Annotated in this window: 44 protein-coding genes, 5 tRNA genes and 1 rRNA gene (1 of these 50 only partly in view); 12 read left to right on the top strand and 38 right to left on the bottom strand. The window is 39.2% G+C overall.

The genetic code is table 11. The features are described 5' to 3' along the window. From DPX34_RS14410 to rluD, 5 genes are all read right to left on the bottom strand, one after another. A 16S ribosomal RNA gene (locus tag DPX34_RS14410) occupies nucleotides 1-474 on the bottom strand (it extends 1,056 nt beyond the left edge of the window). Between the two features lie 487 nt (nucleotides 475-961). Then, nucleotides 962-1,756: a CDP-diacylglycerol--serine O-phosphatidyltransferase gene (gene pssA, locus DPX34_RS14405; protein ID WP_111979145.1), complete on the bottom strand. Its 795-nt coding sequence runs from the start codon at nucleotides 1,754-1,756 to the stop codon at nucleotides 962-964. Between the two features lie 176 nt (nucleotides 1,757-1,932). Continuing rightward, nucleotides 1,933-4,509 (bottom strand): ATP-dependent chaperone ClpB, encoded by a 2,577-nt coding sequence (gene clpB / locus DPX34_RS14400; RefSeq protein ID WP_111979144.1) that lies wholly within the window; start codon nucleotides 4,507-4,509, stop codon nucleotides 1,933-1,935. Between the two features lie 138 nt (nucleotides 4,510-4,647). Beyond that, nucleotides 4,648-5,358 carry a peptidoglycan editing factor PgeF gene (gene pgeF, locus DPX34_RS14395; protein WP_111979143.1) on the bottom strand — a complete coding sequence of 237 codons (711 nt, stop codon included), beginning with the start codon at nucleotides 5,356-5,358 and terminating at the stop codon, nucleotides 4,648-4,650. A gap of 25 nt (nucleotides 5,359-5,383) precedes the next feature. Beyond that, nucleotides 5,384-6,358: a 23S rRNA pseudouridine(1911/1915/1917) synthase RluD gene (rluD, locus tag DPX34_RS14390; protein ID WP_111979142.1), complete on the bottom strand. Its 975-nt coding sequence runs from the start codon at nucleotides 6,356-6,358 to the stop codon at nucleotides 5,384-5,386. Between the two features lie 274 nt (nucleotides 6,359-6,632). Between rluD and DPX34_RS14385 the strand changes: the two genes are divergently transcribed. Both DPX34_RS14385 and DPX34_RS14380 read left to right on the top strand, forming a co-directional pair. Continuing rightward, nucleotides 6,633-7,397, top strand: coding sequence for an outer membrane protein assembly factor BamD (locus DPX34_RS14385; protein WP_111979141.1), 765 nt, complete (start codon nucleotides 6,633-6,635; stop codon nucleotides 7,395-7,397). Between the two features lie 99 nt (nucleotides 7,398-7,496). After that, nucleotides 7,497-8,330 (top strand): CvfB family protein, encoded by an 834-nt coding sequence (locus DPX34_RS14380; protein WP_111979140.1) that lies wholly within the window; start codon nucleotides 7,497-7,499, stop codon nucleotides 8,328-8,330. Here the strand turns inward: DPX34_RS14380 and DPX34_RS14375 are convergent. The 9 genes from DPX34_RS14375 to gltX all read right to left on the bottom strand — a co-directional run bounded on the left by DPX34_RS14375 (nucleotide 8,314) and on the right by gltX (nucleotide 15,026). Next, nucleotides 8,314-10,263, bottom strand: coding sequence for a sensor histidine kinase (locus DPX34_RS14375; RefSeq protein WP_111979139.1), 1,950 nt, complete (start codon nucleotides 10,261-10,263; stop codon nucleotides 8,314-8,316). The two genes, DPX34_RS14380 and DPX34_RS14375, sit on opposite strands and share 17 nt — an antisense overlap. Then, entirely contained in the window at nucleotides 10,256-11,464 is a 1,209-nt protein-coding gene (locus tag DPX34_RS14370) for a sugar ABC transporter substrate-binding protein (RefSeq protein ID WP_111979138.1), read from the bottom strand. The genes DPX34_RS14375 and DPX34_RS14370 overlap by 8 nt, the downstream gene beginning before the upstream one ends. Before the next feature lies 1 nt (nucleotide 11,465). Further along, nucleotides 11,466-12,680, bottom strand: coding sequence for a sugar ABC transporter substrate-binding protein (locus DPX34_RS14365; RefSeq protein ID WP_111979137.1), 1,215 nt, complete (start codon nucleotides 12,678-12,680; stop codon nucleotides 11,466-11,468). 234 nt (nucleotides 12,681-12,914) lie between these two features. Next, a tRNA-Glu gene (locus tag DPX34_RS14360) sits at nucleotides 12,915-12,990 on the bottom strand. Between the two features lie 51 nt (nucleotides 12,991-13,041). After that, nucleotides 13,042-13,117 (bottom strand) — tRNA-Glu (locus DPX34_RS14355). A 49-nt stretch (nucleotides 13,118-13,166) separates the two neighbouring features. After that, a tRNA-Glu gene (locus DPX34_RS14350) sits at nucleotides 13,167-13,242 on the bottom strand. A 51-nt stretch (nucleotides 13,243-13,293) separates the two neighbouring features. Further along, nucleotides 13,294-13,369, bottom strand: a tRNA-Glu gene (locus tag DPX34_RS14345). Nucleotides 13,370-13,426: 57 nt separating this feature from the next. Next, nucleotides 13,427-13,502, bottom strand: a tRNA-Ala gene (locus DPX34_RS14340). Nucleotides 13,503-13,616: 114 nt separating this feature from the next. After that, nucleotides 13,617-15,026 carry a glutamate--tRNA ligase gene (gltX, locus tag DPX34_RS14335; RefSeq protein ID WP_111979136.1) on the bottom strand — a complete coding sequence of 470 codons (1,410 nt, stop codon included), beginning with the start codon at nucleotides 15,024-15,026 and terminating at the stop codon, nucleotides 13,617-13,619. 312 nt (nucleotides 15,027-15,338) lie between these two features. Here gltX and DPX34_RS14330 point away from each other — a divergent pair, with 312 nt between their 5' ends. Together DPX34_RS14330 and DPX34_RS14325 are read left to right on the top strand one after the other, a co-directional pair. Then, nucleotides 15,339-16,865 (top strand): MFS transporter, encoded by a 1,527-nt coding sequence (locus DPX34_RS14330; protein WP_198673712.1) that lies wholly within the window; start codon nucleotides 15,339-15,341, stop codon nucleotides 16,863-16,865. Between the two features lie 403 nt (nucleotides 16,866-17,268). Beyond that, the gene (locus DPX34_RS14325; RefSeq protein ID WP_111979135.1) at nucleotides 17,269-17,541 is read left to right on the top strand and encodes a DUF1289 domain-containing protein; all 273 of its coding nucleotides are present in this window, start codon (nucleotides 17,269-17,271) and stop codon (nucleotides 17,539-17,541) included. Between the two features lie 17 nt (nucleotides 17,542-17,558). Here DPX34_RS14325 and DPX34_RS14320 read toward each other — a convergent pair whose 3' ends face one another. Genes DPX34_RS14320 through pspA form a run of 5 tightly spaced genes read right to left on the bottom strand, consistent with a single transcriptional unit; the run spans nucleotide 17,559 to nucleotide 21,348 of the window. Then, nucleotides 17,559-18,599 (bottom strand): TIGR01620 family protein, encoded by a 1,041-nt coding sequence (locus DPX34_RS14320; RefSeq protein WP_111979134.1) that lies wholly within the window; start codon nucleotides 18,597-18,599, stop codon nucleotides 17,559-17,561. After that, nucleotides 18,596-20,014, bottom strand: a complete 1,419-nt coding sequence (locus DPX34_RS14315) for a YcjX family GTP-binding protein (RefSeq protein WP_111979133.1) — start codon at nucleotides 20,012-20,014, stop codon at nucleotides 18,596-18,598. Before DPX34_RS14315 ends, DPX34_RS14320 begins: the two co-directional genes overlap by 4 nt. Nucleotides 20,015-20,030: 16 nt before the next feature. Further along, nucleotides 20,031-20,438 (bottom strand): envelope stress response membrane protein PspC, encoded by a 408-nt coding sequence (gene pspC / locus DPX34_RS14310; protein ID WP_111979132.1) that lies wholly within the window; start codon nucleotides 20,436-20,438, stop codon nucleotides 20,031-20,033. Continuing rightward, nucleotides 20,431-20,673, bottom strand: a complete 243-nt coding sequence (gene pspB, locus DPX34_RS14305) for an envelope stress response membrane protein PspB (protein ID WP_111979131.1) — start codon at nucleotides 20,671-20,673, stop codon at nucleotides 20,431-20,433. Before pspB ends, pspC begins: the two co-directional genes overlap by 8 nt. A gap of 15 nt (nucleotides 20,674-20,688) precedes the next feature. After that, nucleotides 20,689-21,348, bottom strand: a complete 660-nt coding sequence (pspA, locus tag DPX34_RS14300) for a phage shock protein PspA (protein ID WP_111979130.1) — start codon at nucleotides 21,346-21,348, stop codon at nucleotides 20,689-20,691. Nucleotides 21,349-21,527: 179 nt separating this feature from the next. On the opposite strand from pspA, the gene pspF reads away from it, so the two are divergent. The 6 genes from pspF to DPX34_RS14270 are packed head-to-tail and all read left to right on the top strand — an operon-like array spanning nucleotide 21,528 to nucleotide 27,903. Beyond that, a complete protein-coding gene (gene pspF, locus DPX34_RS14295; RefSeq protein ID WP_111979129.1) occupies nucleotides 21,528-22,610 on the top strand; it encodes a phage shock protein operon transcriptional activator in 1,083 nt (360 codons plus the stop codon). Nucleotide 22,611: 1 nt separating this feature from the next. Next, nucleotides 22,612-24,222, top strand: coding sequence for an ABC transporter substrate-binding protein (locus DPX34_RS14290; protein ID WP_111979128.1), 1,611 nt, complete (start codon nucleotides 22,612-22,614; stop codon nucleotides 24,220-24,222). Next, entirely contained in the window at nucleotides 24,219-25,232 is a 1,014-nt protein-coding gene (locus DPX34_RS14285; RefSeq protein ID WP_111979127.1) for an ABC transporter permease subunit, read from the top strand. The genes DPX34_RS14290 and DPX34_RS14285 overlap by 4 nt, the downstream gene beginning before the upstream one ends. A 2-nt stretch (nucleotides 25,233-25,234) precedes the next feature. After that, nucleotides 25,235-26,122, top strand: coding sequence for an ABC transporter permease subunit (locus DPX34_RS14280; RefSeq protein WP_111979126.1), 888 nt, complete (start codon nucleotides 25,235-25,237; stop codon nucleotides 26,120-26,122). 3 nt (nucleotides 26,123-26,125) lie between these two features. Further along, on the top strand, nucleotides 26,126-27,121 hold the full coding sequence (locus DPX34_RS14275; RefSeq protein WP_111979125.1) for an oligopeptide/dipeptide ABC transporter ATP-binding protein: 996 nt from the start codon (nucleotides 26,126-26,128) through the stop codon (nucleotides 27,119-27,121). A 2-nt stretch (nucleotides 27,122-27,123) separates the two neighbouring features. Next, nucleotides 27,124-27,903, top strand: a complete 780-nt coding sequence (locus DPX34_RS14270) for a peptide ABC transporter ATP-binding protein (protein WP_111979124.1) — start codon at nucleotides 27,124-27,126, stop codon at nucleotides 27,901-27,903. A gap of 421 nt (nucleotides 27,904-28,324) precedes the next feature. Here DPX34_RS14270 and greA read toward each other — a convergent pair whose 3' ends face one another. From greA to DPX34_RS14245, 5 genes are all read right to left on the bottom strand, one after another. Further along, nucleotides 28,325-28,801, bottom strand: a complete 477-nt coding sequence (gene greA, locus DPX34_RS14265; protein ID WP_111979123.1) for a transcription elongation factor GreA — start codon at nucleotides 28,799-28,801, stop codon at nucleotides 28,325-28,327. Further along, a complete protein-coding gene (carB, locus tag DPX34_RS14260) occupies nucleotides 28,801-32,019 on the bottom strand; it encodes a carbamoyl-phosphate synthase large subunit (RefSeq protein WP_111979153.1) in 3,219 nt (1,072 codons plus the stop codon). Before carB ends, greA begins: the two co-directional genes overlap by 1 nt. Before the next feature lie 17 nt (nucleotides 32,020-32,036). Next, nucleotides 32,037-33,167, bottom strand: a complete 1,131-nt coding sequence (gene carA, locus DPX34_RS14255) for a glutamine-hydrolyzing carbamoyl-phosphate synthase small subunit (protein ID WP_111979122.1) — start codon at nucleotides 33,165-33,167, stop codon at nucleotides 32,037-32,039. A 366-nt stretch (nucleotides 33,168-33,533) separates the two neighbouring features. Then, nucleotides 33,534-34,346 carry a 4-hydroxy-tetrahydrodipicolinate reductase gene (gene dapB / locus DPX34_RS14250; protein ID WP_269815529.1) on the bottom strand — a complete coding sequence of 271 codons (813 nt, stop codon included), beginning with the start codon at nucleotides 34,344-34,346 and terminating at the stop codon, nucleotides 33,534-33,536. A 187-nt stretch (nucleotides 34,347-34,533) separates the two neighbouring features. Beyond that, nucleotides 34,534-35,100 carry a flavin reductase family protein gene (locus DPX34_RS14245; protein ID WP_232824751.1) on the bottom strand — a complete coding sequence of 189 codons (567 nt, stop codon included), beginning with the start codon at nucleotides 35,098-35,100 and terminating at the stop codon, nucleotides 34,534-34,536. A gap of 209 nt (nucleotides 35,101-35,309) precedes the next feature. Here DPX34_RS14245 and tcdA point away from each other — a divergent pair, with 209 nt between their 5' ends. Continuing rightward, on the top strand, nucleotides 35,310-36,101 hold the full coding sequence (tcdA, locus tag DPX34_RS14240; RefSeq protein WP_111979120.1) for a tRNA cyclic N6-threonylcarbamoyladenosine(37) synthase TcdA: 792 nt from the start codon (nucleotides 35,310-35,312) through the stop codon (nucleotides 36,099-36,101). An 18-nt stretch (nucleotides 36,102-36,119) separates the two neighbouring features. Here tcdA and DPX34_RS14235 read toward each other — a convergent pair whose 3' ends face one another. The 12 genes from DPX34_RS14235 to rpoE all read right to left on the bottom strand — a co-directional run bounded on the left by DPX34_RS14235 (nucleotide 36,120) and on the right by rpoE (nucleotide 46,784). Then, on the bottom strand, nucleotides 36,120-37,634 hold the full coding sequence (locus DPX34_RS14235) for an aminoacyl-histidine dipeptidase (protein ID WP_111979119.1): 1,515 nt from the start codon (nucleotides 37,632-37,634) through the stop codon (nucleotides 36,120-36,122). A 48-nt stretch (nucleotides 37,635-37,682) separates the two neighbouring features. After that, the gene (gene acpS / locus DPX34_RS14230) at nucleotides 37,683-38,060 is read right to left on the bottom strand and encodes a holo-ACP synthase (protein ID WP_111979118.1); all 378 of its coding nucleotides are present in this window, start codon (nucleotides 38,058-38,060) and stop codon (nucleotides 37,683-37,685) included. 30 nt (nucleotides 38,061-38,090) lie between these two features. After that, nucleotides 38,091-38,822, bottom strand: coding sequence for a pyridoxine 5'-phosphate synthase (gene pdxJ / locus DPX34_RS14225; RefSeq protein ID WP_111979117.1), 732 nt, complete (start codon nucleotides 38,820-38,822; stop codon nucleotides 38,091-38,093). Between the two features lie 43 nt (nucleotides 38,823-38,865). Further along, nucleotides 38,866-39,564 carry a DNA repair protein RecO gene (gene recO, locus DPX34_RS14220; RefSeq protein ID WP_111979116.1) on the bottom strand — a complete coding sequence of 233 codons (699 nt, stop codon included), beginning with the start codon at nucleotides 39,562-39,564 and terminating at the stop codon, nucleotides 38,866-38,868. 20 nt (nucleotides 39,565-39,584) lie between these two features. After that, on the bottom strand, nucleotides 39,585-40,484 hold the full coding sequence (gene era, locus DPX34_RS14215) for a GTPase Era (RefSeq protein ID WP_111979115.1): 900 nt from the start codon (nucleotides 40,482-40,484) through the stop codon (nucleotides 39,585-39,587). Beyond that, a complete protein-coding gene (gene rnc, locus DPX34_RS14210; protein ID WP_111979114.1) occupies nucleotides 40,474-41,163 on the bottom strand; it encodes a ribonuclease III in 690 nt (229 codons plus the stop codon). Before rnc ends, era begins: the two co-directional genes overlap by 11 nt. Then, nucleotides 41,164-42,090 (bottom strand): signal peptidase I, encoded by a 927-nt coding sequence (gene lepB, locus DPX34_RS14205; protein WP_111979113.1) that lies wholly within the window; start codon nucleotides 42,088-42,090, stop codon nucleotides 41,164-41,166. Between the two features lie 20 nt (nucleotides 42,091-42,110). Then, entirely contained in the window at nucleotides 42,111-43,916 is a 1,806-nt protein-coding gene (lepA, locus tag DPX34_RS14200; RefSeq protein ID WP_111979112.1) for a translation elongation factor 4, read from the bottom strand. Between the two features lie 77 nt (nucleotides 43,917-43,993). Continuing rightward, nucleotides 43,994-44,467, bottom strand: coding sequence for a SoxR reducing system RseC family protein (locus tag DPX34_RS14195; protein ID WP_111979111.1), 474 nt, complete (start codon nucleotides 44,465-44,467; stop codon nucleotides 43,994-43,996). A 2-nt stretch (nucleotides 44,468-44,469) separates the two neighbouring features. Beyond that, nucleotides 44,470-45,492, bottom strand: coding sequence for a MucB/RseB C-terminal domain-containing protein (locus DPX34_RS14190; protein WP_232824749.1), 1,023 nt, complete (start codon nucleotides 45,490-45,492; stop codon nucleotides 44,470-44,472). 79 nt (nucleotides 45,493-45,571) lie between these two features. Next, a complete protein-coding gene (locus tag DPX34_RS14185; RefSeq protein WP_111979109.1) occupies nucleotides 45,572-46,189 on the bottom strand; it encodes a sigma-E factor negative regulatory protein in 618 nt (205 codons plus the stop codon). Between the two features lie 16 nt (nucleotides 46,190-46,205). Beyond that, entirely contained in the window at nucleotides 46,206-46,784 is a 579-nt protein-coding gene (gene rpoE / locus DPX34_RS14180) for an RNA polymerase sigma factor RpoE (protein ID WP_111979108.1), read from the bottom strand. 457 nt (nucleotides 46,785-47,241) lie between these two features. Between rpoE and nadB the strand changes: the two genes are divergently transcribed. Next, a complete protein-coding gene (nadB, locus tag DPX34_RS14175; protein ID WP_111979107.1) occupies nucleotides 47,242-48,870 on the top strand; it encodes an L-aspartate oxidase in 1,629 nt (542 codons plus the stop codon). Between the two features lie 111 nt (nucleotides 48,871-48,981). Here the strand turns inward: nadB and DPX34_RS14170 are convergent, their stop codons facing one another. Together DPX34_RS14170 and DPX34_RS14165 are read right to left on the bottom strand one after the other, a co-directional pair. Further along, on the bottom strand, nucleotides 48,982-49,419 hold the full coding sequence (locus DPX34_RS14170; RefSeq protein ID WP_111979106.1) for a protein YgfX: 438 nt from the start codon (nucleotides 49,417-49,419) through the stop codon (nucleotides 48,982-48,984). Next, nucleotides 49,406-49,651 (bottom strand): FAD assembly factor SdhE, encoded by a 246-nt coding sequence (locus DPX34_RS14165; RefSeq protein ID WP_111979151.1) that lies wholly within the window; start codon nucleotides 49,649-49,651, stop codon nucleotides 49,406-49,408. Before DPX34_RS14165 ends, DPX34_RS14170 begins: the two co-directional genes overlap by 14 nt. Nucleotides 49,652-49,829: the final 178 nt, after the last annotated feature.

Below are 49,829 nucleotides of genomic sequence, written 5' to 3'. Positions count from 1 at the left end.
TCACATCTGATGGGTATTAACCATCAAACTTTCCTCACAACTGAAAGTGCTTTACAACCCGAAAGCCTTCTTCACACACGCGGCATGGCTGCATCAGGGTTTCCCCCATTGTGCAATATTCCCCACTGCTGCCTCCCGTAGGAGTCTGGACCGTGTCTCAGTTCCAGTGTGGCTGATCATCCTCTCAGACCAGCTAGGGATCGTCGCCTTGGTGAGCCATTACCTCACCAACAAGCTAATCCCACTTGGGTTCATCCTTAGGCGAGAGCCGAAGCCCCCTTTAATCCGAAGATACTATGCAGTATTAGCCATCGTTTCCAATGGTTATCCTCCACCTTAGGGCAGATCCCCAAGCATTACTCACCCGTCCGCCGCTCGTCATCAAAGTGCAAGCACTTCATGTTACCGCTCGACTTGCATGTGTTAGGCCTGCCGCCAGCGTTCAATCTGAGCCATGATCAAACTCTTCAAAAAAAGTAAATCTGGGTCTCAATGAATTCTGATTTGCAAACAAATAAATTAATATTCGTTTTGTTTTGACCGTGTAAGTCACTCAGAGAACATTAAGTTAATTTTATATACTTAATATTTGCGAGTGCTCACACAGATAAGTAAGCTACCAAATTGTTAAAGAGCCATCTTTCGATGTTCGCTGCAAGAGTTGCCTCGTTGAGCGGGATGCGAATAATACGCTTCCTATTTTCAATGTCAACACTTTATTTTAAATTGTTTTTTAGCTTTCTAAAAAACTGTCTAAACCGTGTTTCATTCGGAGTAAGCATTTTGCATTAAAACCTTAACCCGACTGACTTAGCGGCGTTGCCTGCCTTGTCTGTGGGGGCGCATTATAGGGATTTAATCTCACCCGTCAACACTCTTTTTAAATTAAATTGCAGAAAAAACAAAAAAGGCGGAAAGAGTTCATCTTACCGCCTTTTAACGTTTGCTTTTTAATCAAATGTTATTCTTTAGTGTCGTTTTGCTTTATATCATCGTCTACATGCTCTTGATGGTCTTTCTCATGAGCCTCACCAACAATATGTGACATATTGATATTTTTCTCAGCACGGTAAGTGAGTATTGGCCCCGACAAGGCATAAAGAGCAAAAATACAAAATAGGACTAAAGCCGGTTCAGTTGCAATAACAATAAAAGCGAGCACCATAATCAAAATTGCAATGAAAGGAACTTTTGCTTTCCAATCTACTTCTTTAAATGAACTATATTTAAAGTTACTCACCATCAGTAAACCAGAGACAACCGTTATAAATGCAGCTAATATCCCAAATTGATTACCATCCAATTCATAATCAGAACCTAACCATACCATCCCTGCAACAAGCGCTGCTGCAGCTGGGCTAGCAAGTCCTTGAAAATAACGTTTATCTGCTGTTTCTAGTGTCGTATTGAAACGAGCTAATCGAAGAGCAGCCCCTGCGGTATACACAAATGCCGCTAACCACCCTGCTTTACCAAGATCAGCTAACGCCCAATTATATGAAACAATTGCAGGTGCAATTCCAAATGAGATCATGTCAGCCATACTGTCATACTCGGCTCCAAATTGGCTTTGTGTATTTGTTATCCTGGCGACCCGTCCATCTAACGCATCAAATATCATGGCAATAAAAATGGCAATAGCGGCACTTTCAAACTGATGGTTCATCGATGCAATGACAGCATAGAAACCAGAGAATAAACCAGCAGTTGTTAACACATTAGGTAAAAGATATACCCCGCGGCGTTTATTTTGCATAAATTTTTCCATTATTTTGTTATGGGATGTTTCGAGAATTTGCCACAGTCTATCGTAATATCGTTGAATGACAAATTGAAGTTTACTTTGCCACAGATAATTAATATGAATTTCTGTATAGATAAACGGTACCGCGTAATATGATGATTATGCTGTACCGTTTCTTATTTATTATTTTAATGCGCTTTAAATATTAATACCCCCTCTTGTTGATCAACAATGATCGTCGACCCTGGCAATAACTTTCCACTCAACAATGCTTGCGCGAGTTTGTTTTCAAGCTCTTGTTGAATAGCCCGCTTCAGAGGTCTTGCACCAAATACGGGATCAAATCCAACTTTAGCAATATGCTCAAGTGCAGCTTCCGTTATATTAAGTTTATATTCCTTATCCGCTAACCTTTTTTGTAATCCGATTAACTGTATTTTAGCGATTAATTTAATGTGCTCTGCATCTAGAGGATGAAATACAACAACATCATCAATGCGGTTTATAAACTCAGGTCTGAAATGATTTGCAACAACATCCATCACAGCCTTTTGAATTTCATTTTCTTGCTGTAAATTGACTTTTTCTTGAATAACATCGGATCCTAAATTTGAAGTCATAATCACAACAGTATTTTTAAAGTCCACTGTCCTGCCTTGCCCATCTGTTAATCTACCATCATCAAGTAATTGCAATAATATATTAAACACATCCGGATGCGCTTTCTCTATTTCATCAAGCAATATAACTGAATAAGGTTTACGACGAACAGCTTCCGTTAAATAACCACCTTCTTCATAACCAACATAACCAGGCGGCGCACCTAACAAACGTGCTACAGAGTGCTTCTCCATATACTCGGACATATCAATGCGAACCATGGCACTTTCTGAATCAAACATAAACCCAGCCAAGGCTTTACATAATTCGGTTTTTCCGACCCCGGTAGGACCCAAAAATAAAAATGAACCAATTGGGCGGTCAGGATCACCGAGCCCAGCTCTTGAACGACGAATAGCATTAGCAACCGCACTCACAGCTTCATTTTGGCCAATAACCTTTTTATGTAATTGCTGCTCAAGTTTCAGTAATTTATCTTTTTCGCCTTCAAGCATTTTGTTAACCGGAATGCCGGTCCAACGCGAAAGCACATCTGCAATTTCAATATCAGTCACACGATGCTTTAATAAACTCATGTCTTGCATTTCAGCTTGTACAGCTAAATCAAGTTGTCTTTCAAGCGCGGGGATCCGACCATATTGCAGCTCTGACATTCGACTTAAATCAGCAGCTCGCCTAGCGACTTCTAAATCTAGTCGAGCTTGTTCAAGTTCACTCTTGATATTTTGTGTGCCGGCTAGCGCTGCTTTTTCAGATGACCAAATTTCATCTAAAACCTTAAATTTTGATTCACTTTTATTTAGTTCAATACGAAGTGTATCTAATCTTTTACGGCTAGCGTCATCTCGCTCTTTTTCTAACGCTTGTTGCTCTAATTTTAACTGAATAATCCGACGTTCTAATTTTTCTAATTCTTCTGGTTTAGAGTCAATTTGGATCCTGATACTCGATGCAGCCTCATCAATTAAGTCAATCGCTTTATCGGGTAATTGTCTATCAGAAATATAACGATGAGACAAAGCGGCCGCGGCAACAATTGCCGGATCAGTGATCTCAACCGAATGATGTAATTCATAACGTTCTTTTAAGCCACGTAATATTGCGATCGTATCTTCAACATTCGGCTCTTCAACTAAAACCTTTTGGAAGCGTCGCTCAAGAGCGGCATCTTTTTCTATATAGGTACGATATTCGTCTAAAGTCGTCGCACCAATACAATGTAACTCACCACGGGCTAACGCCGGCTTTAACATGTTTCCAGCATCCATCGCGCCTTCGCCTTTACCTGCCGCCACCATGGTATGTAACTCATCAATAAATAAAACGACTTGCCCTTCTTCTTTTGAAAGCTCAGACAGTACTGACTTTAATCTTTCTTCAAACTCCCCTCGATATTTAGCCCCAGCGACTAACGAGCCAAAATCTAACGATAAAACACGCTTATTTTTTAAACCTTCAGGCACTTCACCATTAATGATACGTTGTGCTAAGCCTTCGGCAATAGCGGTTTTACCCACGCCAGGTTCACCAATTAACACAGGGTTATTTTTAGTTCGTCTTTGTAATACTTGAATTGTTCGGCGAATTTCATCATCGCGGCCAATAACAGGGTCTAATTTTCCTTGCTCAGCACGTTCAGTTAAATCAACCGTGTATTTTTCAAGTGCTTGTCTATTATCTTCGGCATTTTGATCATCAACTTTTTGACCATCACGAATTTTATCAATGGCTTTTTCAATCGCCTCTACCGTACCTCCTGAACGTTTTAAAATAGTGGATAAAGAACTATTACCTGAAATAGCGGCCAAGATGAAAAGCTCACTTGAAATAAATTTATCTTTACGTTTTTGCGACAACTTATCGCACATGTTAAATAAACTAATTAACTCATTTGATAACGTAACATCAGCGCCAAACCCCTCTACTTTAGGGATACGATCAATCGCTTCAGATAACTGTGAACGTAAGCCGTTAAGATTAATATCAGCTTGTTGCAACAAATTACGCACGCTACCACCATTTTGATTAAGCAACGCTGTCATTAAGTGGGTTGGCTCAATATATTGATGATCACGACCTAAGGCTAATGATTGCGCATCTGAGATGGCAACTTGAAAATGACTGGTTAATTTATCTAATCTCATAACTACACCATTGTACTCATCGGGAATATTTAAAATGCGGAATAGCATCACTTGGGTATAAAAACTAAATGGGGAATTTTTAATCTATTTCAAGGTAAGCACATCATAATTATGACGATTAAATATAAAGATTAAGACCTAATTATGCAGCCAAATTAAACTCGCCATTCTGCCCGTCACACCATCACGACGATAAGAAAAATAACGTTCAGGGTTTGAATAAGTACATTCATCGTTTTTATAAATCGATTTATGAATGCCTAATGAGTTTAATTCAAGCGTTGCAATCTGATAAACATCGGCAAAGAACTTATTTTTGCTTAATGATGAATGACCTTGAAAACAATCTTGATATTGAGACGAAAATGCATTTTTGACATCAACACCGACCTCAAATGCACAGGGGCCGATTGCGGGTCCAAGCCAAACTTGTACATGACTAGGATCGCTCTTCATACGTAATAATGTTTGTGTCATGATTTTTTGCTGTAACCCTCGCCAACCACAATGCACAGCGGCTATTTTTTTTTGCTGTTTATCGACTAATAATACCGGTAAACAATCAGCAGTCATGATACCGCAAACCAAATTAGGTTGATTTGTCCAACAAGCATCAGCATTTAACAGGTTGTCGTTGTTAATAACATCAACCGCATTAACAACGGTATTACTATGGGTTTGATTTAGCCAAGCAATACTTTTAGGGCAAGGGAGAGATAAACGATTTTTAATAACAGAAGCTTCAATATCACCTACATGTAAACCGAGATTAAAACTATCAAACGGCGAAGTACTCGCGCCTCCGGAACGATAAGTCGATAGACAAGAGACACCCTCAACACGAGGCATTGAAGGTGTAAACCAACTTGTTGGGTTAAGCTTCGTCAAGACCATGTATTTTTACATCTGCACGCAGTGCATCAATAAGCTCAACCATATCATTTGGTATCGGCGCATGGAATTGCATCCATTCACTGTCTTTTGGATGTTCAAGTTCTAAAATGGTGGCATGTAATGCTTGTCTTGGAAAAGCACGTAGCACCGTAATTAATTCTTCACTGGCGGCTTTAGGCGGTCTAGCGCGTCCGCCATAACCGATATCACCCACTAATGGATATTTAAGATTAGACATATGAACACGTATTTGGTGAGTTCGTCCGGTTTCTAAACGCAAACGCAAACGCGTATGAACACGAAAACGCTCTGCGACACGATAATGCGTAACGGCATCTTTTCCGCCATGAACAACCGCCATTAATGTGCGTTTTGTAGCATGACGGCCGATAGGTGCATGAACAACACCGCCAGCCGCTAAAGTCCCATTAATTATGGCTTCATATTCACGTGTTACTGATTTCTCTTGTAATTGAGCAACCAATGACGTTTGTGCCGGTAAATTTTTAGCGACGACCATTAAACCTGTCGTATCTTTATCTAAACGATGAACAATGCCCGCTCTGGGTACATTTTCTAAAGATGGTGCATGATGTAACAACGCATTTAATAAAGTGCCTTGTCTATTCCCAGCACCAGGGTGAACAACTAAACCAGCCGGTTTATTAATCACCAAAATGTCATCATCTTCATAAACAATATCTAAATCAATTGGCTCAGCTTTATGCGCAACCTCAACGGCGATTGTCGCATTCACTTCAATTAACTCTGTACCTAACATTTTTTCGCGTACACGGGTGACAACTTCACCATCAACCTGAACCGAACCGGCTAGAATCCATTCTTTTAAGCGTGATCTCGAATATTCAGGAAAAAGATCAGCAATGGCTTGATCAAGTCTTTTTCCCATGGCTGCATCGGTTAAATGTGCAGATAAATTTACCGCTTCGTTCATTAATACACTCTTAAAATCAAAAAAAGCTTTCGCTTACTAATTGACATATTGTACCGATTGTCGGCCCGATTAGAAATCAAACTCATGGTTTTTATACGCCGAAAAGCAGAGATATTCATTAAATAGAAACTTTTTAGCCAAATTACGGTCTATCTAGTCAATTCTCGTCGTGTAAAACAGCTCTTTGTGAATAAAACAATGCAACATTAAATTCACATGATAGAATGCTGTTCTTATAATTCAGTGTAAATATTGATTCAGTGTAGGAACGATTTTGACAGTTAAGCATACTTTATTAGCAGCAACACTTTTACTTACCGGTTTAATCGGTTGTTCTAGTTCTCCGGATGAAATCGACATTTCAGAAAAAACATCATTGCAATCCGAATATGAAAAAGCCAAAAAGAATTTAGAATCGGGCGCTTATTTCCCTGCATCTGAAATACTATCAGGTTTAGATTCTCGTTACCCTTTTGGTCCACATTCACATCAAGTTCAACTCGATTTAATTTACGTTTATTATAAAATGGGAAAATCGGCGCAAGCCATTGCCGCAATAGACCGTTTTTTACGTTTAAACCCAAATCATCAAAACCTTGATTATGTACTTTACATTCGAGGGTTAGTGAATATCCAAATGGCTCAAAATGCTTTCCAAGAAGCTTTTGGCATTGATCGTCACGACCGTGATGTTTCAACGTTACGCAGCGCATTTAATGATTTCAAACAAATTATTCAAGAATACCCAGAAAGTAAATATGTCTCAGATGCACAGCAGCGCATGGTGTACTTAAAAAACTTTATGGCAAAAACTGAAATAGCAGTTGCTGAATACTATATTGAGCGCCAGGCATTTGCAGCTGCAGCCTCTAGAGCTAAATATGTGCTTGAAACATTCCCCGATAGCGCTCAGTTACAACGCTCACTCGAAATAATGGTTCTGAGTTACGAAGAGCTTAAATTAGATGATTTAAAAGCAAATGCTGAAAAAGTGTTAGACAAAAATTTCCCTAATCGCAATAAGCTTCTATTTAACTAACCTTTCTTATATGCAGCCTCAATCTCAGAGGCTGCAATCATATTTATTCTTAGCTTAATCAGTTACAATAGTTCAGATATTTTTTATTTGGAGCTAGTTGTGGCTACACTCGGCAGTTTTAATACTTTAACCGTGATAAAATCGGTTGAATTCGGCTTTTATTTAGATGGCCAAGACCTCGGCGATATTTTATTACCCAATAGATACGCACCTAAAGATTTACAAGTTGATGATCAGCTTGATGTCTTTATCTTTCTTGATTCAGAAGATCGATTAATTGCAACCACACAAAGACCTAGAGCAGCAGTAGGCGAATTTGCTTTTTTAAATTGTGTTGATGTCAATTCAGTTGGTGCATTTTTAGACTGGGGCTTACCTAAAGATCTCATGGTTCCTTTTAGTGAACAACGACAAAAAATGCAGCCGAATAATGGCTATGTTGTTTTTGTTTATATCGACAAGGTTGATCAGCGTATTACCGCCACGGCTAAAGTAAATAAGCATTTAGCTGAATCTGGTGTTGGCTTACAAAGTGGTGCCGAAGCCAAGCTACTTGTCGCTGAAAAAACAGATTTAGGTTACAAATGCATCGTAAACAACCACTGTTGGGGCATGATTTTTGATAACGACTTAAACGGCGAACAGCTTAAATTAGGCAAGCGTATAAAAGGCTTTATACAACGGGTTAGACCCGATGGAAAAGTCGATTTAAGTTTGAGAAAACAAGGCTACGAAACCTTAGGCCCGCTTGCAGAAAAAATATTACAGGCGTTAAGTGAAAATAAAGGTTACATGGCGATCTCAGATAAGAGCTCACCAGACGTCATTCGTAGTCTATTTAAGTGCAGTAAACGTGAATTTAAAATGGCGATAGGTTCACTCTATAAATCTAAAAAAATAGAACTCGATAAAACATTTATTCGTTTACTGTAAATAAATTCACCGGTAATAAAATGATAAATCGAGTGCCCTGTGTCGGTTCACTAGCGCACTCGATCGTTCCTTTAAGTCGCTGAGTTATCAAGTTATAAACAATATTAAGCCCTAAACCCGACCCACCTTGTCCACGTTTTGTTGTGTAAAATGGGTCAAACACTTTAGTCAAGTGCGCCGCCGGTATACCGCCCCCATCATCCTGATAAATTATTTTTAGCTGCTTGCCATTGTTTTCTAAAGTAAAATCGATATTTATTGAATGCGATTGGTTCTGTTCAAATCCATGATGTAATGAGTTGACGATGAAATTTGTAAATATTTGAGCAAAAGCACCTGGATAATTATCTAGGATGAGATCCTCGTCCCCTTTTATCGTCACGTCGACTTGATAAGTTTTAATTTTAGGTTGCAAGCTACCACAAATTTCATTTATGTAGTTGTAAAGGTTAAATGAACGACGATTTTCGTTTGTTTGATCAACCGCAACTTCTTTAAAATTTTGAATTAAATCAGCCGCACGCGTTAAATTATTATAAATAAGATCACTGCACTCTCGGCTAATTTGCATATATTTACGCATACCATTTTTAGTTAAAGCGCCTGCATCAAATTGTGTTTCTAGCTGATCCATTCTTTCGATCAATGAGGTAGCAGCCGTGACCGCAATACCCACTGGCGTATTAATTTCATGTGCGACTCCAGCAACTAATTGCCCTAGTTGTGACATTTTTTCAGCTTCGACTAATTGTGTTTGCATATTCTTAAGCTGTTCATTAGTTGAATAAAGTTCATCAAATGCATCTTGTAACTCTTCAGTACGGGTATCGACTCGATGTTCTAATTCTTGCTGTTCAATTTGAATGCGCTCAGCCATTTGTGCTAGCACTTGCAATATTTGATTAAACTCAGTAAAGAACAAGTCTATATTGTCAGGTGGCTGATTTCCCTTAGCATATTGCGTGACGACTTTATCTAAAACATCTAAAGGCTTTAGCAACTGTCTTACAACAACAAAACTAATAATTAAAATAAGACAAATAATCGTCAACGTTATGACTTTAAAATTAGCCACAATATCAAGTACAGGCTGCATAGCTAAGGTCCGATCACGATCAACTAAAGCCGAAATTTTTAAATCAGCCGTGTTAGTTAATAATGGTAATTCAACATGGGCTTTTACCATTTGCTTATCGACATTCAAACTTGTCGCAATAAGCGGGCTATTATTAAAACTAAGCTGGCGCAAATGACTATTATCGAGCTGCTCTTGCCAATAATAATGTAAATTATCAATTAATGTATACGCCACTAAATATCCCGTGTGAGTCGTTGCAAAATTACTTTCATTGGCATCACTAAAAACTAAAGGGATAACAAAAATCAACGCACTGCTGCTACGCAAATCCATATTATTTAAATGACGACCTTTTGCATAAATCTCATCAACTAAAGCGCCATTATTAAGTATACGGGCAGTTAAGTTAGGCACAGCAGTATCATTATTTTGCTGGAAGTCCTGAAATATATTATAGGCTGATAAATTAATGAGTTCTGCAGAACGAGGGGCCGCTTCTGCAATCCATCCTTCTTGATCAATTAACATAACCGTATTAAGTAAAGAATGACGCGCTAAAAGGCTATCTAGCTTCACACGCGCTTTTTGACCAAACACCCCCGAATACGCAGCTAATAATATATCGGTATCAAGTGCATTTTGTTTAAGCTGATCCGTTAACAGGCGTAGCTCAAATGCCATTTTTTCTGTAGCATGTTCCGCATGTAAGGTTAATTTTTGTTTTTGCTCATCAAACTGTATTTCTTGGAACTGCTTAATAAGGTAAGTTGCAACAAATAAACTGGGCAATAAAGCGATACCTAAAGTCCATACCAATAACGTTGTTCGAATGCTTTTAACCGATAATTTAATCATCTTTTAAAGCATCCTGTAACACACGCTGCTCACGCTCTACACGCTGCTGCATATAATGAGCTGCACTTTCGGCATTAAGATGATCACTCATATACAAATAAAACCCTTTATACATTCCACTCCATAGGGCGGCAAACGAAGTACTCGCTGGCATGGTTTTACTTTGCAAAAATAGATTATATAAAAGACTGAAATCAGATTCATTTTTAGCCATCAATCCATTTATAACGTGTTGGTTTATCGGAAAAGTACCAGATAACTGATACAACAATTTTTGATATTTTTCTTGTTGCACAAATTTAGTAAACGCAATTAATGCTTCACGTTTTAAGCCTTGTAAGGAATTATTCGGAAATGATAAAACAAAATTAGCTCGCATGGACTGTACCGGAATTCCTTCAATAGCAGGAATAGCTTGTAAACCCAAATCATCCCCCAATGCATTTTTTGCATCTCGGTAAGCCCAAGCACCATTGATGGCATAAGCCACTTTGCTTGCATAAAAATCTCGACTCACGCATGCATATGTACAGTTTACCGATGTGACCTTTTGTTCTGATAATCTACGATAAAACTGTAAAGCTTTGATTATCGATTGATTATCTAAAGCCACATTATCATCTTTATCTAACACGCCTCCGTAAGCACTAACAAAAGGCATAAACCAATACATTTCGTGAAAATTGAGGCCTAATGGCATAATTTTTTTAGCCGTCAATTTATCTTTTAATATAAATAAATCATGCCAAGAATCTAACTTTTTATTCGTTAGCTTTTTGTTATACATCATAATTAAGTGGTTACCTTGAGCAAATGGTATACCCCTAAGTTGATCATCGAAATAGGAATCACTAATTGCCGTTTTTGGCACTGCATTATGAATGAGCTCAAGATCAACAGCAGAAAAATGCATAACCGAATGAAACCCTAGCCAATCAGATGGCATAAAAACAACATCAGGGTAACGCTCACCAAAACGTGTTTTAATAATCGCCTGTTTCATTTCTTCATGATTCAAATGCAACGTTTTTAAAATATAATCCTCATTCAACTGATTAAAATCCGTTTCGAGTTTATGCCAAAATGGGATATTTTCAGACAAGCTATGCCACAATTCAATCTGCGTTTTGGCATGACTGCAGAATGAACTTAAGCCCCAAATACCAATAATGTAGAACACACGTCTAAAGTGCTTTATCATATTAATCACTTAACTGCTGATTTAAGTGTAACGCTTTGCTGTGCTCTCTCTTTATTTGATCTTCAATATAAAGAACAGCATCAGATGCCGTTAATAAACCATCTATAAAAAAATGTAACCCCTTTGCAAATGCAGGCCACATACTCACCGTTGCAAGGTTTGGTGGTAAATTAAGGCTGCGGTTATACTCATTTAAAATAAGCTTAAACTCCGGTTCGGCTTCAGCAAAAAGCGTTTCAATCACACTTTGGTGTATAGGTATGCAACCAATATCCCGATATAATTGCTTTTGAACTTGCTCACTTTGTAAAAAAAGCGCAAACGTTTTAAGTATCTCTTTTTTTTCTGAATGTATAGCTTGCTGAGGAAATGCCAGAACAACAGCTGAACGCATCGACTGAAGCTGCTTGTCAGCGACCCAAGGCAACACGGCAACCCCTAATTTTTTACCTAGCACAGATTCATGTTTGCGATAAGCCCATAATCCATCAATCAAATAAGGTGTTTTCTCATGATGAAAGCGCTTCATAATGCAATTAAGATCACACTCACTACTGATCATACCAGCATCAAATAACTGTTTATAAATCATGATCGATTGAGCTAAGGCGGCCCTATTGACCTTCACCTTGTCATTGATGATAGGAAAACCATTAAATGCATTAACCACACTAATAAACCAATACATTTGATTATCCCAAAATACGATAGGCGGTTGTTGTTCAAGATCTTTGTCTATTGTAGTGATCAACGTTTCAAACGATGTAAACGGTTTCTCAACTAATGTTTGGTTGTAATACATTAGCAAGTGGTTCCCAATATAAATAGGGATAGCGAATTGATAATTGTTATGTTGAATTAAATTATCAAATGGCGAGTAAAAATGTGGTGTTCGATAATTAAGTGGAACGGGTGATAAATCGAGCATTTCGGTGTACCCCAGTAAATCACTCGAAATTAATATAGCATCAGGCGTACTTTGGTTAATTGAAGACTCTATCAGTTTATTTTTAAGCTCTTCAACGGGGTATTTACTGACCGTAATATCCACATTGGGATGAATAATCTGAAATTTTTTAGCCGCCCAATTCAACGTCGAATGCGCATCAATTGCATTGTGCCATAACGTTAATGATACATTACTTGAATAAACAGAGGGATTGAAAATCAGAAAGCCAATAAAAATAATGACGCGTCTCAAAAATCGAATCAGCATATTTAGCGATCAACCTACTGGCACTGTATTTACAATTTATCAGATAACAATGGATAAGTTTAATCATGAAGATAACAAGCGGAAAACAAGTCAACTAAACCAATATATTGCTAAGTATGATAAGTAAGTCACTAAATTGAGGTAACAAATAGCTTAAACAAAGAATAGGATTGAAAATAAGATAAATCAAAGTTTGGAAGTTAAATAGGGACAAGCTTAAAGCGGATAAGAGAATGGCGTCCCATACGAGATTCGAACTCGTGTTACCGCCGTGAAAGGGCGGTGTCCTAGGCCTCTAGACGAATGGGACGTCAGGTAAAACTATATATCTACAAAACCTGAGGCATAGGTTAAGTAAAATTGGCGTCCCATACGAGATTCGAACTCGTGTTACCGCCGTGAAAGGGCGGTGTCCTAGGCCTCTAGACGAATGGGACGTCAGGTAAAACTATATCTACAAAACCTGAGGCATAGGTTAAGTAAAATTGGCGTCCCATACGAGATTCGAACTCGTGTTACCGCCGTGAAAGGGCGGTGTCCTAGGCCTCTAGACGAATGGGACGTCAGGTAAAACTATATATCTACAAAACCTGAGGCATAGGCTAAGTAAAATTGGCGTCCCATACGAGATTCGAACTCGTGTTACCGCCGTGAAAGGGCGGTGTCCTAGGCCTCTAGACGAATGGGACGTCAAGTGAAACGGTAAAACCATACTAGTAAATAGGCCAAATACTAGTACTTATGTTTGGTGGAGCTAAACGGGATCGAACCGTTGACCTCTTCGCTGCCAGCGAAGCGCTCTCCCAGCTGAGCTATAGCCCCAAACAAAACTAAATGCGATTTAGTAAAGCTGAATGCTCCCCTACAACGCGGGGCGCATTCTATGCAGACAGCTCTCGCAAGTCAACATTTTTTTATGAATTTTTCATAAGTTTTTTAAGATGCTGCTCTTTGTTCAATAAACGCCAAAGCTTGGTCTATTCTTTGTACAGTTTTAGTTTTACCAATCAGTGCAAGTGTAATATCAAGTGCAGGTGAATTTCCGGCACCGGTCGTAGCAACACGTAATGGCATCCCCACTTTCCCCATCCCTAAACCTAATGACTCTGCTGTTTCATTAATCGCAGCATGAATCGTTTCAGGTTGCCAATCAGCCAGCGCTTCTAATTTTGTTTTTACCACGTCTAATGCTTCTTTAGCCACAGGGCGTAAATGTTTTTTAGCGGCTTTAGCATCAAACTCAGCAAAATCTTCATAAAAATAGCGTGATATCTCAACCAACTCTTTTAATGTTTTAACACGATCAGCTTGCGCTTGAATCACATCTTCAATAGCAGGCCCCGTTGAGATATCTAGCTTTTGCTCATTAAGGTGCCAAGCTAAATGACTCGCCACTTCACTAACAGGTGATGTTTTAATATAGTGTTGATTTAACCACACTAATTTTTCGGTATTAAAAGCAGAAGCTGCTTTATTGATACCATCTAGTGTAAAGTGCTCTTTCATTTCTGCTAAAGAAAATATTTCTTGATCGCCATGCGACCAACCTAAACGAACGAGATAATTTAATAACGCTTGCGGTAAGTAACCATCATCACGATATTGCATCACACTCACCGCACCATGGCGCTTAGATAACTTGGCTCCGTCATCCCCTAAAATCATAGAGACATGTGCATATTCTGGTTCAGGTGCATTTAACGCTCTTAAAATGTTAATTTGACGCGGAGTGTTATTAATATGATCTTCACCTCGAACAACATGAGTGATCCCCATATCCCAATCATCAACCACGACACAGAAATTATAAGTAGGGCTACCGTCAGAACGTAAGATAATTAAATCATCTAATTCTTGGTTAGCGACTTCAATCGTGCCACGAATATGGTCAGTAAAGGTAACACTGCCCTCTTGTGGTGTTCTAAAGCGAATAACAAACGGTTCACTTTCTGGGTAATCAGTACGGTCACGCCACACTCCCGTATAACGAGGCTTTTCACCTGCTGCCATTTGCTTTTCGCGCATCGCATCAAGTTCTTCAGGCTTACAATAACAACGATATGCCTTGCCTTCATCGATTAGCTGTTGGATCAAATCTTTATAACGGTCAAAACGTTTTGTTTGATAATATGGACCTTCAGACCATTTAAGTCCTAACCATTCCATCCCTTCAATAATTGCATCAATTGCTTCTTGTGTTGAACGTTCTATATCCGTGTCTTCAATCCGTAGAACAAACTCACCTTCGTTTCCTTGTGAATATAACCATGAATATAAAGCAGTACGAGCGCCACCAACATGTAAAAAGCCGGTTGGGCTTGGAGCAAATCGAGTTTTAATCGCCATTAAAAAACCTTAACAAAAAATAAGATGAAGTATTCATTCTATTTATAAGCACAGCGCTAATAAAATGAATGCCTGTTTATACCCTGTATTGTAACAAGCTGCTCGCCATTTGCGAAACAGCATTTTCATCCCATCACACTTTAAACATAAATCACTCACTGAAAACCAATTAATAACATGACAATATAATCATCCCACGCAAATCAATTAACATTTTTATTACATACGTATGCATAGACCAAACACTTGCTAATTAGCATATAGTACCGATACTTTTAAAAGTTAAGACTATTTTATGTTGGAAAAATGTATATGAATGAAATGCAACGCAAACTCAATAAGCCTTTTTATATGTTGCTTAGCCTCCCCTCCACTGCAATGGGATTTGCACTTTCAATACAAATAGCAGCGCTAAGTTGGTTATTAAGCACACAGCATAATTTAGATATCCACCAAATTGGTATTGTTTGGGCTGCGGGTCCAATAGCTGGCATTTTAGGCCAAGTTATTATCGGTTTTATTAGTGATAAAGTTTGGTTTTGGAATGGTCGTAGGCGCCCTTTTATACTCATAGGCGGCTTTTTAGCAGCGATGTCGTTGTTAGCCTTACCCAATATTGGCGTAATCTCTGATTCACTGGGTTTTGAAAGTGTCATGATTGTCGCCATCGCGGTAGCGCTGTCACTTGACCTTTCAATCAATGTGAGTTTTAACCCTACTCGCTCAATCATTGCCGATGTAACTGAAGAAGGTAAAGCGAGAACTCAAGGCTACACTTGGATGCAAACTATCTCGGGTACTTTTGGCATGCTTGCTTATGCTATCGGCTTTTTCTGGGATAATATTGCACTCATTTATGTTGGGGTATTTTTAGTACTCGCTTTTTCATTAATTCCGCCCTTTTTTATTGAAGAGCCTCGCGAGTTGGAACTCGCCGGAGAAAATGATTTAAAGCCTAAAGAAAAGTTTTCGTTTTTAACGTTACTAAATGATATTAAACCACTTTGGGGGTTTTTAGGTTATTCAGTTTATGCGTCTTACTTGCATTTATCGGGTGTTGAAGTCGAAAGCCACATAGGTGAATTGATTGCATTTGTCATCACACTGTTCTTTGTATTTGACACATTAGCGACTCGCGAAGAAGGACGTCCGGCAGCAGAAGCGGATCACATTGGTTTTAAAAAAATACTCGCCGCTCACTCATTCAGTTGGATAGGTGTACAAACCATGTTTGTTTTTACCTATGCCTTCTTACAAGACAAAATGCCAATGCTCGACTTACTGCCAGCTGAAATTAGTAACTCAAATGACCCTAAAGCCATTAAAGAAGCAACCGATAATATATTAGGCGACATTATCAACTTGAGTTTTTTACTGCTTAATTTAGTGGGTGCCTTACTGCCTGCTTTAGTTTTAGGGCCGTTAGCCAATAAAATTGGCCGAATTAAGACGCATAGTTACGCACTCATAATTATGGCTCTCGCTTATGGCATTATTGGCTTTATGGGTACATCTCCTACCATAGTCTATGTATTAATGGCGGTTGCCGGTATTGGTTGGGCGTCCATTATCAGTTTACCTTTTGCGATCATGTCTGAACGTGTAGAGCAAGGTAAAATGGGTCTTTATATGGGGTTATTCAACTTATCCGTTGTCTTACCGCAATTAGTGGTTAGCTTAGGCATCAGTCTATTTTTAAACCGTATTGAAGATAAAAGCATGATATTCATCGTTTGTGCTGTATCACTCGCAATTTCTGCAATCGCTTGGCTCGTCATTAAAGAAGTACCTCATGGCAAACCCGAACCAGAAAACTTAGCGATTGGTGATAATCACTAGGGCGTGTTTATCTTTGTCGTATAGATTTTGTTTAACTCCAAAGGGCAGCGCATTTGCACTATTTCTACTATGTTGCCCCACATGGATGTGGGGTAAGGTGACTTTGCAGGAGCATAAAGTCTTTATCGCTCTTTTATGTAGAATTACTACACCGCAATCGCTCTGCCTTGTATAAATCGTGCAAATACTGCTGCAAAAGCATACACAAAAGATAAACACGCCCTAGCCTAATACTAAAACGAGGACGGAACCACACGCTTCACCCTCAGAGCCTAACTTAATATACCCCATCCATGTATTAAGTTAGGCTCTATTTTTACAAAAAAACAAGTAAAATCAACGCCTGCCCATTATTCGAGTTTAAGTATATAATTAAGTTATTGTTTAAATTTATTCACTATCTATGCTGCAAACTGAGTTATTTGAAATCGACGATGTTGAAAGTCCGTGTGTGGGAACCTGCCAATCTGGCCCTAGGGGTTACTGCAGCGGTTGTTTACGTAGCCGTGAAGAACGCTTTTATTGGAAAGATTTAAACCAAGTCCAAAAAATCAAAGTGATTAGTTTATGTGCAATGCGTAAAAAAAAGCTGCTTAGCCGTAAAGCTAAACAGCAAGAAGATGAATTGCTAAAAGAAATTAAACAACAAACCCAATTATCTTTTTTTAACGATTAATAAAACACGGTAACTTATTAACCTTGCTCTGGTTTTGTTTCTTTTGTCAAAGCTGATAATAAGGATTTACGAATACGATTTAAATTCATTTGCTGATGCTGCGAGTCAATCAGAGCAAAAGGCCTAATAGCATGCACGGTTCTTATGCCTATACGAGCCGTTAATAACCCAGCCCCCAAACCTTGAGCCACTCTAAAACTTAATTTACCTAATAACTCTACACTCAATGCATCAGATGCTAAATCCGACACGAGCTCAGCAGAGGCAATAACACTCGCATTCACCATAATATGCTTTAACAACTTTAAACGACTTAAGTAACCAAACTTAACCCCGTATAATTTAGCGATTGCATCCATTAATTTAATTTGTTTATACGCGCTAGCGCATAAATCAAGTAAGGCAAACGGGCTAATAGCCGCAACAACAGCAACTTCAATAGACGTTTTAGCGATCATTTTTTCTGCTTGTGCATCTAAAGAGGCAATAACCGTTTGATTATAAAGCTGAACGACATCTTGAGCATGTTGGCAATGGGTTAATTGCTGCAAAAAGGTATCACTACTGGCCAGTAAAGAGCCTTCATCAAGACTTTTTAAATGGCGCTTACATAACTGGATACATTCATCTCGATCAGCATACTCAAAATCTAAAGCGATAGATTGTAAGGCACTTTGTTTTTTCAAACTTTTTAACGCACGCAGTTCAGTTATAACCAATCGCGATAAACCAAACAACAATCCAAACATTAACAGTGAATACAAACCAACCAAAATAGGTTGTTCAGTAAATTGGGTTAATAAAAAAGAGCCCCACTCATAAATAACAATACACAGCACATTAAAAAACAAAAAACTCCATATATTTACGAGCTTATAAGGCTTTAACCAATTAGGTTTAACCGCTATTTTTTCATCATCTACATCAACACGTTTAACATTATCTGTTTGATCAAATGATTTTGCTGGCGCTAATGAAGAGACATGAGCACCGTTATCATGCTCGTGAGAATGTACATCTGTCGAAAATGTCTTTTGGCTAGCTAATTTAGTCTTCATTGCATTTTGTCTCCAAAAAGAAACTCACACACTTTATCCATTGCTATATGTGGAAAAGGGGCATCTTCATTTAACAATAAAGGGGGAGAAAACGATTTAAAATTAAATTGATTATCGGACCACACGCTCGAGTGATTTATAACCGCTGGCACTTCACCAGGGAAAAAACATAAAGGCGTTTGGGTGTGTAACTCTATTGCATTTAGCACTGACCACTGCTGGCCTTCATGCATTATTTTTTCAGCTTTGCTCGCCGCAATTGAAGCAATCGCTAAATAATGCGTATCGACATGGCTATATTTTAAATGCTCTTCAGATTTTATGGCTAATGTTTTAAGCAAACTGACCGCATTTTGCCGCTGTTCAGGTGTGATATGATCGGCTTTAGTGACCGCGAATAACACTTTATCAATTTTTGGCGATATAATATGGCTCAACCAATTTTGCTTACCATACTCAAAGCTTTCTGATAACGCCGCTAAGGTAAATTTTAAATCTTGATATTTTTCATCACCACCGTTTAATGCTTTTAGCACATCAACCAAAACAACTTGCCTATCAAAATCATTAAAATAACGGTGATAAAACGGCGTTACTATTTCTTTTACATAAAATTCAAACCGACTTTTATTTAAGCTAAACAATACATCATCAGTTTCGTCTGCTTTACGGTTATTAACGAATTCGCTCGATATCGGTACAAAATGTAAAGCGGGTTTTCCTTGCCATTCAGCAGGTAAAACAAAACGACCGGGCTGCACATAACTGTAACTTTCATTCGCTATTTTATGCAAAAACTCAGTGTAAATAGCTGCGAGTTTTTCTAATACCAATTCATCAGCCGGCGCATGCCAGTCTTGATTTTCGCACGCTTGTTTAAAAGCATAAAAATCAGTATGCGAACGATAACGCTGCCAAATAGAATCTGACCATTGCTGATAATCGTATTTCAACATGGGCAAATCAAGCAACCATTCACCAGGGTAATCCGTAATATTAATTCTTAGATTAAGCGCATCGGTTAATAACGATTTTAATTTGTGTTCGGGTTTAAATTTAAGCGTTAACGAAAGTGAACTAATCCCTTTAGTGCTTTTCGGCCAAACGGGTGCTTCAGCCGTTAAACAAGCCATTGCATCATCTAAACGAAAACGAGCAGTATGATTGTCATCATGTAAATTTCGCTTACAGCCGATAATACGTTCAGCCTCAGCTGCTTGCCAAAAAGGGTAAGCGGCCGTTTGGCTCGCAAACCGCACATGTTGTGTCAACGCGCTGATAAATGCGGTTTTTCCAGCGCCACTTAATCCTGTAACCGCTAAATTAATATCAAGATCTAATACACGTCTGCTTACTTGTTTAGCGTCTTCACTAAACTGGAGCCACTTTTTATTTACCTGCGCTTTTATATCCATAACGTTTTATATCTATTCATAAACGGTTTATTTCACGATTTACGCTATATTGCTTAGAGGTAACGTAGCGCTCTATTTTTTGTAACTTAACTTCTAAATGATCAAAGGTTGCTTTGATTTCATGAAAAGCACGCTTAGGCGGCTCTCCGGCTTGCCACACTTTAGATTTAATCTCAAAGTGTATATTGTCATCGCGTGTTAAATTACTACGCCAATTTCGACCCGAAGGTTTTTTATCTAAGATAATCCATAAAGCAATATAAGCAAAAAAGAAAAAGCTACCCGATAAAAATAAACCGCTCACCGCAATAATTCGCACGAGCCATGTTTCCCAACCGTAATAATCAGCAATACCCGCGCACACACCCGCTATTTTGCCATTATCCGTATTGCGTTTTATTTCAAATTTTTTACCATTAGTCATGATTACCCCTCCAATTTGGTGTTTCGTGATCCAGTATTTTTTCTAGAGTAATGATCCGCTGCGACATTTTCTCTGCCGTTCTCGCTAAACTAGCTAAGTCCATTGTCTCTTGTTCAGATAACCCCTGGCCGAGTAATCGTTTGCTGCGATAATGTAAAATAAGCCATAAAGGGGCGATGACCACCATAAAAATAATGAGAGGTACAAAAATAAGCCCCGCTAAAAAATCATGCATCTCGTTATTCCTTGTTTAAGATTTATTTAATTTAGCTTTTAATTGTGCAAGCGCATCTTCTACTTTGCTGTCGGCTTCTAATTCAGCAAATTCATCTTGTAAAGTGCGTTTTCCGAGATCGTATGAATCAACATTGGCTTCTAAATTGTCGATACGGCGCTCGTAATTTTCAAAACGGTTTAAGGTGTCATGCATGCGGTTTGAATCAAGCTGCTTTTTAACATCTAAACGCGATTTAGCCGTTTTTTGTCGCATTAATAAGGTTTGCTGTCTCGCTTTAGCATCATTTAGTTTTTCTTGCAGTTGGCCTATTTCATCTTGCAAACGATCTATTTGCTCATCAAGCAATTTTAACTCTTCGAGAACGATCGCCATTTTATCTTCAACTTGCGCTTTCTCTACCAGTGCCGCACGAGCTAAGTCTTCACGATCTTTACTCATCGCTAATTCAGCTTTACTTTGCCATTCTTGTACCGTGGTTTTAATTCTTTCTAACTTTCGCGCCAGTGTTTTTTTATCCGCAAGTGTGCGAGCTGAGTTAGATCTCACTTCAACTAACGTATCTTCCATTTCTTGAATGATCAAGCGCACCATTTTTTCTGGATCTTCAGCTTTATCTAATAACGATGTAATGTTTGAATTTATAATGTCAGCAAATCTTGAAAAAATACCCATAACCTTTCCTCATTTAAATAACGAATTAATTAACTTACTCATTGGCTATTCATTATATGTGCCAACATTGACAAAAAACTTAAACAACTGAAATATATAAGGTTTTTAATACGAGACAAAATAACCATCATGCATTAGTATTAAATTAACTAATTATTAGTAAATTTAACCACTATAAAATGAATCCAAACCAACAAACACAAAGTTTAATCGGTCAATCTAATGCGTTTTTATCGGTTTTAGATCAAGTATCGCGCGCGGCGCCATTAAGCAAACCTATTTTAATTATTGGTGAGCGCGGCACGGGTAAAGAGCTAATAGCCGAACGATTACATTTTTTATCTCAGCGATGGCAACAAGATTACATCAGCTTAAATTGTGCAGCACTAAGTGAGAATTTGCTTGAAAGTGAATTATTTGGTCATGAGTCTGGCGCTTTTACTGGCGCGACTAAACGCCATGCTGGTCGATTTGAAAGAGCCGACCAAGGTACGTTATTTTTAGATGAACTTGCAAACACATCACCTTTAGTACAAGAAAAATTGCTCCGTGTTATTGAATACGGCCAATTCGAGCGTGTGGGCGGATCAACCCCGATACAAACAGATGTAAGGTTGATAGCTGCAACGAATGAAGATCTGCCGTCTTTAGCCGCTGCAGGTAAATTCAGAGCCGATTTACTCGATCGCTTATCCTTTGACGTGATCACTCTCCCACCATTAAGAGCAAGGCAAGACGACATTCTCCTCTTGGCTGAAAAATTCGCGATTAACATGGCAAAAGAGCTGGGCTTAGAATATTTTTCTGGGTTTAGTGAACGCGCCAAAAAAGCCTTGTTATTGCATGACTGGCCAGGGAATGTAAGAGAATTAAAAAATACGGTAGAACGCTGTGTCTATCGTAATGTCGATCATAGCAGTATGGTAAAAGAAATCATCTTAGACCCATTTGAATCCCCTTTTCGCCCTGACAATAATAACCACACAAGCCTTACATTAAGCAATAAATCGGTTGAAAAGACGAATCAAATGCCAAATCAAGAGGCGAATGAAGTATCATCTAACCCTGTTGTAAATAAAGAATTCGTTTTTCCGCTCGATTTTAAACAAGAAAGCCAAAATTATGAGATAAATATTTTGAAAAACGCGTTAAAATCAGCGCAGTTTAATCAAAAGAAAGCGGCTGAGTTATTAGGGGTCACCTACCATCAACTCAGAGGTTATTTAAAAAAATATAATTTGTTGGATCAAACTCATTCATAATATGAAAATAAGCAGACACTGGGTTATTTTTCTTTCTGCTCTTGTCATGTCAGCCTGTAAACAAGCCGATACCTCGATTTTGGATCAAGGGGTCATTTATTGTTCGGAAGGCAGCCCTGAGACTTTTAATCCTCAACTCGTCACATCAGCCACAACACTGGATGCGGTATCAAGACAACTGTTTAATCGCTTACTTGAGTTCGATCCAGTCGATAACTCATTGCAACCGAGCTTAGCTGAATATTGGATGGTGTCCCAAGATGGATTAACCTACACGTTTAAAATCCGCTCTGGTGTACAATTTCAAACAACACGTAACTTTATACCAAGCCGTGAATTAAACGCCGATGATGTTATTTTTAGTTTTAATCGCTGGTATGATGTTGATCATCCCTATCATCAAGTGAATGGCGGTATTTACCCCTACTTTGATAGTATGCAATTAGCTGAAAATATAAAAGCTATAACCCGCGTTTCGTCTCGTGTTGTGCGCTTTACCTTGTATAAAAAAGATCATGACTTTATTCAACACTTTGCTAGCCATTACACACCAATTCATTCAGCTGAATATGCCGAGCAGTTACTAACCGCTGAGACCCCAGAATTATTAGACAGCCAGCCCGTTGGCACCGGCCCTTTCAAATTAACTGAATACCACAAAGATGCGTTTATCCGCTTTAAACAACACAGCTCATATTGGGAAGGCACTGACTATATTCAAAATTTAGTGTTTGATATAACGAGTCAAAGCTCTTTAAGGTTAGCTAAGCTTATTACTAAAGAATGTGATTTAATTGCCTATCCCGCATCTAGTGAAATGCAAGTATTAAGCAACGCTAAAAATATTTCGGTCCAAGCCAAAACAGCAAATAATGTCGGGTTTTGGGCCTTTAATACCCTTAAAGCGCCTTTTGATAACCCTAAAGTACGCTATGCGCTGGCTGCCGCTATTGATAAAGAAACCATATTGCGAGCGGTATATTATGGTACAGCCATAAAAGCAAACAGCATTTTACCGCCTAACTCTTGGGCTTATAACCCCAACGCAGAATTACCCCAATACGACCCTGCGTTAGCCCGAAAATTACTTAAAGAAGCGGGTATACCCGATGGCTTTAAGATGAATATATGGGCAATGCCAATTGAAAGGCCATACAACCCCAATGCTCATAAAATGGCTGAACTAATCAGCTCAAATTTAGCCGAAGTTGGTATTGAAGCCAATATTGTGAGTTACGAATGGAATACCTTTAGGCGCTTATTATCAGAACAACGTCATGACAGTGTTTTAATAGGTTGGGCAGCAGACACCCCCTCACCTGATAATTTTTTGAGTCCCATTTTTAGTTGTGCTTCTGCTATCGTTGGTTCTAATCGTTCAGCTTGGTGTAATACCGATTTTGATGAGATTTTATACACCGCAGCACAAACTGAAGACAAAAACGAGCGCAAGGCTTTATATATTCAGGCACAAAAAATATTACAAAACGAAATGCCTGTTGTGCCTATTGCGCATTCAACTCATTATCTAGCAAAATTAGATAATGTGCATAACGTACATTTTTACCCTAATACCAGTATCGGCTTTTCAAAGGTGGAGAAAAATAAATGATTTATTATCTTCTACGCCGTTTGAACCTGCTTATCTCGACTTTATTTATTCTGAGTATCATTGCCTTTAGCTTAGGGCATTTATTTCCGGGCGACCCGGTACAAAATTTTAGTGGCTTACGCGAGTTTGATTACAACCAATACACAGATTTACAAGAAAAATATCAATTAAACCAAGGGTATATTAGCCAATATTTCACTTACATTAGCCATATTTTACAAGGCGATCTAGGCGTATCTTTTAATTCTAAAGCGCCAATTACAAAAGAGCTGGCACAAGTTGCACCGGCTTCTTTAGAACTCAGTATTTATGCTTTATTACTCGCCTTATTGATTGGCATACCATTGGGTTTTTGGGCAGGCATGCGTCATCAAAAACTATCTGATTACACCTTATATTCATTATCAGTTGTGGGTAATTCAATCCCTATTTTCTGGCTCGGTTTAATGGTGATCTTATTTTTTGCTTTAACCTTAAACTGGTTGCCTATGTCAGGTCGTATCAACTTACTGTATGAAATACCGGAAGTCAGCGGCTTTATACTCTATGATATTTTAAAATCAGACGTTTCATATAAATACCTCGCTTTGCAGGATGCTTTGCGACATTTGATATTACCGACGATAACGCTTGCGATGGTACCTATTACATTATTACTCACAACAACCCGTAATACGGTTATTCAAATAATGCAAACCAGTTACATCAAAGCGGCACAAACAAAAGGGCTAAGTGTTTGGCAATTAGCGAAAAGGCATGTCTTTAGAAATACCATGCTATCGGTGATCCCACAAATAGCCATGGCCTTTAATGTATTAATGACTAGCGTTATGATCACCGAGATCATTTTTAGCTGGCCAGGAGTTGGTAGTTGGTTAATCGAAGCCATCTATCAACGTGATTATCCGGTTATTAAAGCCGGGTTATTAGTTGTGTCTTCTTTTATTGTTGTTATTCATGTCAGCATAGATGTCTTACATGCCTTAACTAATCCACTATATAGGCGTTAACGATGTCACAAAATATTTATGATGAAGTTACCTCTCCCAACCCAATTGCACAGATATGGCGCTCATATAAAAACCTGCATGTCGCTTGGATATCGTTGTGGGTTGTCATGATTTTTTCAATCATCGCGTTATTGTCACCAATCATTGCACCTTATTCTCCTTATGAGCAACATCCTGATTTTTTACTGTTACCACCGAGTTGGAATGATGCCGGTAATGTGAACTTTTTGTTAGGGACAGATGATTTAGGTCGAGATGTCTTATCTCGATTATTGTATGGCACACGACTTACTTTTGGCAGCAGTTTGATTGTCGCTTTTTGTGCCATGTTAACGGGCTGCGCGATGGGCGCTTTGGCAGGTATGAGCCGAGGAATAAAGTCTAGCGTATTCAACCATATATTAGATGCGATATTATCAATCCCTTCTCTATTACTCGCGATCATTATCGTCGCTGTTTTAGGCCCTGGTTTAAATAATACAATATGGGCGGTATTTTTAGCCTTGGTACCTCAATTTATTCACCGAACTCGAAATGCTATTCGCCAAGAGAAAAACAAAGAGTATGTCATCGCCACTAAACTCGACGGAGCCAATGATTGGCAATTATTAAGCCACTCCATACTCCCCAATATTGTCAATGTGATCGCACTACAATTCACATTTGCTGTTTCTGTCGCAATGTTAGATATTGCAGCGCTCGGCTTTTTAGGTTTAGGGGCTGATCCGTCATCACCTGAATGGGGCGCATTATTGCGTGACGGAATTGATTTGTTATATCGGGCATCATGGCTTGTCACCTTACCAGGCATTGCGATGTTTATTTGCTTATTAGCCGTAAATATTATTGGCAGTAGCTTAGAAAAAGTACTTAAGGTTCAAGCGGGATAACTCATGGCTTTATTGGATGTTAGAAATTTAACCGTCACCCTTAACGATGAGTTTGATAAAGTTAATGCCATTGACAAAATGAGCTTAACCATACGCCAAGGCGGATTTCATGGTTTAGTGGGCGAGTCTGGTTCTGGCAAAACGTTATTCGCCAAAGCATTAATGGGTATTTTAGATAACCGCTGGACGGTTAAAGCGGATAGATTATTTTGGCAAGACAACGATTTATTAAAAATATCACCAGAAAAGCGCAGAGAGGTTATTAATCGAGATATCGCCATGATATTTCAAGAGCCTTCACGTAGCTTAGATCCGACAGCTCAAATCTTAGAGCAGCTAGAAGAAGTCATTCCTAATAGCGAATTAGGCGGGACTTTCTGGGGACGAAAACAAGCTCGCCACCAATATGCGTCTAACTTACTCAAGAAAGTGGGTATAAAGAGCCAAGATTACTGTTTAGCCGCCTTTCCCCATGAGCTCAGTGAAGGTCAATGCCAAAAGGTATCCATTGCCATGGCCTTAGCTCGTAAGCCTAAAATGATAATCGCTGACGAGCCTACCGATGCAATGGAAAGCACAACCAAAGTTCAAATTTTGCGTTTATTACAAAAATTCAATGAAAATCAAAGTATGGCCATTCTTTTAATCACGCATGACTTAGAAGCCGTTGCTCACTGGGCAAAAGACATGACCATTTTATACGCAGGGCAAAGTGTTGAAGCGGGTGCTTGTAAAGAGCTAATCCACAATCCCTATCACCCTTATACTCGAGCTTTGTTTCAAAACTTATCGCAATTTACCCAGCAAGCCGATCATAAAACCCCCTTACAAACTTTGAAAGGCACAACGCCACCTTTACAACATTTACCCATAGGCTGTCGATTAGGCCCTCGTTGTCCACAAGCACAAAAATCGTGTGTGCAAGCACCTAAAGCCAGTCGCATTAAAGGGCATGTATTTAATTGTCACTACCCTATTAACGTCAGGAAACCAGTTTAGATATGGCTAAGTTACTTGAAGTGATCGACTTGTCGAAAGATTACGTAAAACATAGTTTTCCATGGAAAAAAACCTCAAAAACCGTTTTATCTAATATCAGCTTCAGCCTAGACCCATTTCAAACGTTAGCGATTGTAGGTGATGCGGGTTCGGGTAAATCGGTGTTAGCCAAACTATTAGCAGGTGCTGAACGACCAACATCTGGCGAAATTTATTTAAATGGACAAAAACTCGATACAAAAAATTTAAAACACCGTTCACGCCATATACGCATGATATTTCAAGACCCAGCCACGTCTCTCAATCCGAGCGTGCCCATAGGTCAAGTATTAGAAGAACCGTTAAAGTTAAATACGCTGATGTCGCCAAAAGAACGGGAAGAGAAAGTTAAAAAAGTGCTTGGGCGAGTCGGCCTACTATCGGACTACATGTGGTTTTATCCCCACATGTTATCCAGTGGTCAAAAACAACGTGTTGCACTGGCTAGAGCATTGATCCTTGATCCACAGATTATTGTCGCGGATAAACCTTTTGCGGCAATGGACCCGTCGACACGCTCCCAAATGGTTAATTTATTCTTAGAATTGCAACAAACGTATGGCTTAACCTACATTTTTGTTTCACATAACTTAAATATCGTAAAACATATCAGTGATTATGTATTTGTGATGAGTGATGGTCATGTAGTCGAGCGTGGAGAAACACAACACGTATTCACAGACCCACGTCATCAAGTTACCCGCAAGTTATTATATAGCCAACAGATGATCAAAAATACGTAATACCAATCCATAATAATATGTGCCCACTCAGCGAGCGTTTAAATGCGCTTAATCAAGGCGCTTGGATGAAGGAATAGTGGTGCTCTTTTGTGTTCGAGCAACACAGAGTAAGCGCATTTAAAACTCGCCTGCAAGGAATGCCCCAGCGGCTTTTGACCTGCGTTATCGGTATTTGAAAGGGAACAACTATTCCTACACAAAAATGTCTGGAACATTTTTGAACAGCTTTACTGGCTTTAGCGAAAGGCTGGATGCCTGAAGTACACCGACGCCTTGTTCAAAAACCGCTGGATACATTCTGAGAGATCACTTATTTATATTAATTGGTATAATAAAAGTTAACAAAATGAATGTGCGGGTATAAAAAAACCGGTAATCATAAAATTACCGGCTTTTAACGTAGCTAAATTACTCACTAAAATTAGCGGTATTCAACACTCAATACTTCATAATCAATATCACCACTTGGTGAATGCAACGTAAATTCGTCATCAATTTCTTTACCTATCATAGCTCGAGCTAACGGTGAATTGACTGACAACTTGTTATTTTTAATATCGGCCTCATCATCACCAACAATTTGGTAAATGACTTCAGCATCAGTATCACAGTTTACAATTTTAACTGTTGCACCAAAAATAACGCGCCCTTTATTAGGGATTTTAGTTACATCGATTATTTGCACATTAGAAAGCTTAGCTTCAATTTCTTGAATACGCCCTTCGCAAAAACCTTGCTGCTCACGAGCAGCATGGTATTCAGCATTTTCTTTTAAATCACCGTGTTCTCTTGCATCCGCAATAGCCGCGATAATTGAAGGACGTCTAACCGTTTTAAGTTCGGTAAGCTCAACACGAAGCATTTCTGCTCCTTGTACTGTCATTGGAACTTGTTGCATTATTTCAATCTCTTGTGGAGTTCTTGTACAGACGTAACCGTATTACGATCATCTGCTTTGTGAGCTAAACAAGCAGCAAAAGCAGCATTAAGTGTCGTCGTATAAGATGCTTTATTTAATAACGCACTACGACGAATTTGCACTGAATCCGTTATTGCTTGACGACCTTCTGTTGTATTAATGATATAGCTATAATCGCCATTTTTAATATTATCAACAAGATGAGGACGACCTTCTAAAACTTTATTAACTTTTCGAACTTCAAGACCGGCATCTTTTAATACTTTTGCCGTACCGGCTGTTGCATCAAGGGTATAACCTAAATCGAGCAAGTTACCCGCTAATTCAACCACACGCTTTTTATCGCTATTGCGAACAGACAATAATGCTCGACCTGATTTAGGAACAGCATCACCCGCACCTAAGCTCGCTTTAGCAGAAGCTTCAGCAAATGTTTTACCAATACCCATGACTTCACCCGTTGAGCGCATTTCTGGGCCCAAGATAGGATCTACACCGTGGAATTTAGCAAATGGGATCACCACTTCTTTTACAGAGTAATAAGGCGGGATCACTTCTTCTGTTATACCTTGAGACGCTAATGACTGACCCGCCATTACGCGCGCAGCAACTTTAGCTAATGGCACACTGGTCGCTTTAGAGACAAAGGGTACCGTACGAGCGGCACGAGGGTTAACCTCGATCATGTAGATCTCATCATCTTTAACAGCGAACTGAGTATTCATTAAACCAATAACACCTAATTCGAATGCAAGTTTTTTAACTTGAACTCGCATACGGTCTTGTACATCAGCACTTAAGGTATAAGCCGGTAATGAACAAGCTGAATCACCAGAGTGAACACCCGCTTGCTCAATGTGCTCCATGATACCGCCGATAACAACATCGGTACCATCACAGATAGCATCGATATCAACTTCAACAGCATCATCTAAGAACCGGTCTAATAGTACAGGTGAGTCATTAGAGACTTGAACCGCTTCATTTAAATAACGTTTTAAGTCAGCGATGTCATATACGATTTCCATCGCACGTCCACCTAATACATATGACGGACGCACAACCATCGGGAAACCAATGCGATCAGCTTCAGATAACGCTTCTTCGATAGTTTTAACCGTCGCATTTTCAGGTTGTTTTAAACCTAAACGTTCAACCGCTTGTTGGAAGCGCTCACGATCTTCTGCACGGTCAATCGCTTCTGGAGAGGTACCGATAATTGGCACACCAGCAGCTTCTAATTCACGTGCTAATTTAAGAGGTGTTTGTCCACCGTATTGAACGATAACGCCTTTAGGCTTTTCTAAACGGACAATTTCAAGTACATCTTCAAATGTAACAGACTCAAAATATAAGCGATCAGACGTATCATAATCAGTCGAAACCGTTTCAGGGTTACAGTTAACCATGATTGTTTCATAACCATCTTCACGTAAAGCCATCGATGCATGAACACAACAATAATCGAATTCAATACCTTGACCGATTCGGTTTGGTCCGCCGCCTAAAACAATGATTTTTTCTTTGTCGCTTGGGTTGGCTTCACATTCTTCATCATAGGTAGAATACATATAAGCAGTTGATGTAGAAAACTCAGCCGCACACGTATCAACCCGTTTGTAAACAGGTTTGATTTCTAAAAGGTCGCGTTTTTTACGCACTTCGCTTTCGGCAACACCGATAACATCAGCAATACGTTTATCTGCAAAACCTTTACGTTTTAAGCTGTATAAGAAATCTTTATTTAAGCCGGCCATGCCACGCTCACCAATTTCTTTTTCGCTTAAAACGAGATCTTCAATTTGCACTAAGAACCAGCGATCAACTTTTGTTAATTCAAATAGCTCTTCGACAGTCATTCCTAAACGGAATGCATCGGCAATGTACCAAATACGCTCGGCACCGGCATTAGTTAACTCATGAACAATCGTTTGTTTCGCATTCGGGTCATTTAAATTAACAATCGGGTCAAAACCTGAAACGCCAACTTCTAAACCACGTAATGCTTTTTGCATTGATTCTTGTTGGTTACGGCCAATAGCCATTACTTCACCAACCGATTTCATTTGAGTCGTTAAACGATCTTCTGCACCCGCAAACTTTTCAAAGTTAAAACGAGGGATCTTAGTAACAACATAATCAATTGAAGGCTCAAATGATGCTGGTGTCGCGCCACCGGTAATATCATTTTGTAATTCATCAAGCGTATAACCAACCGCTAATTTAGCGGCAATTTTAGCAATCGGGAAACCCGTTGCTTTTGACGCTAAAGCTGATGAACGAGATACACGAGGGTTCATTTCGATAATAACCATTCGGCCAGTATCAGGACAAATACCAAACTGTACGTTTGAACCGCCCGTTTCAACACCAATTTCACGCAAAACGGCTAAAGACGCATTACGCATTAATTGATATTCTTTATCCGTTAATGTTTGTGCTGGTGCAACGGTGATCGAATCACCAGTATGAATCCCCATTGGGTCAAAGTTTTCAATCGCACAAACAATGATACAATTATCATTTTTGTCACGAACCACTTCCATTTCATACTCTTTCCAACCAATTAATGAAGCATCAATTAATAATTCACTTGTTGGAGAAAGGTCTAAACCTCGAGCACAAATTGTTTCAAATTCTTCTTGGTTATAAGCGATACCACCGCCCGTTCCACCCATAGTGAATGAAGGACGAATAATACACGGATAACCTAAACGCGAAACGGCACCTAATGCTTCTTCCATTGAATGCGCAATTTCAGCAACTGGGGTATCTAAACCAATTGATTTCATGGCTTTATCGAAGCGATCGCGATCTTCTGCTTTATCAATAGCATCAGCCGTCGCACCAATCATCTCAACATTGTATTTTTCTAAAATACCGTGCTTTTCTAAATCAAGCGCACAGTTTAATGCAGTTTGGCCACCCATCGTCGGCAATACAGCATCGGGTTTTTCTTTTTCAATAATTTTAGCAACAACTTCCCAGTGAACAGGCTCGATGTATGTTGCATCAGCCATTTCAGGATCGGTCATTATTGTTGCAGGGTTAGAGTTAACCAATATAACTCGGTAACCTTCTTCGCGAAGAGCTTTACAAGCTTGAGTACCAGAGTAATCAAACTCACAGGCCTGACCAATTACAATAGGGCCAGCACCTAAAATTAATATACTTTTTATGTCGGAACGTTTTGGCATTGCGGTCACTCTCTCGCTTAGACTTTACGGGCTTGCATCAATTCAATGAAGTGGTCAAAAACAGGTGCCACATCATGTGGTCCCGGACTCGCTTCAGGATGCCCTTGGAAACTAAAGGCAGGCTTATCTGTTCTATGGATACCTTGCAATGAACCATCAAACAACGATTTATGAGTCGCAATAAGATTAGCGGGTAACGTGGCTTCATCGGCGGCAAAACCATGGTTTTGACTCGAGATCATCACATTACCTTTTTCAAGATCTTGAACAGGATGGTTAGCACCATGGTGACCAAATTTCATTTTAACGGTTTTAGCACCACTTGCGAGAGCAAGTAATTGGTGACCAAGACAAATACCAAAAACTGGAATGTCCGTTTCTAAAATAGTTTTAATCGCTTCAATAGCGTAATCACACGGCTCTGGATCACCAGGACCATTGGATAAGAAAATACCATTTGGGTTTAACGCTAAAACATCACTTGCAGGCGTTTGAGCAGGAACAACAGTTAGTTTACAACCGCGATCGACCAACATACGTAAAATATTACGTTTAACACCGTAATCATATACAACCACATGAAAATCACCTTCTTTTTCAGGTGTTACATGTCCTTTACCTAATTGCCAAGAACCTTCAGTCCAGCTATAAGTTTCAGAAGTTGTGACTTCTTTTGCTAAATCCATCCCTTTTAAACCAGGGAAAGCCTTAGCTTCTTCTAGTGCTTTTGTTGAGTCGTCAACACCCGTGATTAAACAACCGTTTTGCGCACCCTTTTCACGTAAAATACGTGTTAGTTTACGGGTATCAATATCAGCGATAGCAACAATGTTACGTTGCTTTAAATAATCACTTAAACTTTGTTGATTACGGAAGTTTGAAGCTAATAAAGGTAAATCTCGGATCACGAGACCTTTAGCCCAAACCTGTGAAGATTCTTCATCTTCTTCGTTGGTTCCCGTATTACCCACATGTGGGTATGTCAGAGTCACGATTTGCTCTGAATACGATGGATCAGTCAAGATCTCTTGATAACCTGTCATCGAAGTATTAAATACTACCTCTCCTACAGATAAACCTTCAGCACCAATTGAAGTGCCTTTGAACACAGTACCATCTTCTAGTACCAGCAGGGCGGTTTCAGCCAAAACGACCTCCTGAATATTAAAAAACGGGCTCCTACAATGGACTACCCGTTTTGTAAATGTTAGTCGCTAGTCCACAATGAACTAGCCAGAATTTTGCATAAGTTAAATCTTGCGTATTCTAGTTTATCTATTGTATTTTCGCCAGATATAATTAGTAAATGTTTTAAAAAAAGCAGTTATGGCTTATATCGAAATAAAACAGCTAAAAGATACAAACATCTTAAGCTTAATTGCGCGAAGAACCAGAGTTAGGTGAGTTTTAAGAATGTGGGAAAGAAAAGTGAAGAAGAAAATGAAGAGGAAAAACTAAGTGACTAATAGCACTTAATTTTTCTAACAAAATTGAAATAATGCTACCGTTAGGTATTAGTCTTTTAAACCTAATACATCTTGCATATCATATAAGCGTACAGGTTTGCTCTTTAACCATGCCGCCGCTCTGACAGCACCTTTAGCAAACGTTAAACGACTTGATGCTTTATGCGTGATTTCAATACGCTCACCAATATCGGCAAACATAGCGGTATGTTCACCAACAATATCACCAGCGCGAATAGTGGCAAAACCAATGGTTTCAGGTTTACGTTCACCTGTATCACCTTCTCGACCATATACCGCGACTTTATCAAGATCACGATCTAATGTGTCTGCAATCGCTTGACCCAGCGCAAGCGCAGTGCCTGATGGCGCATCCTTTTTAAAACGATGATGAGCTTCCCAAATTTCAATATCGGTGTAATCGCCCATAACCTTGGCTGTCGTTTGCAGCAACTTAAGCATTAAATTAACACCGACACTCATATTCGCAGCAAATACAATGGGGATCGCTAAAGCTGCAGCATCGATTTTAGCTAATTGCTCTTTAGATAAGCCTGTTGTACCAATGACCATGGGTTTTTTATTACTTACACACCATGCTAAATTATCCATGCAGGCATCAGGAAGCGTAAAATCAATATAAACATCGGCTAACTCTTTTACCTGCGAACGACTTTGCAATGCACTGTCAACATTACCGATACCAGCAACCTGACCTGCATCAATCCCTTTAAAGCTTGATGTTTCGCGTACTAACGCATGAGCAATATCAACTGTTTCACTAACATGTGAAGCTTCAATTAACGCTCGCCCCATACGACCATTAGCACCGAAAATACCGACTTTAATTTGTTCACTCACTGGAATAACCTTTTTATTGACTTGATTAAATTTTAGACTGAAACGTCTAGATTTCAATAGTATAACATCTAATGCGCAACAGCTTAATTCTTAAATATTTGTCTATTTAACTTTGCTGTTATTTGGGTATAAAACCTAAAATTTCAAGGCTTAATTTTAATCACAACCGTAATACGCTATCACGCACTTATTTTGGACGCGCGACTTTAAATTTTTTGCTTAAATCAGCATACTCATTACCACCGAGTCGTGCCAATGGATCGACCTTTAATGCATCAACCGTTAGTCTTGCTTTATCATCTAATTCACAAATTTCATCGTTGATATAAATTTGATTCACTTTAGCAAAAACTAGCTGCATTGGCGTTTCACCTATTTCTTGAGTTTGATATAACTCACAAGCAAATGCGACAGGCGCGGTTTTAATTCGAGGTAAAGGCGAATTTTCAAACTCGACTAACGATAAATCAAGGTGATCAAATTCGGATTCATCATACGGTAAGGTTTCTGCTGATTTGGTCACTTGATAAGCTAAATCAGTGTTTGCGATATGAATAACCATATTTTTTCTTGCAACCACATTACGAAAAGTATCTTTGCGCTCACCATCTGGCTTTTTACCCGAAGAAAACATCAAAATCGGCGGAGCACTGCTAATCGCGGTAAAGTAAGAAAAAGGCGCTATGTTGTAACCTTGTGTTTCATTTTCAGTTAACACCCACGCAATCGGTCGAGGAATAACACTCTGAGTCATCACGTGATAAACCTGATTTGCGCTTAGCGTAGAAAGATCGATAATCATTAAATATGAGCCACTCTTAATATTTTTCTCTAGTTTAATCAGTCGATATGCATTAGTCGACAATTGAAATTTTTTAAGCTCATTATTTCTGCCAAGAAGTGATTTGGGAATAGAACCGCTTAAGGCTATAATGCGGCAAATTTATTTCTAATGACACAGACATGCGACCTGATACTTTTGATAATCGATTTGGTGGAACACAGCGTTTATATGGTGTGCAAGGCACACAAAAATTAGTTAATGCACATATTGCTGTCGTAGGGATGGGAGGCGTCGGGTCTTGGATCGTAGAAGCTCTTGCTCGAACCGCAATTGGTACACTCACACTATTTGATTTAGACGATATTTGTGTCTCTAACACCAACCGCCAAATTCATGCACACACAGGAAACTATGGACAATGTAAAGTACAAGCGATGACCGATAGAGTTAAACTCATCAACCCTGATTGTAAAGTCAATCAAGTTGATGATTTTGTGACACCTGAAAATGTACGTGAATTATTTACCCTTAAATTTGATTATGTCATTGATGCAACCGATAGTGTCAAAGCTAAAGCGGCGATGATCGCTTGGTGTAAACGTAATAAAGTTAAAATGATCACTATTGGGGGTGCGGGCGGACAAATTGACCCGACACAGATAAAAGTGGGAGACTTAGCCAAAACCATTCAAGATCCACTGTTAGCTAAAGTGCGCAACTTCTTACGCCGTGAATATAATTTTACCCAAAACCCTAAACGAAAATTTGGTATCGAAGCGATCTATTCAACTGAGCAGCTTAAGTATCCATCAGGCGATGGTGAAGTTTGTTTGCAAAAGCCAGCAGTAGAAGCCGAAGGCGCGCCAGCCAAACTCGACTGCGCAACGGGATTTGGCGCATCAACGGTTGTTACCGCCACCTTTGGCTTTTTTGCGGCCAGCCGCGTCATTAACAAAATAAGCCAAGGTTAAGATAAACCTTGGTTTAACTTAAACCTGATCACGCAATGGAATGTTACTGAGCAAAGCTAATAACAATTGCCAATAAAGCCCAACGGTGCGTACATTCACTTTTTCATCCGGTGAATGCGGGTAGCGAATAGTTGGACCAATTGAGACCATATCTAATTCTGGATATGGTGCTTTAAACAAGCCACACTCTAGGCCCGCATGGATGACCATTATTTCAGGCTTTCGCTGATAGAGATCTTCATAAACATCTCGAACAACAGCCATGATCTCTGAGCTATTATCTGGCTTCCAGCCTGGATAAGCCCCTGAAAAAACCGCATCAATGTTGGCAAGTTTAGCTAAAGCGGCATGCATATTTTGAATATCTAAGCGCCCAATATCATCCAAAGACCGGATCAAGCAAAGTAAGCTAACACTATTTTCATTGCAAGTTAAAACGCCCATATTAGTTGAGCTTTCAACTACACCCTTTATTTCATCACTCATCCGCATTACACCATTTGGACACGCTTGCAAAAAAGCAATTAATTTATATTGCGCTGTTTTAGCAAAAACAGCTGAAGGATTGCTTTGCTCTTCATATGAAATAGAAATATTAGGATCCGAAAATTGATATGTTTTTTTAATGTTTTGCTTAAATGCCTCAACACATTTATCCAACGCTTTAATATGACAATGATCCAAAACAAAAACCAATTCACTTTCACGTGGAATGGCATTGCGTAGCGTGCCACCTTGCACACTCACAATATCAAACGCTAATTCATCTTGATAAAGTGTACAAAATTGCGCCAACAATTTAATCGCATTGGCTCGTCCCAACTCAATATTGCATCCTGAATGTCCACCTTTTAAACCGGCTATCGTTAATTTAACCGTGTATTTATCATGAGGTGATTGCAATGGCGTTTGCTGAGTATCAAACACAAACTCAGCATCGACACCACCAGCACAGCCCATATAAATTTCACCTTCTTGTTCTGAGTCGGTATTAATTAAAATTTCAGCGTTCAGTAATCCCGGCGCTAACCCAAATGCGCCCGTCATGCCCGCCTCCTCATCAACTGTTAACAACACCTCAAGTGCCGGGTGAGCAATATCTTCTGCCCCCAATACAGCTAACGCAGACGCCATACCGATCCCATTATCAGAACCTAGCGTTGTGCCGGTAGCCGTAACCCATTGTTCAGTGATACCCGCTTCTGTTTCTTCAATGAGGTAAGGTCGAATAGGGTCTTGTGTAAAATCATGCTGCGTATCACGATTGGCTTGCGGCACCATATCAAGGTGCGCTTGAATAACCACTGGCTTGCGGTCTGCCATGCCCGCAGTGGCAGGCTTACGTAAGATTAAATTACCAATCTTATCTTCGATGCATTCAATACCTTGTTTATCAGCCCAAGCTTGAATAAAGGCTTTAAGTTCAGCTTCATGTTTTGAAGGATGAGGAATTGCACAAATTTGATTAAACCATTGCCAGAGAGGCTGAGGATAAAGGTTATTAAGTTGAACCGAATGTAATGTTGCAGACATGGTAAAAGGCAAGCTAATTTAGGGTGTAATTAGCTTACCATAAGAAATTTATGACTCAATTATAACCGTTGCTACGGTATAATTTTTTTCATCACTAATAGAGAGATGCCAATGCACAGTGCTTTGTGCCATCGATTCGGCGATCGCTTGCGCAGCGCCCGAAACTTGCAAAACAGGTTTACCAGACGCTAAATTAGAAATTTCAAAATGTTGAAACGTAACCCCTTGCGCGATCCCTGTACCCAATGCTTTACTCGCAGCTTCTTTTGCAGCAAAACGTTTTGCTAAAAAGCGATGGGGGGAATGATGGCAATCAAAAGCAGTAAGCTCATTAGGTGTTAATACACGTTGGGCTAATCGTGTTAATTGTTTATTTTCAAAGCGCGATATTTCCGCAATATCAGTTCCTAACCCCAAAATAGCCATATATCCCCTCTTTTTATTTAACCTAGTAAATTAAGCGCGGGCTTCGAGCATTAAGCGTTTCATATCGGCAACCGCATTAGCCAAACCGTCGATTGCAGCTCGGGCAATAATCGCATGCCCAATATTCAATTCGATAATATCAGGGATCGCTGCGATCGGCTTAACATTATGATAATGCAAACCATGACCCGCATTCACTTTTAAGCCAATAGAAGCGGCATATTCCACACCAGCGGTAATACGCGCTAGTTCTTTTTCAGCTTCAGCTTCAGTTTCAGCATCGGCGTATTGACCCGTATGAATTTCAATATACGTTGCACCCGATGCTTTTGAAGCATCAATTTGTGCTTTATCAGCATCAATGAATAAAGAAACTTGGGTGCCGACAGCCATTAACCTTGTTACCGCTTGCGTGATTTTATCCAGCTGGCCAACAATATCTAATCCGCCTTCGGTGGTTAACTCTTCGCGCTTTTCAGGGACTAAACAACAAAAAACAGGCTTAATGCCTTCTGCGATGGTTAACATTTCTTCGGTGACAGCCATTTCTAAATTCATTCTTGTGGCCAACGTTTCACTTAATAGGCGTACGTCACGATCTTTAATATGTCGTCGGTCTTCACGTAAATGTACCGTAATACCATCGGCCCCTGCATGCTCAGCTACCGAAGCCGCATGAACGGGATCAGGGTAATGCGTGCCACGAGCATTGCGTAACGTTGCGATGTGATCAATATTTACACCTAATAAGATATCTTTCATAGTTAATCCTAATATCATTTTTCCAATTTAATAGTGGGTTCTTTTAATACTTATTCATCGATTTAAAGAACTGTCGACTTTTTAATATTTGTCCGCCGAGGTGAAAGTTAATCAACTCGCGTAATAATAATTTTGCTGTTTGTAATGTTGTTTTATCATGCCAATCAGCCCCTTGAATGGCTTTTAAAGTGCGTCCAGTGTACGCCTTAACATGTTTATCCCAAGCGGGCATCACTCCAAGTTCAGGGTTGACATGATAGGTGGCTTCGTCTTGAACACCATGACCATTTTCAGTTTCAGAGGTTAAATCAGGCCACACGCCCATCTCATCTAATAACGTCATTTCAAATTGCCGTAAACACGGTTCAATATCGCTTGTACCGGCTAAATCATTTATTGTTTGGGTATAACGCTCGAAAAAATACTCACTGTCATTAATTCGAGAGAGCAACTTTACAATTAACTCATTAACATAATAAGCGCTGTACAAACGTGACGTTTTTAACGGTAGTGTATTACCAACATGATCAAGTTTATCAATAAAATACAGGTCACCCTGCCCGGGTTTGAGTTTGACAACTAAAGGGGTAAAAACTTGATAGGGATTAGTGAATTTTTGCTTATAAGCCATGACACTAACTCGGCCATCAAACTGAGTCAGTAAATCACAAATAAGACTGGATTCTCGAAAAGGCTTAACATGCAGAACAAAAGCCATTTGAAATACATTTTGCTCTGCCATCAATTAACCTTGGGTATAATTTAGTTGCAGCCGTAACCTAAACTACGCAATGCACGTTCGTCATCAGCCCAGCCTGATTTAACTTTAACCCACAGCTCTAAATGTACTTTATTATCGATTAAGTGCTCAATATCTTTACGTGCATCGCGACCAATTGTTTTTAAACGCTCGCCTTTTTTACCAATGATAATAGCTTTTTGACTGCTGCGTTCAATCAATAACAAGCCATTGATATAACACACGCCATTATCACCATACTCGAAGCGTTCGATTTCAACCGTCACGTCATAAGGTAGTTCATCACCCGTATTACGAATTAATTTTTCACGAATGATTTCACCAACCATAAAACGCGTGCTTCGGTCAGTAAAGTAATCTTCAGGAAAAAAGAATTCACATGCTTTCAGGCGGTTTTTCACCAACTGTAATACACGAACAGCTTGATCATCTTTGGTTGCTGAAATAGGGATAATATCAACGAAGTCATGCTTTTTAGCTAAAGATTCTAAATGCGGAAATAAAACTTCTTTTTCTTTAACTAAGTCCACTTTATTTAAAACTAAAACACAAGGTAAACCCGATTGTTTAATTTTATTCAATACCATGTCATCGTCACTTTCCCAACGATCACCTTCAACTAAAAATAAAACGAGTTCAACCTCATCTAAAGAAGAGCTCGCTGCTCGATTCATTAAACGGTTAATTGCGCGTTTTTCTTCAGAGTGCAAGCCCGGCGTATCAACAAATACGACTTGATGATCACCTTCAGTATGAATACCCACAATACGATGTCGGGTTGTTTGTGGTTTGCGTGAAGTAATACTGACTTTTTGACCAATAATTTGGTTCAATAAAGTTGATTTACCAACATTTGGACGACCCACGATCGCAACCAAACCGGCATATTGTTTATTTGTCATTTAATAATGTTTCCAGCGCCTTACGGGCAGCATTTTGTTCAGCTTTACGGCGGCTCGTCCCTGTACCCACATATGTTTCATTTAAGGCTTCAACAACACAAGAAACAGTAAACGTTTGATTGTGTTCTTTGCCACTGATGTTATCTACATTGTAATCAGGTAAAGGGTGTTTACGGTGTTGTAACCATTCTTGTAAACGTGTCTTGCTGTCTTTTTGAGACTGGCCTGGTTTTATTTCATCCAATTGAACTTTATACCACTGCAATATAATTTGCTGCGTCGTCATTAAGTTTGAATCAAGATAAATAGCACCGATGATTGCTTCAATTGCATCTTCTAAGGTAGAAGAACGACGATGACCACCCGATTTCATTTCACCCGGACCTAACACCAAATACTCGCCAATTGAAAAATCACTGGCCATTTTAGTTAACGTTTCGCCTCGCACTAAAGTTGAGCGCATCCGGCTCAAATCACCTTCAGCACACGTTGGAAACTTACGGTATAGCGCATCAGCAATAACAAAACTTAAAATAGAATCACCTAAATATTCTAAGCGTTCGTTATGCGAACCTTTGGCACTGCGATGTGTCAATGCTTGAGCTAATAACTCAATGTTATTGAACTGATAATCAATTACTTTCTGTAAAGGATCATACGATTTGGTTCTTAACAACATTTAGTCTATCCCACCAATTCTAGAAAAACGTACTCCACTTGGAATAAATTGCGGTATAAAGTCGTCTGCTGAACGCTCAAATTCAAAACTCATCCAAATAGCAACGGCTTCACCCACTAAATTCTCACGAGGCACAAATCCCCAATAACGGCTATCTTGAGAGTTATCACGATTATCACCCATAACAAAATAGTTGTTCTCAGGCACAACCCATTCATCAAATTGCGTAGAGGCTTGTTTGTAATATGACATCACATTATCAGAAGCCATTGGGTTAACTAACAAGTTATGTTTTTTAACGCCAAGTAAATCAGCTTGAAACTCTTCTAAACGCCAAGAACCGATAGAAAAAACTTGCTCTGCTTCTACTGGATCATTCGTTATTTGCTCATAATTTTTAGAACACGTTTGTCCTTCACCACATTTAGGCAAAATATAAAGCTGCTTATTACGATAAATAATACGATCACCCGGTAACCCTACAACACGCTTGATATAGTCAATACGTGTATCTTCAGGGTATTTAAAAACCGCAATATCACCACGTTCAGGGCCATCAAATTCAACTAAGTTAGAAGCATCAACCGGGTTTTTTAAACCGTATGTAAATTTCTCAACCAAAATAAAATCACCCACTAATAAAGTCGGCATCATTGAACCTGAAGGAATTTGAAAAGGTTCATATAAAAACGAACGCAATACAAACACAAATGCCACGACAGGAAAAATTTCTTTAGCGAATTCGGTTAAGCCGTTTTGCGGGTTAATTTTGTCAGCCATCTCGCTAGGCAATACACCGCCTGCTTTAGCTTCAACATCTGCAAGTACTTGCTTACGCTTAGGCGCCCATAAATATTTATCGAATGCCCAAACGATCCCCGTTACTATCGTTGCTATAAACAAAAAAATTGAAAAATAACCTGCCATATTGAATTCCTTATAACTTACTATTTATTGCCACTACCTACTTTTAAAACGGCAAGAAAAGCTTCCTGCGGTACTTCAACATTACCGAGTTGCTTCATACGTTTTTTACCATCTTTTTGTTTCTGTAATAATTTTTTCTTACGGCTGATATCACCGCCATAACATTTTGCGATCACGTTTTTACGTAATTGCTTAACCGTAGTACGGGCAATAACATGACCACCAATAACCGCTTGAATAGCAATATCAAACATCTGACGAGGAATTAATGTTCGCAATGCTTCCGCAAGCTCCCGGCCACGCGTTTGAGAGTTGTCTCTATGCGTAATGAGTGCTAATGCATCAACACGCTCAGTGTTAATTAAGATATCGACTCGCACCATATCCGCAGCAGAAAAACGCACAAAGTTATAATCAAGCGAGGCATAACCGCGGCTTGTTGATTTTAATTTATCAAAGAAATCAAGCACAACCTCAGCCATGGGGAGCTCATAAGTCACCGCAACTTGATTGCCGTGGTAGCTCATTTTTGTTTGCACACCACGCTTTTCAATACACAAGGTAATAACATTACCCAAATACTCTTGTGGTACTAATATATTAGCCTCAACAATAGGCTCGTATATTTGCTCAATGTCATTAACGGCAGGCAAACTAGAAGGGTTATCAACTAATAATTCTTCACCTTTTGTTGTTTCAACTTTATAAACAACCGTAGGTGCCGTCGTGATTAGATCAAGATCATATTCACGCTCTAAACGCTCCTGAATGATCTCCATGTGCAGCATACCTAAAAAGCCACAACGGAAACCAAAACCAAGCGCTGTTGATGATTCTGGCTCATAAAAAAGAGAAGCATCATTTAAGCTTAACTTCGCGAGCGCATCACGAAAATCTTCATAATCATCGCTCGAAACAGGGAATATACCGGCATAAACTTGAGGTTTAACACGTTTAAAACCCGGTAATTGCTCATCAGCAGGACGACTCGCAAGTGTCATCGTGTCACCGACCGGTGCGCCTTGTATATCTTTAATACCTGATATAACAAATCCAACTTCGCCCGCTTTTATCACGCCAGTATCGGTTTGCTTAGGTGTAAAAATACCGACTTTATCAACAATATGCACTTGTCCTGTCGACATCATCTTCATTTTGTCGCCTTTGCGTAAAACACCATGTTTAACACGCACTAACGATACAACACCTTGGTAATTATCAAACCACGAATCAATAATTAACGCTTGTAATGGCGCATCATAATCGCCTTCTGGGCAAGGAATTTTTTTAACAATCGCTTCTAAAACGTCTTCAATACCGATACCGGTTTTAGCAGAGCAATGTACCGCTTCAGTCGCATCAATACCGATAATATCTTCGATCTCTTCAGCAACTCGATCAGGGTCTGCTTGCGGTAAATCAATTTTATTTAGAATGGGTTCAACTTCCAATTCCATTTCAATTGCCGTATAGCAATTAGCTAGCGTTTGAGCTTCAACGCCTTGCGCGGCATCAACAACCAGCAGAGCACCTTCACAAGCGGCTAATGAGCGTGAAACTTCATAACTGAAATCAACATGCCCAGGGGTATCAATAAAATTGAGTTGGTAACGCTCACCATTTTTTGCATCATAATTTAGGGTTACACTTTGCGCTTTAATGGTAATGCCACGTTCGCGTTCTAAATCCATTGAATCTAGAACTTGAGCTTCCATTTCGCGTGGGGTCAAACCGCCACAATGTTGGATGAGTCGATCTGATAAGGTTGATTTACCGTGATCAATGTGGGCAATAATGGAAAAGTTGCGAATGTTTTCGTGTTTCATATTAAGCAGGTACCGCTGATAAAAATATAATTGAAAAATTTCAAGAGGCAGATTTTAACGGATTATCAAGCTTGACGCTATTTATTAACGCGATCTTGAGGTGTTTCTACACATAAAAACGGTGTAATCAGCTGTTCATCTACTATTTGGGGTAATTTACTGTAGCGAAGCGAGATAGGTTTAGCGATATAAAAACCAAATGCCAAACCTAAAAAACCAATAACAATGGTTAACAGCTCAGGTAAAAATGCAATCTGAGCACAAATTAACATAACAGCAATCATACACATTAATGGTAAACCATATAAAACCGCAGCTGCAATTAACAAATTTTGCTCTTCAATTTGCACCGTGACGACATCACCTTGCTCAAATTCACCAACACATAATACCGGCACTTGATTGGTTTTAGGGGTTAACGTTTTAGCAATAAGGCCAGTGCCGCAATCTGAGTTATGCTGGCAAGCATTACAACTCGTCTTTATTTGTGTTTCAATTAAGGCTGTTTTAGCATCAATTCGTCGTAGAAAAACCGCTTTTTCATATAGCATAATTAGTGAGTACTCAACGATTTATTGCTCACCGATTTAGCTAATTTTTTGGCTGTAGCCATCGGTAAAGAACCAATAACGGTCACTTCAAAGCCATCAACCAACTCAGTTAAATACGATTCTGCGCCCGACGTTAAATAGGTATTTAAAACCGTATTCTGGTTGGTATTTGATAAATCACGAATATACATAGAAAACCAAACTAAACCATCTGACAGCATTATGTAATCAACCATATCATGACTGCCTTGCAATTTATGCTTATCAATTTTGGTGGGGACAAATCCTTTAGGCACCCAATTAATTTGCCAAGTAAAATTATCCATTGGCTGTGGTTTTATTACATCCGTTTCAACCGGTTGGTCCATTAATGCTAACTCTTTAATAATCGGATCAGGTTGTGGTGAAACATTAAAACTGGTTACTTGCAACTGACGTAAAACTTCACCTTTATGGCTAACAATAGCGCTTTTCAACGGCAAAAAAGTTTCTTCATGCAGCCAAATCCAAGTTGAAAAACGTTGCTGGTCAGGTGGAATAATTCGAATAAGTTGTGCTTTAAAGCCTGAAACTCGGCTTTTACCCACCATATTAAATTGATAACTATTAGCCACATGATTTAAGTCTGTACGTAATAATTCAGGCAATGGGCTATGCGCAATTGATGCTTTAACACTATAAGGGTTTGTGTCAAACCCCAAATAAGTAATGGTGTTATTAAACCTTACAATTTGTTGAGTTGGACCATTAAGCGATGTGAGTAAGCCGTATTCTTTACTATATGAATGGGTTAACGCATTTTGCTCGATTGGGGCAGAATCATCGCTCATGTCATTATTTGAGCTCTTGCCTAAGTCATTAGTTACATCATGCTCTAACTCACTTTTTGCTTGTGCGTATCGCCCATGAAGCCAATGCCAAGGGTGAACTTTGTTGTCTTCAACAACGACAAATGAAATGTCATAATTTAACGTTTGCACGGCATTTTGCATTCGTTCTAGCCATTGCAAAGCTTCATTAGCCATAACATAAGGAGTGAAAAACAAAATGGAAGTAAGACATAAATGCCTCACGAATGTGAGGCATTGTGAAAAAGATAACAATTTATTCTTGAGCTGAAGACGGTTGAGTTTGTGCAGCCTCGTTAGACTCTGGGGTCGCATATTGTCTACTTTTGAGTTGTTTAGAATGATCAAGTATATAAGAGTTTACACGACGTTGTTGCTCTTGTATCGCTGAAGGATTAATTATCGTACGTGAACTTTCAGCACTCACTGGGTCTAACCCTGTCGCTAAAGGCATAGTATGAATAACCGGCTCAAAACCGGCTTCATCCGAAGCTTGCTCAGCTTGAAAGCCAACAACAATCGCCGCAGCAAACGAAGCCGCTATACCATACTGCATAACGGGTTTGAAAAACGAAACAACTTTATTAGTCGTTGTTTTGGGCTCTGTCGCTGTATTTTTTTCGCTCACAGAAGCAGAAAACGCAGCATTAGGTGAAAGTACAACCGGCTCTTTTTCAATAGCATCGGCTATCACATCAGCTAGATTTAATTGGATATGCTCAGGCACGTCGTTGCGCATAACATCACCAATTAAATGGTAACGACTATAGGTCGACGCTAGTTCTTTGTCTTGTTTCAGATTATCAACGACGTCAGATACATCTTTTTGATCATCAATAAAGGCAGAAACTTTTTGCTTAACTTTTTGACTCATACACTCAACTCTTCAACTAATGTTGTATAACAGGTTTTAAATTCTTATCAATCACATCGCGTGCTCTGAATATTCTAGAGCGAACCGTACCCACTGGGCAATCCATCACATCAGCTATTTCTTCATAACTCATGCCATCAATTTCTCGCAGCGTTATCGCGGTTTTCAAGTCATCAGGTAATGACTCAATCGTGCTAAAAACAATTTTTTTAATTTCAGCTGTCAGCAATAAGTTTTCCGGTGTAGCCGATTCTCTTAGTCCGACTGCTGAATCAATAAATTCAGCATCTTCAATTTCGATGTCACTCGACGCCACACGCTTTTGTTGTGCCGTTAAATAATTTTTAGCGCTGTTAACCGCAATGCGGTATAACCAAGTATAAAACGCACTATCGCCCCTAAAATTAGGAATTGCACGATATGCCTTTATAAATGCCTCTTGCGCTACGTCGGCTACATCACCAGGATGTCGCACGTAGCGAGTAATTAAGTTAGTGACCTTATGTTGGTATTTTAGTACCAATAAGTTAAACGCTTGTTTATCGCCACGTTGGACGCGTTCAACTAACTGCTGGTCTGTATATCCGACACTCATTTGGAGGCATCGCTCCTCATCTAAATTGAAAATAATAACGATCAATAATCGTTGTAACTGTATTCTATGACCCTAGTTGATCAAAAAAGTTCTAAATATTGCAATAAAATGCGAAAATAACTTATACGCAATTGGATAATAAGCGTTTTACCTAGGGCGTGTTTATCTTTGTCGTATCGATTTTGTTCAATTCCAAAGCGTTTTGATCGCGGCATTGGCTTGATGGCATAGTGGTTCTACGTCAAAAGCCAATAACAAAGAGCAAAACGTTTTGGATTGAACCCAAAGGGCAGCGCATTTGCACTATTTCTACTACGTTATCACTCTTTTATGTAGAATAACGACACCGCAATCGCTCTGCCTTGTATAAATCGTGCAAATACTGCTGCAAAAGCATACACAAAAGATAAACACGCCCTAGTTCAAACTAGGTCTTAAAACCGCAAAGTAGAAATATATGAGCATAAAAAAAATAGAACACCAATGCCAAGTTTTAGTAATTGGTGCAGGCGCAGCTGGTTTAACGCTTGCATTACGGTTGGCCGATCAAGCCGATATTATCGTTCTAAGTAAAGCAAACTTAAGCGAAGGTTCTACTTATTATGCCCAAGGTGGTATTGCCGCTGTCTATGATGAAAACGACAGTATTGAATCTCATGTACAAGATACATTAATCGCCGGTGCAGGCTTGTGCGATGAAGAAGCGGTGCGCTTTACTGCAGAAAATGCCCGCCAAAGTTTAGAAAACCTAATTAGCTGTGGTGTGCCTTTTGATAAAGAAACAAATGCCAGCGGCGAAGAGAAATTTCATCTAACACGTGAAGGTGGACACAGCCATCGCCGAATTTTACATGCGGCCGATGCAACCGGTAAAGCGGTTCAAAAAACGCTTAACAATGCAACCAAACAACACAAAAACATTCGTGTATTTGAGCGTTACAACGCCGTCGATTTAATCACAGATCAAAAACTCAATAACACATCAACGTCAACGCACTGTCACGGCGCTTATGTTTGGAACCGTAACACAGAACAAGTTGAAGTAATAAAAGCGCAAGTTGTTGTATTAGCCACAGGTGGAGCTAGCAAAGTTTATCAATATACATCGAACCCTGATGTGGCAAGTGGAGATGGCATTGCGATGGCATGGCGAGCGGGTTGTCGCATTGCTAATATGGAATTTAACCAATTTCATCCAACCAGCTTATTCCACAGTGATGCGCAGAACTTTTTATTAACCGAAGCTTTACGAGGTGAAGGCGCTTATTTACGTCGACCTGATGGCACACGTTTTATGCCCGAATATGATGAACGCGCAGAATTAGCTCCACGTGATATTGTCGCCAGAGCCATCGACAGAGAAATGAAACGCTTAGGTGCTGATTCTATGTTTTTAGATATTAGCCATAAAGACAAGCCTTTCATTAAAAAACATTTCCCAACGATTTATCGACGCTGTCGCACCCTCGGCATGAAAATGCATAAAAAGCCGATCCCTGTTGTCCCTGCAGCACATTACACTTGCGGCGGCATCATGACTGATTTAAATGGTAAGTCAGACCTTGATAACTTATATGCCATTGGCGAAGTTGCCTATACTGGCTTACATGGTGCTAACCGCATGGCCAGTAATTCTTTATTAGAATGCTTAGTTTTTGCCGAATCAGCGGCCAAACATATACAAGCGCATGCATTCCATAAAACGCATAGCCCGAACATACCTGCTTGGGATGAAAGCAAAGTAAGTCACGCAGATGAAAATGTTATAATTAATCATAACTGGCATGAGCTTAGGCTTTTTATGTGGGATTATGTAGGGATTGTCCGAACGAACAAACGCTTAGAGCGCGCGTTAAGACGTATAGAGTTATTGCAGCAAGAAGTCCATGATTACTACGCTAACTTTAAAGTGAGTAATAACTTACTTGAATTACGAAACTTACTTGATGTAGCAGAACTAATTGTAAAATGTGCGATGAGTCGTAAAGAAAGCCGTGGTTTACATTACAATTTAGACTATCCAGATAAATTAGAAAATAGCCAACCTAGTATTTTAATACCAACGAATAGTCCGCTAAATAAATAATCAAATAAGGCACTAAAAAGTGCCTTATTTTTATTTATCGACTTATCTTTTTATCATTAAAAAAAATTTAAAAAGTGAGCCAATTGTTTACTCCCCTTTTTTACTTCAACCTCACTTTTTAACATCGCCTCTCTTAATCACTCTTTTTAAACGACGACGATCAACATCAGACAGATTATCAGGTGCAAAAAAGCAACGTTTTACATTTTGGGTAACCGCATGGCGACAAACCAATAATATCCAACGACCCAAATATAAACTGCGATCATCAATTTGATATTGTTCGGCTTGTATTAGCAGCCCACCCTCTATCGATAAAGAAAAAGGCCAAGCAATAGATTGCGCTTGTAAATACCGCAAGCGCTGATAAAGAAAAGGTAGACAGAATAAAATAAGTAGGTGAGTCACAACGCCCAAATTATAAAAACCTAATTGCCAAATCGGTAAATATAAACGTTGTGCTATTAATATAAAAAAAACCAATAAAACAAGTGCGAGCGCAATGGCAAACGCTCGCCCTTTCAGCGGCGAAATACTAAAGTACTGCACCGTTTAATTTATGAATTTTATTAATCATTTTAACAAAGTGCTCATTTTTACATTCTTCATGCCCCATAAACCATGCAAATAGTTCAGGGTCGTCGGCTGTCAACAAATCAACAAAAACGACTTTTTCAAACTCAGTTAAGCTTTCATAATGCCCGTCAACAAAAGGGCGTAAAATAACATCAAGTTCAAGCATGCCGCGGCGACAAGCCCAGCGCACTTTTTTAATATCCATTGCCATAAATCTAAATAGTTTCCAAATAAAACAGCGATAACCCTATATTAGCAATCACACTGCACGCCAGCAAAGTCATTTACGTTATAATGGGTATTAATTATCACGTTTCCAGCTTGTTGTTTAGCAATTTACCCTTATATAGCTTTATATACTTATTGCGCAATTTAAAGTAACC

Source organism: Algibacillus agarilyticus (assembly GCF_003286125.1).
Classification (GTDB): Bacteria; Pseudomonadota; Gammaproteobacteria; order Enterobacterales; family Alteromonadaceae; genus Algibacillus; species Algibacillus agarilyticus.
Note: the sequence above shows the minus strand (reverse complement) of the source record. Positions and strands in the feature narration are given on the sequence as shown.

Coding starts and splice junctions, on each gene's coding strand:
- pssA (WP_111979145.1), bottom strand. CDS start 1,756: ATGCAAAATAAACGCCGCGGGGTATATCTTTTACCTAATGTGTTAACA.
- clpB (WP_111979144.1), bottom strand. CDS start 4,509: ATGAGATTAGATAAATTAACCAGTCATTTTCAAGTTGCCATCTCAGAT.
- pgeF (WP_111979143.1), bottom strand. CDS start 5,358: ATGCCTCGTGTTGAGGGTGTCTCTTGTCTATCGACTTATCGTTCCGGA.
- rluD (WP_111979142.1), bottom strand. CDS start 6,358: ATGAACGAAGCGGTAAATTTATCTGCACATTTAACCGATGCAGCCATG.
- DPX34_RS14375 (WP_111979139.1), bottom strand. CDS start 10,263: ATGATTAAATTATCGGTTAAAAGCATTCGAACAACGTTATTGGTATGG.
- DPX34_RS14370 (WP_111979138.1), bottom strand. CDS start 11,464: ATGATAAAGCACTTTAGACGTGTGTTCTACATTATTGGTATTTGGGGC.
- DPX34_RS14365 (WP_111979137.1), bottom strand. CDS start 12,680: ATGCTGATTCGATTTTTGAGACGCGTCATTATTTTTATTGGCTTTCTG.
- gltX (WP_111979136.1), bottom strand. CDS start 15,026: ATGGCGATTAAAACTCGATTTGCTCCAAGCCCAACCGGCTTTTTACAT.
- DPX34_RS14330 (WP_198673712.1), top strand. CDS start 15,339: ATGAATGAAATGCAACGCAAACTCAATAAGCCTTTTTATATGTTGCTT.
- DPX34_RS14325 (WP_111979135.1), top strand. CDS start 17,269: ATGCTGCAAACTGAGTTATTTGAAATCGACGATGTTGAAAGTCCGTGT.
- DPX34_RS14320 (WP_111979134.1), bottom strand. CDS start 18,599: ATGAAGACTAAATTAGCTAGCCAAAAGACATTTTCGACAGATGTACAT.
- DPX34_RS14315 (WP_111979133.1), bottom strand. CDS start 20,014: ATGGATATAAAAGCGCAGGTAAATAAAAAGTGGCTCCAGTTTAGTGAA.
- pspC (WP_111979132.1), bottom strand. CDS start 20,438: ATGACTAATGGTAAAAAATTTGAAATAAAACGCAATACGGATAATGGC.
- pspB (WP_111979131.1), bottom strand. CDS start 20,673: ATGCATGATTTTTTAGCGGGGCTTATTTTTGTACCTCTCATTATTTTT.
- pspA (WP_111979130.1), bottom strand. CDS start 21,348: ATGGGTATTTTTTCAAGATTTGCTGACATTATAAATTCAAACATTACA.
- pspF (WP_111979129.1), top strand. CDS start 21,528: ATGAATCCAAACCAACAAACACAAAGTTTAATCGGTCAATCTAATGCG.
- DPX34_RS14290 (WP_111979128.1), top strand. CDS start 22,612: ATGAAAATAAGCAGACACTGGGTTATTTTTCTTTCTGCTCTTGTCATG.
- DPX34_RS14285 (WP_111979127.1), top strand. CDS start 24,219: ATGATTTATTATCTTCTACGCCGTTTGAACCTGCTTATCTCGACTTTA.
- DPX34_RS14280 (WP_111979126.1), top strand. CDS start 25,235: ATGTCACAAAATATTTATGATGAAGTTACCTCTCCCAACCCAATTGCA.
- DPX34_RS14275 (WP_111979125.1), top strand. CDS start 26,126: ATGGCTTTATTGGATGTTAGAAATTTAACCGTCACCCTTAACGATGAG.
- DPX34_RS14270 (WP_111979124.1), top strand. CDS start 27,124: ATGGCTAAGTTACTTGAAGTGATCGACTTGTCGAAAGATTACGTAAAA.
- greA (WP_111979123.1), bottom strand. CDS start 28,801: ATGCAACAAGTTCCAATGACAGTACAAGGAGCAGAAATGCTTCGTGTT.
- carB (WP_111979153.1), bottom strand. CDS start 32,019: ATGCCAAAACGTTCCGACATAAAAAGTATATTAATTTTAGGTGCTGGC.
- DPX34_RS14245 (WP_232824751.1), bottom strand. CDS start 35,100: ATGACTCAGAGTGTTATTCCTCGACCGATTGCGTGGGTGTTAACTGAA.
- tcdA (WP_111979120.1), top strand. CDS start 35,310: ATGCGACCTGATACTTTTGATAATCGATTTGGTGGAACACAGCGTTTA.
- DPX34_RS14235 (WP_111979119.1), bottom strand. CDS start 37,634: ATGTCTGCAACATTACATTCGGTTCAACTTAATAACCTTTATCCTCAG.
- acpS (WP_111979118.1), bottom strand. CDS start 38,060: ATGGCTATTTTGGGGTTAGGAACTGATATTGCGGAAATATCGCGCTTT.
- pdxJ (WP_111979117.1), bottom strand. CDS start 38,822: ATGAAAGATATCTTATTAGGTGTAAATATTGATCACATCGCAACGTTA.
- recO (WP_111979116.1), bottom strand. CDS start 39,564: ATGGCAGAGCAAAATGTATTTCAAATGGCTTTTGTTCTGCATGTTAAG.
- era (WP_111979115.1), bottom strand. CDS start 40,484: ATGACAAATAAACAATATGCCGGTTTGGTTGCGATCGTGGGTCGTCCA.
- rnc (WP_111979114.1), bottom strand. CDS start 41,163: ATGTTGTTAAGAACCAAATCGTATGATCCTTTACAGAAAGTAATTGAT.
- lepB (WP_111979113.1), bottom strand. CDS start 42,090: ATGGCAGGTTATTTTTCAATTTTTTTGTTTATAGCAACGATAGTAACG.
- lepA (WP_111979112.1), bottom strand. CDS start 43,916: ATGAAACACGAAAACATTCGCAACTTTTCCATTATTGCCCACATTGAT.
- DPX34_RS14195 (WP_111979111.1), bottom strand. CDS start 44,467: ATGCTATATGAAAAAGCGGTTTTTCTACGACGAATTGATGCTAAAACA.
- DPX34_RS14190 (WP_232824749.1), bottom strand. CDS start 45,492: ATGGCTAATGAAGCTTTGCAATGGCTAGAACGAATGCAAAATGCCGTG.
- DPX34_RS14185 (WP_111979109.1), bottom strand. CDS start 46,189: ATGAGTCAAAAAGTTAAGCAAAAAGTTTCTGCCTTTATTGATGATCAA.
- rpoE (WP_111979108.1), bottom strand. CDS start 46,784: ATGAGTGTCGGATATACAGACCAGCAGTTAGTTGAACGCGTCCAACGT.
- nadB (WP_111979107.1), top strand. CDS start 47,242: ATGAGCATAAAAAAAATAGAACACCAATGCCAAGTTTTAGTAATTGGT.
- DPX34_RS14165 (WP_111979151.1), bottom strand. CDS start 49,651: ATGGATATTAAAAAAGTGCGCTGGGCTTGTCGCCGCGGCATGCTTGAA.